Origin of the sequence: Ponticoccus litoralis (genome assembly GCF_039769985.1) — a bacterium.
Classification (GTDB): Bacteria; Pseudomonadota; Alphaproteobacteria; order Rhodobacterales; family Rhodobacteraceae; genus Ponticoccus; species Ponticoccus litoralis.
Genome location: NZ_JBDNCH010000002.1, coordinates 3761225 through 3818285, shown reverse-complemented (window position 1 = coordinate 3818285; position 57061 = coordinate 3761225). Strand labels below are relative to the sequence as shown.

The 57061-nt window shown below is 67.5% G+C and carries 40 protein-coding genes and 15 pseudogenes (2 of these 55 cut by a window edge); 28 read left to right on the top strand and 27 right to left on the bottom strand.

The window, feature by feature from the left end; genetic code table 11:
* On the top strand, nt 1-387 hold the final stretch of the coding sequence (locus ABFB10_RS19990) for a glutamate-5-semialdehyde dehydrogenase (RefSeq protein WP_347167849.1). Its footprint begins 879 nt before the window's first position; only the last 387 of its 1266 coding nucleotides appear in the window; its start codon lies off the left edge, out of view; its stop codon occupies nt 385-387.
* Nucleotides 388-425: 38 nt separating this feature from the next.
* On the opposite strand, the gene ABFB10_RS19985 is transcribed toward ABFB10_RS19990, so the two are convergent.
* Complete coding sequence (locus ABFB10_RS19985; protein ID WP_347167848.1) at nt 426-1031, bottom strand: histidine phosphotransferase family protein; 606 nt, start codon at nt 1029-1031, stop codon at nt 426-428.
* 29 nt (nt 1032-1060) lie between these two features.
* Here ABFB10_RS19985 and ABFB10_RS19980 point away from each other — a divergent pair.
* From ABFB10_RS19980 to olsA, 3 genes and pseudogenes are all read left to right on the top strand, one after another.
* Nucleotides 1061-1245: pseudogene (locus ABFB10_RS19980) on the top strand (DUF3553 domain-containing protein).
* Between the two features lie 144 nt (nt 1246-1389).
* Complete coding sequence (gene olsB, locus ABFB10_RS19975; RefSeq protein ID WP_347168076.1) at nt 1390-2142, top strand: L-ornithine N(alpha)-acyltransferase; 753 nt, start codon at nt 1390-1392, stop codon at nt 2140-2142.
* Nucleotides 2139-2960, top strand: coding sequence for a lyso-ornithine lipid O-acyltransferase (olsA, locus tag ABFB10_RS19970; RefSeq protein WP_347167847.1), 822 nt, complete (start codon nt 2139-2141; stop codon nt 2958-2960). The genes olsB and olsA overlap by 4 nt, the downstream gene beginning before the upstream one ends.
* A 60-nt stretch (nt 2961-3020) precedes the next feature.
* On the opposite strand, the gene ABFB10_RS19965 is transcribed toward olsA, so the two are convergent.
* The gene (locus ABFB10_RS19965) at nt 3021-3638 is read right to left on the bottom strand and encodes a thiamine phosphate synthase (protein WP_347167846.1); all 618 of its coding nucleotides are present in this window, start codon (nt 3636-3638) and stop codon (nt 3021-3023) included.
* A 145-nt stretch (nt 3639-3783) separates the two neighbouring features.
* Between ABFB10_RS19965 and ABFB10_RS19960 the strand changes: the two are divergent.
* Nucleotides 3784-4534 (top strand): annotated as a pseudogene (locus ABFB10_RS19960) (RNA methyltransferase).
* A 105-nt stretch (nt 4535-4639) separates the two neighbouring features.
* On the opposite strand, the gene ABFB10_RS19955 reads toward ABFB10_RS19960, so the two are convergent.
* Nucleotides 4640-4957, bottom strand: coding sequence for an SH3 domain-containing protein (locus ABFB10_RS19955; protein WP_347167845.1), 318 nt, complete (start codon nt 4955-4957; stop codon nt 4640-4642).
* Nucleotides 4958-5212: 255 nt separating this feature from the next.
* Here ABFB10_RS19955 and ctaA point away from each other — a divergent pair, with 255 nt between their 5' ends.
* Both ctaA and ABFB10_RS19945 read left to right on the top strand, forming a co-directional pair.
* Nucleotides 5213-6364 carry a heme A synthase gene (gene ctaA, locus ABFB10_RS19950; RefSeq protein WP_347167844.1) on the top strand — a complete coding sequence of 384 codons (1152 nt, stop codon included), beginning with the start codon at nt 5213-5215 and terminating at the stop codon, nt 6362-6364.
* A complete protein-coding gene (locus ABFB10_RS19945; RefSeq protein WP_347167843.1) occupies nt 6361-7836 on the top strand; it encodes a carboxypeptidase M32 in 1476 nt (491 codons plus the stop codon). Before ctaA ends, ABFB10_RS19945 begins: the two co-directional genes overlap by 4 nt.
* 226 nt (nt 7837-8062) lie before the next feature.
* Here the strand turns inward: ABFB10_RS19945 and ABFB10_RS19940 are convergent, their stop codons facing one another.
* Entirely contained in the window at nt 8063-8461 is a 399-nt protein-coding gene (locus ABFB10_RS19940) for a DoxX family protein (protein ID WP_347167842.1), read from the bottom strand.
* A gap of 105 nt (nt 8462-8566) precedes the next feature.
* The gene (gene gyrA / locus ABFB10_RS19935) at nt 8567-11311 is read right to left on the bottom strand and encodes a DNA gyrase subunit A (protein WP_347167841.1); all 2745 of its coding nucleotides are present in this window, start codon (nt 11309-11311) and stop codon (nt 8567-8569) included.
* A 189-nt stretch (nt 11312-11500) separates the two neighbouring features.
* On the opposite strand from gyrA, the gene ABFB10_RS19930 reads away from it, so the two are divergent.
* Nucleotides 11501-11770, top strand: coding sequence for an usg protein (locus ABFB10_RS19930; RefSeq protein WP_347167840.1), 270 nt, complete (start codon nt 11501-11503; stop codon nt 11768-11770).
* Between the two features lie 114 nt (nt 11771-11884).
* Here the strand turns inward: ABFB10_RS19930 and ABFB10_RS19925 are convergent, their stop codons facing one another.
* The 4 genes and pseudogenes from ABFB10_RS19925 to ABFB10_RS19910 form a co-directional block, all read right to left on the bottom strand.
* Nucleotides 11885-14062, bottom strand: coding sequence for a transglycosylase domain-containing protein (locus ABFB10_RS19925; protein WP_347167839.1), 2178 nt, complete (start codon nt 14060-14062; stop codon nt 11885-11887).
* 340 nt (nt 14063-14402) lie between these two features.
* Nucleotides 14403-14957: pseudogene (locus ABFB10_RS19920) on the bottom strand (lipid-binding SYLF domain-containing protein).
* 269 nt (nt 14958-15226) lie between these two features.
* The gene (hemB, locus tag ABFB10_RS19915; protein WP_347167838.1) at nt 15227-16225 is read right to left on the bottom strand and encodes a porphobilinogen synthase; all 999 of its coding nucleotides are present in this window, start codon (nt 16223-16225) and stop codon (nt 15227-15229) included.
* Between the two features lie 67 nt (nt 16226-16292).
* Nucleotides 16293-16454 carry a hypothetical protein gene (locus tag ABFB10_RS19910; RefSeq protein WP_347167837.1) on the bottom strand — a complete coding sequence of 54 codons (162 nt, stop codon included), beginning with the start codon at nt 16452-16454 and terminating at the stop codon, nt 16293-16295.
* 229 nt (nt 16455-16683) lie between these two features.
* Here ABFB10_RS19910 and ABFB10_RS19905 point away from each other — a divergent pair, with 229 nt between their 5' ends.
* Nucleotides 16684-17205, top strand: coding sequence for a component of SufBCD complex (locus ABFB10_RS19905; RefSeq protein WP_347167836.1), 522 nt, complete (start codon nt 16684-16686; stop codon nt 17203-17205).
* Nucleotides 17206-17739: 534 nt separating this feature from the next.
* Here ABFB10_RS19905 and ABFB10_RS19900 read toward each other — a convergent pair.
* The 6 genes and pseudogenes from ABFB10_RS19900 to ABFB10_RS19875 form a co-directional block, all read right to left on the bottom strand.
* A pseudogene (locus tag ABFB10_RS19900) lies at nt 17740-19033 on the bottom strand (branched-chain amino acid ABC transporter permease).
* Nucleotides 19030-20041: pseudogene (locus ABFB10_RS19895) on the bottom strand (branched-chain amino acid ABC transporter permease). Before ABFB10_RS19895 ends, ABFB10_RS19900 begins: the two co-directional pseudogenes overlap by 4 nt.
* 37 nt (nt 20042-20078) lie before the next feature.
* Entirely contained in the window at nt 20079-20462 is a 384-nt protein-coding gene (locus tag ABFB10_RS19890) for a hypothetical protein (RefSeq protein ID WP_347167835.1), read from the bottom strand.
* A gap of 153 nt (nt 20463-20615) precedes the next feature.
* Nucleotides 20616-21449 (bottom strand): ABC transporter ATP-binding protein, encoded by an 834-nt coding sequence (locus ABFB10_RS19885; RefSeq protein WP_347167834.1) that lies wholly within the window; start codon nt 21447-21449, stop codon nt 20616-20618.
* A gap of 187 nt (nt 21450-21636) precedes the next feature.
* Nucleotides 21637-22417 (bottom strand): annotated as a pseudogene (locus ABFB10_RS19880) (ABC transporter ATP-binding protein).
* A gap of 97 nt (nt 22418-22514) precedes the next feature.
* Nucleotides 22515-23697 (bottom strand): annotated as a pseudogene (locus ABFB10_RS19875) (ABC transporter substrate-binding protein).
* Between the two features lie 170 nt (nt 23698-23867).
* On the opposite strand from ABFB10_RS19875, the gene ABFB10_RS19870 reads away from it, so the two are divergent.
* Complete coding sequence (locus ABFB10_RS19870) at nt 23868-24986, top strand: PQQ-dependent sugar dehydrogenase (protein ID WP_347167833.1); 1119 nt, start codon at nt 23868-23870, stop codon at nt 24984-24986.
* Nucleotides 24987-25024: 38 nt separating this feature from the next.
* Here the strand turns inward: ABFB10_RS19870 and ABFB10_RS19865 are convergent, their stop codons facing one another.
* Nucleotides 25025-26041, bottom strand: coding sequence for a GlxA family transcriptional regulator (locus ABFB10_RS19865; RefSeq protein WP_347167832.1), 1017 nt, complete (start codon nt 26039-26041; stop codon nt 25025-25027).
* A 207-nt stretch (nt 26042-26248) separates the two neighbouring features.
* On the opposite strand from ABFB10_RS19865, the pseudogene ABFB10_RS19860 reads away from it, so the two are divergent.
* The 4 genes and pseudogenes from ABFB10_RS19860 (at nt 26249) to guaB (ending at nt 30219) form a co-directional block, all read left to right on the top strand.
* Nucleotides 26249-27621, top strand: a pseudogene (locus tag ABFB10_RS19860) (class II 3-deoxy-7-phosphoheptulonate synthase).
* Between the two features lie 179 nt (nt 27622-27800).
* Nucleotides 27801-28082: pseudogene (locus ABFB10_RS19855) on the top strand (DUF1275 family protein); the annotation flags it as partial.
* A gap of 88 nt (nt 28083-28170) precedes the next feature.
* The gene (locus tag ABFB10_RS19850; RefSeq protein WP_347167831.1) at nt 28171-28503 is read left to right on the top strand and encodes a DUF1275 family protein; all 333 of its coding nucleotides are present in this window, start codon (nt 28171-28173) and stop codon (nt 28501-28503) included.
* 266 nt (nt 28504-28769) lie between these two features.
* Nucleotides 28770-30219 (top strand): annotated as a pseudogene (guaB, locus tag ABFB10_RS19845) (IMP dehydrogenase).
* Nucleotides 30220-30344: 125 nt separating this feature from the next.
* Here the strand turns inward: guaB and ABFB10_RS19840 are convergent.
* Complete coding sequence (locus ABFB10_RS19840) at nt 30345-30632, bottom strand: SH3 domain-containing protein (protein WP_347167830.1); 288 nt, start codon at nt 30630-30632, stop codon at nt 30345-30347.
* A gap of 656 nt (nt 30633-31288) precedes the next feature.
* Between ABFB10_RS19840 and ABFB10_RS19835 the strand changes: the two genes are divergently transcribed.
* From ABFB10_RS19835 to ABFB10_RS19820, 4 genes and pseudogenes are all read left to right on the top strand, one after another.
* Nucleotides 31289-32443, top strand: coding sequence for an RsmB/NOP family class I SAM-dependent RNA methyltransferase (locus ABFB10_RS19835; RefSeq protein WP_347167829.1), 1155 nt, complete (start codon nt 31289-31291; stop codon nt 32441-32443).
* A gap of 100 nt (nt 32444-32543) precedes the next feature.
* Entirely contained in the window at nt 32544-34841 is a 2298-nt protein-coding gene (locus ABFB10_RS19830; RefSeq protein WP_347167828.1) for a hybrid sensor histidine kinase/response regulator, read from the top strand.
* Between the two features lie 68 nt (nt 34842-34909).
* Nucleotides 34910-36147 (top strand): annotated as a pseudogene (locus ABFB10_RS19825) (putative DNA modification/repair radical SAM protein).
* A gap of 1 nt (nt 36148) precedes the next feature.
* Nucleotides 36149-37572, top strand: a pseudogene (locus ABFB10_RS19820) (UdgX family uracil-DNA binding protein).
* A gap of 125 nt (nt 37573-37697) precedes the next feature.
* Here ABFB10_RS19820 and gap read toward each other — a convergent pair.
* Nucleotides 37698-38700 (bottom strand): annotated as a pseudogene (gap, locus tag ABFB10_RS19815) (type I glyceraldehyde-3-phosphate dehydrogenase).
* 178 nt (nt 38701-38878) lie between these two features.
* Between gap and ABFB10_RS19810 the strand changes: the two are divergent.
* The gene (locus ABFB10_RS19810) at nt 38879-39268 is read left to right on the top strand and encodes a DoxX family protein (RefSeq protein WP_347167827.1); all 390 of its coding nucleotides are present in this window, start codon (nt 38879-38881) and stop codon (nt 39266-39268) included.
* Between the two features lie 25 nt (nt 39269-39293).
* Entirely contained in the window at nt 39294-40262 is a 969-nt protein-coding gene (locus ABFB10_RS19805) for a DUF808 domain-containing protein (protein ID WP_347167826.1), read from the top strand.
* A gap of 311 nt (nt 40263-40573) precedes the next feature.
* On the opposite strand, the gene ABFB10_RS19800 is transcribed toward ABFB10_RS19805, so the two are convergent.
* Nucleotides 40574-41266: an invasion associated locus B family protein gene (locus tag ABFB10_RS19800; protein WP_347167825.1), complete on the bottom strand. Its 693-nt coding sequence runs from the start codon at nt 41264-41266 to the stop codon at nt 40574-40576.
* Nucleotides 41267-41754: 488 nt separating this feature from the next.
* Here ABFB10_RS19800 and ABFB10_RS19795 point away from each other — a divergent pair, with 488 nt between their 5' ends.
* Nucleotides 41755-43308, top strand: a complete 1554-nt coding sequence (locus ABFB10_RS19795; RefSeq protein ID WP_347167824.1) for a helicase HerA-like domain-containing protein — start codon at nt 41755-41757, stop codon at nt 43306-43308.
* A 284-nt stretch (nt 43309-43592) separates the two neighbouring features.
* On the opposite strand, the gene ABFB10_RS19790 is transcribed toward ABFB10_RS19795, so the two are convergent.
* The 3 genes from ABFB10_RS19790 to ABFB10_RS19780 are packed head-to-tail and all read right to left on the bottom strand — an operon-like array spanning nt 43593 to nt 45506.
* Nucleotides 43593-44762, bottom strand: a complete 1170-nt coding sequence (locus ABFB10_RS19790) for an MFS transporter (RefSeq protein ID WP_347167823.1) — start codon at nt 44760-44762, stop codon at nt 43593-43595.
* The gene (locus tag ABFB10_RS19785; protein WP_347167822.1) at nt 44755-44925 is read right to left on the bottom strand and encodes a DeoR/GlpR family DNA-binding transcription regulator; all 171 of its coding nucleotides are present in this window, start codon (nt 44923-44925) and stop codon (nt 44755-44757) included. Before ABFB10_RS19785 ends, ABFB10_RS19790 begins: the two co-directional genes overlap by 8 nt.
* A complete protein-coding gene (locus tag ABFB10_RS19780) occupies nt 44892-45506 on the bottom strand; it encodes a DeoR family transcriptional regulator (protein ID WP_347167821.1) in 615 nt (204 codons plus the stop codon). The genes ABFB10_RS19785 and ABFB10_RS19780 overlap by 34 nt, the downstream gene beginning before the upstream one ends.
* A 542-nt stretch (nt 45507-46048) precedes the next feature.
* Here ABFB10_RS19780 and ABFB10_RS19775 point away from each other — a divergent pair.
* The 7 genes and pseudogenes from ABFB10_RS19775 (at nt 46049) to ABFB10_RS19745 (ending at nt 53780) form a co-directional block, all read left to right on the top strand.
* A complete protein-coding gene (locus ABFB10_RS19775) occupies nt 46049-46573 on the top strand; it encodes an SRPBCC family protein (RefSeq protein WP_347167820.1) in 525 nt (174 codons plus the stop codon).
* 79 nt (nt 46574-46652) lie between these two features.
* A complete protein-coding gene (locus ABFB10_RS19770) occupies nt 46653-47138 on the top strand; it encodes a (2Fe-2S)-binding protein (RefSeq protein ID WP_347167819.1) in 486 nt (161 codons plus the stop codon).
* 83 nt (nt 47139-47221) lie between these two features.
* Nucleotides 47222-49595: pseudogene (locus ABFB10_RS19765) on the top strand (xanthine dehydrogenase family protein molybdopterin-binding subunit).
* A gap of 95 nt (nt 49596-49690) precedes the next feature.
* Nucleotides 49691-50479 carry an FAD binding domain-containing protein gene (locus ABFB10_RS19760; RefSeq protein ID WP_347167818.1) on the top strand — a complete coding sequence of 263 codons (789 nt, stop codon included), beginning with the start codon at nt 49691-49693 and terminating at the stop codon, nt 50477-50479.
* A 475-nt stretch (nt 50480-50954) separates the two neighbouring features.
* The gene (locus tag ABFB10_RS19755; protein ID WP_418594075.1) at nt 50955-51959 is read left to right on the top strand and encodes an ABC transporter substrate-binding protein; all 1005 of its coding nucleotides are present in this window, start codon (nt 50955-50957) and stop codon (nt 51957-51959) included.
* Between the two features lie 55 nt (nt 51960-52014).
* Nucleotides 52015-52786 (top strand): annotated as a pseudogene (locus tag ABFB10_RS19750) (ABC transporter ATP-binding protein); the annotation flags it as partial.
* Between the two features lie 169 nt (nt 52787-52955).
* Nucleotides 52956-53780 (top strand): ABC transporter permease, encoded by an 825-nt coding sequence (locus ABFB10_RS19745; protein WP_347167816.1) that lies wholly within the window; start codon nt 52956-52958, stop codon nt 53778-53780.
* A 504-nt stretch (nt 53781-54284) separates the two neighbouring features.
* Here ABFB10_RS19745 and ABFB10_RS19740 read toward each other — a convergent pair.
* The 5 genes in view from ABFB10_RS19740 to ABFB10_RS19720 are tightly spaced (each overlapping or abutting the next) and all read right to left on the bottom strand, a layout consistent with a single transcriptional unit that may run on beyond the window.
* The gene (locus ABFB10_RS19740; protein ID WP_347167814.1) at nt 54285-55391 is read right to left on the bottom strand and encodes a tyrosine-type recombinase/integrase; all 1107 of its coding nucleotides are present in this window, start codon (nt 55389-55391) and stop codon (nt 54285-54287) included.
* Nucleotides 55378-55587: a helix-turn-helix transcriptional regulator gene (locus ABFB10_RS19735; protein ID WP_347167813.1), complete on the bottom strand. Its 210-nt coding sequence runs from the start codon at nt 55585-55587 to the stop codon at nt 55378-55380. Before ABFB10_RS19735 ends, ABFB10_RS19740 begins: the two co-directional genes overlap by 14 nt.
* Nucleotides 55587-55946: a hypothetical protein gene (locus ABFB10_RS19730; protein ID WP_347167811.1), complete on the bottom strand. Its 360-nt coding sequence runs from the start codon at nt 55944-55946 to the stop codon at nt 55587-55589. The genes ABFB10_RS19735 and ABFB10_RS19730 overlap by 1 nt, the downstream gene beginning before the upstream one ends.
* Nucleotides 55939-56418, bottom strand: a complete 480-nt coding sequence (locus ABFB10_RS19725) for a hypothetical protein (protein ID WP_347167810.1) — start codon at nt 56416-56418, stop codon at nt 55939-55941. The genes ABFB10_RS19730 and ABFB10_RS19725 overlap by 8 nt, the downstream gene beginning before the upstream one ends.
* Nucleotides 56415-57061, bottom strand: partial view of a hypothetical protein gene (locus tag ABFB10_RS19720; protein ID WP_347167809.1) — the 3' portion only. The gene runs 46 nt beyond the window's last position; only the last 647 of its 693 coding nucleotides appear in the window; its start codon lies off the right edge, out of view; the stop codon is at nt 56415-56417. Before ABFB10_RS19720 ends, ABFB10_RS19725 begins: the two co-directional genes overlap by 4 nt.

Here is a 57061-nt window from a genome sequence, read left to right as displayed (position 1 = left end):
CGCGCCGACGAAACCCTGCGCGCCATCGAGGGCACGCAGGAGGCGACCGCCGACGACTGGGGCTGCGAGTATCTCGACATGATCATCGCGGCGAAGGTCGTCGAGGACATCGACGGGGCGATCGCGCATATCCGCCGCTACGGGTCGAACCACACCGACTGCATCGTGACAGAGGATGACGCCGCCGCCGACCGCTTCTTCCAGCGCCTCGATTCGGCGATCCTGATGCGCAACGCCTCGACCCAGTTCGCCGATGGCGGCGAGTTCGGCATGGGCGCCGAGATCGGCATCGCCACCGGCAAGATGCATGCGCGCGGCCCGGTGGGCGCAGAACAGCTGACCAGCTTCAAGTATCTCGTGACCGGCGACGGCACGGTGCGCGGCTGACACCGCAAGGCGTGCCGGGCCCCGCCCGGTCCGGCGCGTCAGGCGATCTTGATCGACAGGGTCTCGTCGCGAAGCCGTGCCAGAAGCTTCTGGTCGCGGTCCTCCGCGAGGACGGCCAGCAGCACGAAATGCACCCGGTCGGGGGTGGGGTTTTCCAGCGGCGCGGCGCCGTTCAGGTGGTCCCACAGCGGCTGCTCGACCTTCAGGCGCGGTCCCTCGGCCCCGATCGACCAACCGGCGGCATCGCGGTCGAAGCGCACCCTGCCGCCCTGCGGAAGGGCGCTTTCACAGCACAGGAACGCAAGGAAGGCCAGTTGCACCTCGGCCCGGGGCAGATCGGCCTGGATCTGCCAGTCGACGCTGGTCCGGCTGTCCTTCAGCAGCGATTCGAAGATCGACAGGACCTCGCGCCGCCCCATCATCTGGGTCGATCCGGCACTGCCGAAGGCGACTCGGAAGAAGCGGATGCGGGCGGTGGCATTGCCGCAGCTCTCGTGGATCAGCTCCATCTCCGGCCCCGAGGCATCGCCGCCGGAAAGCGCCAGAAGCTCCAGCCCGTTCTGGATTGCGCCGATGGGGCTGATAAGGTCGTGACACAGGCGGGACCCCACGAGGGTCGCAAGATGGGCGGTGCTGAGGGACATGGTTTGCTTTGCCTTGAAAGGTTAGTTTCATGAACGACTTCAATTCTTTACTCGAACCGGGCATGCTTGTCCGGCACCCCGGGCAACCGGATTGGGGCCTGGGGCAGGTGCAATCCAACATCGGCGGTACCGGATCACCGTGAACTTTCGCGAGCAGGGCAAGGTGGTCCTTGATGGCGCCCGCGTCACGCTGGTCCCGGTCTACGATGGTTAAGCTATGGTATCACCGGTTGAAAAATAGTTAAGCCGACACAGGGGAAAGTCGGAGATCGCGCGGGCGCGCGCTCTGGCGGCAAGGGTTGATATGGCCCGCGCGCTTCTTTACGAGGCGGTCGGCGGCGCAACAGGGAGCGAAGGCATGGGCGAGGGCACGCAGGCGATCTCGGTCCGGCTGGCGCGGGACTCGGCAGAGATCGCGGCGGCACAACGGTTGCGCTACGAGGTCTTCGTCGAGGAACTGGGCGGCGACGGGCCGTTGGTCGACCACGGGGCGCGGTTGGAAAAGGATCGCTTCGATCCCTTCTTCGACCACCTTCTGGCGCTCGATGGCGAGCGGGTGATCGGCGTCTACCGGCTGCTGCGTCAGGATCAGGCCGAGGCCGCCGGCCAGTTCTATTCCGAGGACGAATACGACCTGACCGCGCTCAAGCGCAGCGGGCGGCGCCTGCTGGAACTGGGCCGGTCCTGCCTGCATCGCGATTATCGCGGCGGCACGGCGATGTTCCAGCTGTGGCAGGGGCTGGCGGACTATGTGCTGGCGCATGGGATAGAAGTGCTCTTCGGCACCGCCAGCTTTCACGGGACGGATGTGGAGGGCCTTGCCGGACCGCTGTCCTTCCTGCACCACCGCCACCTCGCCCCCTCGGATCTGCGGGTGCGCGCGCGGGCCTTCCAGCCCATGGACCTCGTGCCCGAAGCGGCCATCGACCGGCGGCAGGCGATGCGCGAGATCCCGGCCCTGATCAAGGCCTACCTGCGGCTGGGCGGCTGCGTGGGCGAGGGTGCCTTCATCGACCACGCCTTCAACACCACGGATGTCTGCCTTGTCATGGACACCGCTCGCATGGATGGCCGCCAGCGGGCGCTTTACACCCGGGGCAGCGCGGAATGAGCGCCACATGGGACGGCGGCGCGCCGCCACCGGCGCCCCGGCGCGGCGTGGGGGGCGCGCTGCGGATCGCCCTGCGCGCGCCTGCCATGCTGCTGGTGCTGACCGGGGGCATGATCGTCCTGATGGGTCTGAGGCTGCTGGAGCGGCCGCTCTGCGGGTTGCACCGCCCGCTGTCGCCGCATGTGACCGTGGGGGTCTGCCGGGTGGTGCTGCGTATCATCGGGCTTCGGGTGGCGCGGAGCGGGCCGGGCATGGCCGGCCCCGGCGCCATCGTCGCCAACCATACGTCCTGGCTGGATATTTTCGTTCTGAACAGCCTCGGGCCGGTCTATTTCGTATCGAAGGCCGAGGTGGCGGGCTGGCCCGGCATCGGCTGGCTGGCGCGGGCGACGGGGACCGTCTTCATCAACCGCGACCGCCGCGAGGCGCAGGCCCAGACGCGGGTGTTCCAGGACAGGCTGATGGCCGGGCACCGGCTGCTGTTCTTCCCCGAGGGCACCTCGACCGACGGGATGCAGGTCTTGCCCTTCAAGACCACGCTCTTCGCGGCCTTCCTTTCCGATCCCCTGCGCGACCGATTGCAGGTGCAGGCCATGAGCCTGCGCTATCACGCGCCCGAAGGCCGCGACGCGCGGTTCTACGGCTGGTGGGGAGACATGGATTTCGGGCCGTCGCTGCTGATGGTGCTGGCGCAGGCACGGCAGGGCCGCGTGTCGGTGGTGCGGCACCCGGTGCTGCGCGTGGCCGAGACGGCGGACCGCAAGAGCCTTGCGCAACGGTTGGAGCAACAGGTCCGAGACGGCCACCGGTCCGGCTGAGCAGCCCGGAATTTTCCAAAAATTCCGGACCGAATTTCCCGTGGAAATTCGCGGCCCGTCTCAGCCGCGGCCCAGAAGGCCGCGCAGCGCCGCCAGCGGGTCCTCGGCCTGCCAGATCTCTTCGCCGACCGACAGGAAGTCCGTGACCTGCGACAGCTCGGCCACCGCCTCGGCGGTCAGCCCGCCCTCGGCCACCACCGGCACCTCGATCATCTCGGACCACCATTCGAACAGGGCGCGTTCCGCGAGCGCGCCGTCCCCCAGCACGCCGGAAACGGGACCGAAAGAGACATAGTCCGCCCCGGCCTCGCCAGCGTTCATGCCGTCGTGGCGCGACTGCCCGCAGAAGGCGCCGACGATGGCATCCGCCCCCAGCGTCTTGCGTGCCGCCCGGACAGAGCGCGCGCCGTCCAGCAGGTGCACCCCGTCAAGGCCCAGCCGGTCGGCCAGCACCACATGGGTGTCGATCACCAGCGCCACCTCTGCCGCATGGGCGACCTCGCGCACGGCGTCGGCGGCGCGCGTCAGGCGATCCTCGTCGCGGGTCGCCAGCGACAGGCGCAGGCAGGCGATCTCTTCGCCCTCCAGCACCCGGGCGAGCTGGGCGGGAAAGCTGCCGAGGTCGAACTCGGGCGGTGTCACGAGGTAGAGCTGCGGCGCGGCGGCGGTGTCGGTCATCGTCTGGTCCCGTCTGGTCAGGGGGTCTCATATCGGCTCCAACCGCCTTTGACCATGGGATTTGTCGTGGCGATGCCTGTCCCGGGGCCTTGCCCGCGGGCCTGCGCTTGTCTAGGCAGGCGCGACCCTGATCCCGGAGGACTCCATGGCAACCGGCACTCCCCAACCGGCCTTCGTGCTGGTGCGCCCGCAAATGGGCGAGAACATCGGCGCGGCGGCCCGCGCCATGTGGAACTTCGGCCTCGACCGCATGCGGCTGGTGGCGCCGCGCGACGGCTGGCCCAATCCCTCCGCCGTAGCCATGTCCTCGGGCGCGGGGCGGCTTCTGGACGAGGCGCAGCTGTCGGAGGATATCGCCGGGGCCGTGGCGGATTGCTCGTGGGTTCTGGCCACGACCGCGCGCCCGCGCGACATGACCAAGACCGTCTACACCCCCGAGGCGGCCATGGCCGAGACCGCGCGCCGGATCGCGGCGGGCGAGAAGGTGGCCGTGCTCTTCGGGCCGGAGCGCGCGGGGCTGGAGAACGAGGACGTGGCGCAGGCCAATGCCATCGTCTCGGTCCCCGTCAACCCGGCCTTCGCCTCGCTGAACCTCGCGCAATGCGTGCTGCTTTGCGCCTACGAGTGGCAGCGCGCCACCCGAGGAGGCCGCGCCGGTGGTCGAGGCGCTGGCGGGCACCGAGTTCGCCGCCCAGCACGAGGTCGACCATCTTGCGCGGCACTACGAGGAGCGGATGGAAGAGGCGGGCTTCTTCTTCCCCGCCACCAAGGCCCCGGCGATGAAGCTCAACCTGCGCAACATGTGGTCGCGGATGCCGCTGACCCGCGCCGACGTGCAGATGCTCCACGGGATGATGCGTCAGATCGTGCGCTGGAAAGACAAAGACGCGGACTGAGACGGGGCTCAGTCCGCGAGGGCACCGGACCGGTCAGGGAGGAGGCACCGGTCGGGTGCGTTCGACAGGATCGGCGCGGGCCCGGGCTGGATCCCCGTCAGGCGATCAGTAGCCGTAGCCGCCGCCGTGGTGCTTCTTCTGGTGGGTCTTGTACTGCGGCTTCTGGTAGCAGCTCTTGCCCTGCAGGTACTTGGCGGAGACCCAGTAATAGTTGTGCTGGTAGGCGACCTTGGCCCAGCCGTGCTTGTAGGCCACCACATGCACCGGGGTGCAGGGATTGAAGGTGCCCAGGACGTGGTAATGGGTGCCGGGGCCCGAGCGGGCGTTCAGGGCGCTGTGGCCGACCCAGGCCTGGGTCGCGGAGGCGGCGGAGGCACCAAGGGTTGCGGCGGCGAAAATGGCGGAGGCAATGAGGGTTTTCATGGGATGAGATCCTTTGGACGATGTCTTTGGTGATGTGATCCTGGGAACTGTCTGTCTTGGCACTGGTCTGCGTATCTGGTGCCCTCAATCTACCCTCCGCGCCCCTGTCCCATAAGTCCGGAAAGCCTGACTGCGGTATTCCTGACCCTCTGTCGCGCGGCTTCGAACCGGGTTGCGCGTGCTCGGCGCGGCATAGCGCCTCGCTTGAAGCCCCGCGTCACCGGCACTAGTGTCCGCGCGAAACCGGAGGGACCGATGGCCACAAATCGCAAGCTTTTCGAGGAAGTCGGGGAGGGCGGACGCCCGACCCAGCCACCGGCGGGCGGCATGATCGACGCCGGACGGCGCGGGGCGCGGGGCGCCATCCGCGCCTGGCTGTGGGTGCTGTTCGCGCTGGTCGTGGTCATGATCGCCGTGGGCGGCCTGACCCGGCTGACGGATTCCGGCCTGTCGATCACCGAATGGCGTCCGGTGACAGGCGCCCTGCCGCCGCTGAGCGCCGAGGCCTGGGCCGCGGAGATGGAGAAGTACCGCCAGTCGCCGCAATACCAGTTGCAGAACCAGGGCATGAGCCTGTCCGAGTTCCAGTTCATCTACTGGTGGGAATGGGGCCACCGGCAGCTTGGCCGGGTCATCGGTCTTGTCTGGGCGGCGGGCTTCCTGTTCTTCCTCGCCACGAAGAAGATCCCGACGGGCTGGAATTCCCGCCTGCTTCTGCTGGGGGTCCTCGGCGGCGCGCAGGGGGCGATTGGCTGGTGGATGGTGTCCTCGGGGCTGGTGGGCGAGCGCGTCAGCGTGGCCTCTTACCGGCTGGCCACGCATCTTGGCCTTGCCTTCGTGATCCTCGGCTTCATCGCCTGGTACGTCTATTCGCTGGGCCGCGAGGAACGGGTTCTGATGCAGGCGCGCCGCTTGGCCGAGCCGAAGCTCTTCAGCATGTCCACGGGCCTCTTGCACTTCGCCTTCCTGCAGATCCTGCTGGGCGCGCTGGTGGCGGGCATCGACGCGGGCCGCAACTATCCCAGCTGGCCGCTGATGGAAGGCGGGCTCTGGCCGTCGGATATGCTGGTGCTGGAGCCGCTCTGGCGGAACTTCTTCGAGAACGCGGGTCTTGTGCAGTTCATGCACCGGATGGCGGGCTACCTGCTGGCCATCTTCGGCGTGGTCGTCTGGCTGCGCGGGCGCCGCTCTCCGAACACCGACACGCGGTTCCGGTTCAACGCCGTGCTTGCGGCATTGCTCCTGCAAGTGGCGCTGGGTATCGTCACGGTTGTTTATGCGGCACCCTGGCACGTGGCGATCCTGCACCAGCTGGGCGCGGTGCTGCTGTGGGCGGTGATCCTGCGGGCGCGTTTCGCGGCGCGGTATCCGGTGGAACAGTCGGTGAGGGGACGAAAGACGGCATGACGGCATACGACAACTTGATGGCCTTCCAGCGTGACACAGAGGCGCTGGCGCAGATCGCCGGTCGGCTCAGCTGGGATCAGGAGACGATGATGCCGCGCGGCGCGGCGGACCAGCGCAGCGACGAGCGCGCGGCGATGGAGGCTGTGCTGCACCAGCGCCGCACCGATCCGCGCATCGGCGACTGGCTGGCGCAGGTGGGCCAGCCCGAGGATCCGGTGGCCGCAGCTCAGGTCCGCCATATCCGCCGCAGCTATGAGCGCGCGGCGCGGGTGCCGGAAAAGCTGGCCAGCGATATCGCGCGGCTGGTCAGCCGGGCGCATGTGGTCTGGGCCGAGGCCCGCGCCGACGACGATTTCGCCGCCTTCGCGCCGGTCCTGAAAGAGGTCGTGGCCCTGCGCCGGGCCGAGGGCGAGGCGCTGGCGGATGGCGGCGACACCTACGATGCGCTGCTGGACGACTACGAACCGGGGGCGAAAGCCGCCGATCTTGTCGAGATGTTCGGCGCGCTGCGTCCCCGGCTGGTCGCCCTGCGCGAGGCGGTTCTGTCGAAGCCGCCGATGCCGGGCCTTACCGGCAGTTTCGACGAGCAGGGGCAGATGAACCTGTCGCGCCTGCTGGCCAAGACCTTCGGCTACGACATGGCGCGCGGGCGGGTGGACAAGGCCGTGCACCCCTTCAGTTCCGGCAGCGGCGACGACGTGCGCATCACCACCCGCACCGTGCCGCTGGAGCCTTTCAACTGCCTTTACTCGACGATCCACGAAGTCGGCCACGCCAGCTACGAGCAGAACATCGATCCGGCCTACCGGCTGACCCCGCTGGGCGGGGGCGTCTCCATGGGCGTCCACGAAAGCCAGAGCCGCATCTTCGAGAACCAGCTTGGCCGCTCGCGCGCCTTCTGCGGCTGGCTCTACGGCCAGATGCGCGACACCTTCGGCCCCGACATCGGCGTTTCGACCGAGGAAGACTTTTACCGCGCGGTGAACCGGGTCCAGAACGGCTATATCCGCACCGAGGCGGACGAGTTGCAGTACAACCTGCACGTTCTTCTGCGCTTCGATCTGGAACGCGCGCTGATCTCGGGCGATCTTGCGGTGGACGACCTTGAAACCGCCTGGAACGACCGCTTCGAGGCGGACTTCGGTTTTGCCGTCGACCGGCCCGCGCATGGCGTCCTGCAGGATGTGCACTGGTCGGCAGGGCTGTTCGGCTATTTCCCGACCTACTCGCTGGGCAATGTCTATGCGGGATGCCTTTATGCGGCGCTGCGCAAGGCGGTGCCGGATCTCGACGAGGGGCTGGCGCGCGGCGACACCTCGGCTGCGACGGGCTGGCTGCGCGAGAACCTGCAACGCCACGGCGGGCTCTACAGCCCGCGCGCGGTGATCGAGCGCGCCGCGGGTCAGGCACCTTCGGAAGGGCCGCTGCTGGACTATCTCGAAGAGAAGTTCTCGGGCCTCTACGGGCTGTAACACCGTATGGGCCGCGCCGCCCCGGACCGTGGCGCGGATCTTCAAACGACGGGGGCAGGGTGCGAAACCCTGCCCCCGCCGGGCGCCATGCTGTTCGTGAGTGATGGAACGCCGTACCGGTGCCGTTCCGATCAGCCTAGCGCGAAGTCGGCGCGTGGTCCCCTATGCTTTGGAATAGGTTTGCCGCATTCGCGGATTCCCTGAAAACAGGTGGCGGGATCGGGGATCATGCCCGAACGGCTGTGCCCCAGCCCAGGCGTCGATCCACCGACCAGGCGCCCGCGCCGGTGATCGCGATCGCCAGGTAACCGCCGGCCAGCGCCATGTTCTTCAGGAAGTTGGTCATCTGTGCCGGGTCCGCGGGCGAGTGAAACATCACCGCCGTCGCCACCGAGAACAGGCCAAGCGCCAGCGCGACCGGGCGGGTCAGCAGGCCGAGGATCAGGGCCAGCCCGCCAAGGATCTCGAACAGCACCACGGGCAAGGCAAGGAAGGCGGGCACGCCGCCCGAGGCCATGTAACCGGCAAAGCCCTGCACATCGGCCAGCTTGCCCCAGCCCGCCACGAGAAACAGCAGGCCAAGGAGGATACGGGCAACCAGAAGCCCGGAGTTCTGAAGTGTCATGTCATCGGTTCCTTGATGGAATGGTAAGATGACCGGACACTTATCACTGTGCGGACTGCAGGGAATTCCCGCAGTCCAAACAGGGATGGTGCGTGAAAGCGCAGATTACTCTGCGCTTTCACCCTCGACTTCTCCGCCGTCCTCGTCGCCCTGGTCGGCGATCCAGGCAACAGAGACCACGGTTTCCCCGGCGCCGGTGTTGAACACCTTCACGCCGCCCGCGCTGCGCGAGCGGAAGGAAATGCCGTCCACCGGCACCCGGATCGACTGTCCCTTCGAGGTCGCTAGCATGATCTGGTCGCCCTGTTCCACCGGGAAGGAGGCGACGATATCGCCGCCGCGCATGCTTTTTTCCCAGGCGGTGACGCCCTGGCCGCCGCGTCCGCGCACCGGGTAGTCATGCGAGGAGGACAGCTTGCCAAGGCCCTTGGCGGTGATCGTCAGGATCAGGTTCTCGACCGCCGACATCTCTGCATAGCGTTCCTGCGGCAGCGGCGCGTCGGCATTGCCCTCTTCGTCGGCGGGCTCGTCCTCTGTCACGCCCGCCATCAGGCGGCGCATCTTCAGGTAGGACGCGCGCTCGTCCGTGTCTGCCTCGAAGTGGCGGATCACCGACATCGACACGACCTCGTCGCCATTGGTCAGGCGGATGCCCCGAACCCCGGTCGAGTTGCGCGAGTTGAAGACCCGCACCTCTGGCACCGGGAAGCGGATCGCGCGGCCCGAGTTCGTCACCAGCATGACGTCGTCATCCTCGGAACAGATGCGCGCGTTGATCAGGCGGGTGTTCTCGTCCTCGCCCTCGAACTTCATCGCGATCTTGCCGTTGCGCATGACGTTGGTGAAATCCGACAGCCGGTTGCGGCGGACAGAGCCCTTGGAGGTGGCAAAGACGATCTGAAGATCGTCCCAGTCGCTTTCGTCCCGGTCCACCGGCATGATCGCCGCGATGGAAACCCCGGTCGGGATCGGCAGGATATTGACGATGGCCTTGCCCTTGGAGGTGCGTCCGCCCAGCGGCAGGCGCCATGTCTTCAGCTTGTAGACCATGCCGTCGGTGGTGAAGAACAGCAGCTGCGTGTGGGTGTTGGCGACAAACAGCGTGGTGACCGCGTCGTCCTCTTTCAGCCCGCCGCCCGACAGGCCCTTGCCGCCGCGCTTCTGCGCGCGGAAGTCGGCCAGCGCGGTGCGCTTGATATAGCCGCCCGCGGTGACGGTGACGACCATGTCGGCGCTCTCGATCAGATCTTCGTCGTCCATGTCGCCGGCCCAGTCGACGATCTCGGTCCGGCGGGGGACGGCGAATTCGTCGCGCACGGCGACCATCTCGTTGCGGATGATCTCCATGATCCGGTCGCGCGAGGACAGGATGTCGAGGTAGTCCTTGATCTTGGCCGCCAGCTCTTCGAGCTCGTCGGTGACTTCCTTGACGCCCAGTTGCGTCAGGCGCTGCAGGCGCAGTTCCAGGATCGCGCGGGCCTGCGTTTCCGACAGGTTATAGGTGCCGTCGTCATTGGCCCTGTGGGTCGGATCGTCGATCAGCGCGATATAGGGCAGGATTTCCTCGGCGGGCCAGCGCCGGGTCATCAGCTTTTCGCGTGCCTCGGAGGCATCGACCGAGGCGCGGATCGTGCGGACCACCTCGTCGACATTGCTGACCGCCACGGCCAGACCGCAGAGGATATGCGCCCGTTCGCGCGCCTTGCGCAGCAGGTAGGCGGTGCGCCGCGCGATCACGTCCTCGCGGAAGTCGAGGAAGGCGGTCAGGAAGGTGCGCAGGGTCAGCTGTTCCGGCTTGCCGCCGTTCAGCGCCAGCATGTTGCAGCCGAAAGAGGTCTGCATGGGCGTGAAGCGGAACAGCTGGTTCAGCACCACCTCGGCGGTGGCGTCGCGCTTCAGTTCCACGACGACCCGCACGCCGTCACGGTCGGATTCGTCCTGTACGTGGGCGATGCCCTCGATCTTCTTGTCTCGCGCCGCCTCGGCGATGCGCTCGATCATCGTCGCCTTGTTCACCTGATAGGGGATCTCGTCGATGACGATGGCGTAGCGGTCCTTGCGGATCTCTTCGATGCGGGTCTTGGCGCGGATGATCACGCTGCCACGGCCCTGCGTATAGGCCTTGAAGGCGCCAGAGCGGCCAAGGATCACGCCCCCGGTGGGGAAGTCCGGCGCCGGGATGTATTCGATCAGCGCCTCGGAGGACAGGTCGGGGTTCTCCATCAGCGCCAGCGTCGCGTCGATCACCTCGCCCAGGTTATGGGGCGGGATGCGGGTCGCCATGCCGACCGCGATGCCCTCGGAGCCATTGACCAGCACGTTGGGATATCTGGCAGGCAGAACAGTGGGTTCCATGCGTTCGTTCGCGTAGTTCGGAACGAAGTCCACGGTCTCCTTGTCGATGTCTTCCAGCAGGCTTTCGGCAACCTTTTGCAGGCGGCTTTCGGTGTACCGGTAGGCGGCGGGCGGATCGCCGTCCATAGAGCCGAAGTTGCCCTGACCGTCGATCAGCGGCAGCGACATGGAAAAGTCCTGCGCCATCCGGACCAGCGCGTCGTAGACGGCGGAGTCGCCATGCGGGTGATAGCGGCCCATGACGTCGCCGACGGCGGTGGCGCATTTGCGGTAGGGCTTGGCCCGGGTCTGGCCGTTCTCCCACAGCGTATAAAGGATGCGCCGGTGCACGGGTTTCAGGCCGTCGCGCAGATCGGGAATCGCCCGGCTGACGATGACGCTCATCGCGTAGTCGAGATAGCTCGACTTCATCTCGTCTTCGATCGAGATCTGTGGCCCCGCGGGGGGCTTGCGAATTTCGTCTTCGTTTTCAGGGGGTTCGGGCGTATCGCTCACGTCGTGGGCCTGCTTGTTGTTCTGCCATATCTTGTTGGCGAGACTATATCAGATGCAGGATATGGGGTGCAATGGCGGCCCGGGCGGCCAGATTGGCAGCCAGCGCCCTTGGTGGCTAACACACTGTTTTTGTTGAAAAGTTAACCGGCACGCGGCAGCCTGATATGACAGGTTGCAAGAGGGTACAAGATGCAGATGTCGGAAACCGAAATGATGCTGAAGGGCTACGGGCTGACCACGGCGGAATTCTTTTATCACATGCCGGATTATGCTCATGTTCTCAATACCTTCGTCTGGCAGGACTATGACATAGCCCCGGATCATCCGCGGCTGTTCAGGTTCATCGACTTCTGGAAGGAAGAGATCGAGGGGCCGCTGCACTCGATCCGCTTTACCCATCGCAGGATGATCTCTCCGGGCGAGTGGCAGAACGTGGTGGGCGAATTCACCTATCATTGACGGAAGGGCGCGGGCGGATGGTCGGCCCCGGGTGGCCCGCAGTGCAGCGGCGCCCCCTTGGATCATCGGTCGACACGGCGCAGGGCAAGGCCGGGCCGGGTCATGCCGGGGGCGTCAGCGCAGCAGGTCCTCGGTGCACAGCCGCCGTGGGCCGCCGCCGTAGGGCTGATAGGTGCAGTCCGAGGCGCGGAACGAGCGGAAGGCCCGGTCGCAGGCGCGGATATTGCATTGCCCCTGTGCGGCGGGCTGGGCGATCGACTGGATGACAACCTCCCTCAGCGAGGCGTTGTCACTGTTGCGCATCCGTTCTTGCAGGGCGGCGCGCAGGGGCGCTACCTCGCGCGGGCTGAGGACTCCGTTATCCTCCAGCCGGGACAGCGCGGCCCCAAGCGCGTCGGTCTGGCCGGGTTCGGCGAAGGCCATCGCGCCATCCCCGGCCAGGTGCCGCGCGGGGCGGGTGTCGGCAAGGTCCTCTGGCAGATCGGCGCCCCCGGCGATCAGGCCAGCGTCGGGCGATTGGGCGGCCTGCAAAGCCGCAAGCTGGAACGAGGCCCAGATCTGCGCGGGCAGGGTGCCGCCGGTGACCTCGTCCATCGGGCTGTTGTCGTCATTGCCGACCCAGACGCCGACGATCAGCTCTTCGGTCCAGCCGACGAACAGCGCATCGCGGAAGTTCTGGCTGGTGCCGGTCTTGCCCACGGCACCCGGCACCTCGGCCACGGCACTGCCGGTTCCCTTGGTGACGGCGCCGCGCAGCAGGGCGGTCATGGCGTCCCGATGCGACAGCAGTTCGGCGGCGCGGCCCGCGGGCGCCGGCTGGGTCCAGTCGAAGGGGTAATAGGCCCGATCCGCACCGGCGGTGACCCCTTCGACGAAATGCGCCCGAAAGGGGGCCCGACCGGTGGCGATGGCGCCATAGGCCTCTGTCAGCTCCAGCAGCGACAGGCCTGAGGCGCCAAGCGCCAGCGAAGGTGTTTCAGACAGCGCCGCGTCGATGCCAAGCAGGCGGGCGGTCTCGGCGACCCTGTCGATGCCGATGTCCATGGCCATGTGAACCGTCGCAGCGTTGAGCGACTGCGCGAAGGCACTGGCCAGCGTCACCTCGCCATGAAAACTTCCGTCGAAGTTCTCGGGGGTGTAGCCGTCGATGTCCACGGGCCGGTCGGCGAGGCGGCTGTCGGGGCTGTAGCCCTCGGCGAGGGCGGTGAGATAGGCGAAGGTCTTGAAGGTCGACCCGGGCTGGCGCTGCGCCTGTGTCGCACGGTTGAACTGGCTGGCGTCGTAGTCCTTGCCGCCGACCAGCGCCGCGACACTGCCATCGGGCCGCAGTGCCACCAGCGCGGCCTCGGTCGGCAGGCCGGACAGATGGGCCTGCACGGCCTGTTCCGCTAGCCGCTGCAACTGCGGGTCCAGCGTGGTGCGCAGCGCCTGTGGATCGGTGAAGCGTTGGGCCAGTGCGTCGGCCCGGGCCATGACCACGTCGGCGAACCAGCCGCCATAGGGCTTTTCGCCGATTGCGGGGCGCAGAACCATCAGCTCTGCCTGCGCTGCATTGGCCTGCGCCTCGTCGATCATGCCCGCCCGGTGCATCAACCGGATCACCAGCTGCGCGCGGCTGCGCACGGCCTCGGCGTCGCTGCGCAGGTTCAGGACTGAAGGCGCCTTGATCCCGGCTGCAAGGATGGCGCTTTCCGCCAGCGTCAGGTCTTCGACGGGCTTGCCGAAGTAGATCCGCGCGGCGCTTTGCACGCCATAGGCACCGCTGCCCAGATAGATCCGGTTGAGATACATCTCGAGGATTTCGTCCTTGCTGTGACCGGCCTCCATCTCGCGGGTCAGAAGCGCCTCGTGCAGCTTGCGGCTGTAGGTGCGTTCGGGGGCGAGGTAGGTGATCTTGACCAACTGCTGGCTGATGGTGCTGCCGCCCTGCACGATCCGGCCCGCCGCGGCATTGGCCCACAGCGCGCGCGAGATCGAGCGGAAGTCGAGCCCGCCGTGGCTGTGAAAACGCTGGTCCTCGATGGCGATGACCGCCTGTTCGAGATGGTCGGGGATGCGGTCCGAGGGAGCGTGATCGGCGTGGCGCTGGCCGCCGGTAAACAGCGGCGCACCGCCGCTGTCCTCCATGCGGATCGGCTGGGCGCGCAGCGCTTCGAGATCGTCGAGGTCGTCCAGCGAGGCGACCGCCACGGTGCCTGCGGCGGCGCTCAGGACGAGGACGGAACTGGCGGCCAACGCGGCGCGCGCCTTCCAGCCAGAGCGCGACAGCTGGCCCGTGGCCTTGCCAAGCAACCTGTGCGCCAACTGTTGAAGGTGTCTGGCCCGGGGGCCTTCGCGGCAGGGGGGCGATTGTGCTGGCTGGACGGCGCGTCGTGGCGGTGCATGTGGGTCTCCCTCGTCGGAAGGTCAATGCACCATGGCCAATCCTGTTCCCGCACTTGGCAGGGATCGATCACAATTTCTCGGGGTTGCGGATGATTTCTTCACAAGGGGCACCGCCCAAGGGTCGAATGCGCGCCGCAAATGCCTTTGCGGGATCAATACGAAAACGCCCCCGGTCTGTCCGGGGGCGATCCATGGGCCTTCGGGGCCGAAGCGAATGGTCCGGGGCGCCGGACCCGCGCGGCCGCGCTCAGGGAATGATGCGGGTGTATTTCACGCCTTCGAGGGTCGCGCCGACGCGCAGGCCGCTTTGACCGAAGATCACCGCGATCACAGGCGCAAGCGAGGTCGTGGTCTCGGCGAGAGGGTGCCGCCCTTTTCCGGGGTCGCGTACAGGATATTGGCGCTTGCCGCGTAGCCGCCCGAGCGGCGGAAGGTTTCCAGCGCGTCCTGCGTCATGAAGAACAGGACATGCGCGTATTGCTGCGCGCCGATCTGCAGGCCGCCGCTGGCCTTGACCATCGAGTAGTAATCCACCGTCGCGCCGCCGACCCGCAAGGCGCCGCTGCCATAGGCGCCGCCCAGCCCCAGTCCGGCCTCGGTCACCAGCGGCATGACCAGAAGGCCCGCCGCCTTGGCGCCCAGATCGCGGGTACCGGGGTAGTTGCTGTACATCTGCGACAGCGTCGAGATCCACGCGCGCGTCGATCTTTGCCGCGCCCGATCCGCCGATGCCGTTCACGCAGGCGCCCGTCAGCAGCGTGGCGCCAAGGCCCATGGCCACAGTTCGTCTGTTGAATGTCATAGTCCGCTCGTCCTTGCCGATGCCTCTGGTTCCGGCTGTGCCGCCGGTTGGTGGCGATCTTACGCCTGTGGACAAGGCTTGTCACCGCCGATTGTGGGGGATCGGCAGCGAACCGCTAAGGATGGGAGGGCATGGGGCTTGACAGGGGCTGCGCGCGCCTCTGCCGGGGCCGGACGCCCGCCGCAAGCCCGCGCAGGGATTCGGTCTGCAAGGGGGCGCCCCGGCGCGTCGGCCCGGGGCGCCGTCCTGGGGCGCGGGGCGATCCTGCCTCAGCCGTTCAGCAGGCGGGCGGCGGCGGGGGCAAAATAGGTCAGCACGCCGTCGCAGCCCGCGCGCTTGAAGGCGGTCAGGCTTTCCATCATGGCCTTTTCGCCATCGATCCAGCCGCGTTCCGCGGCGCCCGCCAGCATCGCGTATTCGCCGGACACCTGGTAGGCGAAGGTCGGCGCGCCGAACTCTGTCTTGGCGCGGCGGCAGATGTCGAGATAGGGCATCCCGGGTTTCACCATGACCATATCGGCGCCCTCGGAGAGGTCGCGTTCAATCAGGCGCATCGCCTCGTTGGCATTGCCGGGGTCCTGCTGATAGCTTTTCTTGTCGCCCTTCAGCGCGCCGGAGGCGCCCAATGCGTCGCGGAAGGGGCCGTAGAAGGCCGATGCGAATTTCGCCGCATAGCTCAGCAGCAGGACGTTTTCGTGGCCCCGGGCTTCCAGTTCCGACCGGATCGCGCCGATGCGCCCGTCCATCATGTCCGAGGGCCCGATGATGTCGGCGCCCGCATCGGCCTGGCTGAGCGCCTGCTTGACCAGCGCCTCGACGGTGCGGTCGTTCACGATCTGGCCGTCTTCGAGATAGCCGTCGTGGCCGGTGATATTGTAGGGATCGAGCGCCACATCGGTCATTACGGCCAGCTCGGGCACCGCCGCCTTGATGGCGCGGGTGGCCTTGTTCGACAGGTTCTCGGGGTTCCAGGCCTCGGCGCAGTCCTCGGTCTTCAGCGCCGGGTCGGTATAGGGAAAGAGGCAGATCGCCGGGATGCCGAGGGCATGGGCCTCGCGCGCGGCCTCGACCACCTTGTCGACCGACAGGCGGTTGACGCCGGGCATCGAGTGGATCGGTTCCGACACGCCCTCGCCGTCGCGCACGAAGACCGGCCAGATGAAATCGCCGGGCGTCAGCGTGGTTTCCGCCACCAGCGCGCGCAGGGCCGGGGTGCGGCGGGTGCGGCGCAGGCGGGTGGCGGGGAAGGGGGCTTGGGTCGGTCGCATCGGCGCTCTCCTTGGATTGCGCATCAGACATGCCTTCCTTGCCCGCGATAGTCCAGAGGCCGCCCCGTCAGGCGTCTTGCAAGAGCGGGCCGTCGCGGATCTCCTGCGCCTGCGCCTCGGTCAGGGGCGCGGTGCTGCGGTCGGAGGGCCAGAGCACCGGGTCGGTGCGGTCCATCCAGCGTTCGGGTTCGGGGGTGCGGGGGTGCAGGTGGGCTCCGCATCGGCGCATGCGGCAGCCTGCGCGTATTCCAGCGGCATTGCGGTCTCCTTCGGGTTTGGTTGTGCCGCCGGTCCTGAAACGGCTCGACACCCGGTCCAGGCCCGGACGCGCGGTTCGGTGCCAAAATCAAGCGACCTGATGGCGGGTTTGACCAGGGTCGGGAGGCGCGGGCGCGTGGCCCCTATGCAATCGGGCAAGTGCAGGCTAGAAATCGGGAAAATAACAGGGGCCCGGGCACGTGGATTGGTACAGCACCGTATTCGAAGTGATCGACATGCGATCCTTCTCGAACCTGTGGTTCTGGATCTTGCTGGCGGTCTTCTGGTCCTCGACCAGCCACTGGGTGCTGGGCGTGCCCTTCGACATGGTCGCCCGCGCGCGACGGTCGGGCGGTCAGGCGGCGCGCGATCTGGAAGACCTCGCGCGGATCAACTGCAACCGGGTGCTGTTCATCGTCGAGGAATCCGGCCTCTGGCTGGCGGCCATCGTGCCGGCCATCCTCGTGGGGCTTGGTCTGCTGGGGTTCTGGTACCGGATCGAGCTGGCGCAGGCGCTGTTCCTGCTGGCCTTCCCGATGACCTTCGTGGGCCTCTTGAGCATCGTCTCGGCGCGGCGCATCCGGGACGGCGAAGGCGAGGGTGCGGCACTTTGGCGGCGGCTGCGGATCCACCGGATGCTGACGCAGGTCATCGGGATGATGTCCATCTTCGTGACCGCGCTCTGGGGGATGTACCAAAACCTGTCGGCGCATGTGCTTTGACGGCGCATGCCCCCTGAGGGGGCGTGATCCAAAGGAGTGCTTCCGCACGCTCTTTTGACGTGCGCGGCGGCGTGACATGTCCGGTCCGGCGCTGGCGCGGGCCGAACGCGCGCCCGGCTTCCGAATTCACCAGAACGAAGCCCTTCGGTCCTGTGCCATCCCTCCCCTTTGCCCGGCCTGCCGTAGCCGCCTTCGCGCATCAAGCGGAATGGCCGTCTCCCCGTTCCGGGGCCCCTCGGCAATTCCGCCTGACCCGCTGCGGCGTCTGCGGCTGTCGGGCCGCAGGCGAGGGATGGCTCCGGAACGAAGCGTGTCGGGCGGGGGTGGCGGGCAGCGGACGGGCGCCCATGGGGTCGGGGGCACAGATGCCCCCGCGCGAAGCACTGCCCCGGAAAAATGCCCTGTCCGGCCTCTGGGCCTTCTCTGCAAAAGCGGACGGCAGGCACGCCCGGCCGGGCATGTCTGCGGTTCTGTGTTCCCGGCACGAGGGCGCGGCGCGGCCCGGATCCGATATGCGGTTCCAGGCCCGCTGTGTCAGCGTTCCGGCAGCAGGCCGCGCGGGCTGAAGCGCAGCACAACCAGCAGGATCACCCCCATGGTCAGAAGCCGCATGTGCTGGACGCTGTCGCGCAGATGCTCCTTGAGGAACGAGCCGTCGGGCAGGGGCTGCGTCAGCGCGGTCATGAAGCTGGGGCCCAGCACCTCGACCTGCACCCAGAGGAACCAGATCAGGAAACCGCCCAGCACCGCGCCGAGGTTGTTGCCAGAACCGCCGACGATCACCATGACCCAGATCAGGAAGGTATAGCGCAGCGGCTGGTAGGAGGTGGGGATCAGGAGGCCGTCCAGCGTCGTCATCATGGCGCCCGCGATGCCGCAGATCGCCGAGCCCAGCACGAAGACCTGCAGGTGGCGGAAGGTCACGTCCTTGCCCATGGCGCGGGCCGAGACCTCGTTGTCGCGGATCGCCCGCATCATCCGGCCCCGGGGACTGTTGAGCGCCAGTTGCGCCAGCACCGAGGAGCACGATCAGCACCGCGGCGAACATCAGCCCGTAGCTGATCTTGACATAAAGCGTCGAGGCCGAGACCGGATCAAGCCCGAAGCTGGCGGCCTTTTCGATGAAACCGGGATCGTTCTGCAGGTCGATCTCGCGCGGGACCGGGCGGGGCAGGCCGTTGACGTTCTTGACGCCGCGGCTCAGCCATTCCTCGTTCTTCAGGATGGCGATGATGATTTCAGAGATGCCCAGCGTCGCGATTGCAAGATAGTCGGAACGCAGTCCCAGCGCCGTCTTGCCGATGATCCAGGCCGCGCCCGCCGCCAGCAGGCCGCCGACGAACCACGAGAAGACCACCGGCAGGCCGAGACCGCCGAGAAAGCCGGTGCCCGCCGGGTCGACCGCCTCGATGGCATCGACAGCGGGGTCGCGTACCATGCGGTAGAGCACGAAGCCGACGATCAGGATGGCAATGACCAGCCATTTGTTGTGGGTGCGTTTCCAGGCCATCACGGTCGCGGTCATCACCGCCGCGCCCAGAACCAGCGCCCCGATGGCGCGCAGCCCGCCCGCCGACCATGCGTCGGGCACCGGGGCGACAGAGGTCAGGACGACGGCGAGGCCGCCCAGGGCCACGAAGCCCATGACGCCCACGTTGAACAGCCCGGCGATGCCCCATTGCAGGTTCACGCCCAGCGACATGATCGCGCTGACCAGCCCCATGTTGAGGATCACCAGCGCCAGGTCCCAGCCCTGAAGGATCCCCGTGCCGACGATCAGCAGCGCCACGAAGCCGAAGAGGGTGAATGTACGGACGGTCGGGTTCATACGGATTTCCCCTTGAAGAGGCCGGTGGGCTTGAACAGCAGCACCACGACGAGGATCACGAAGCTGACGGCGAACTTGTACTCTGTCGCCATCAGCTGCAGCAGGCTGTCGGGCGCGAGGCTTTCGGGCAGCGCGTAGCCCAGCACCTTCTTCCAGGCATAGGTCACGGCGACCTCGGAAAAGGCGATGACAAAGCCGCCGGCGATGGCGCCCAGCGGGCTGCCCAGGCCGCCGACGATGGCCGAGGCGAAGATCGGCAGCAGAAGCTGGAAGTAGGTGAAGGGCTTGTAGCTCTTGTCGAGGCCGTACAGCACCCCGGCGACGGTGATCAGCGCCGCGACGATCAGCCGAGGTCACCTGCACGACGCGCTCGGGGTTGATGCCGGACAAGAGCGCCAGATCCTCGTTGTCGGAATAGGCGCGCATGGACTTGCCGGTGCGGGTCTTGTTGAGGAACCAGAACAGCAGGGCGACGACGATGATCGCGGTGACGACGGTGATGCCCTGCGTGGTCTTGATCGCCAGCCCCTCAGCCAGGCCGGTGCTTTCCTTGAACTCGCGGGCATTGATGATGAAGCGCTCGCCATCGGCAAAATACTGGTCGTCGGCGCCCAGAACGAAGCGGGTGAGGCCGTTGTAGATGAACATCACCCCGATCGAGACGATCACGAAGACCACCGGCTTGGCCTTCTGCGCCCGGTAGAAGCGATAGACCGTGCGGTCGGTGATCAGCACCAGCGCGGCGGTGGCGGCGATCCCGAAGGGGATGGCCAGCAGCGCCGTGGGCAGGGGGCCAAGGTTGATCCCCATCGACTGGAACCACCAGGTCACCAGGATCACCGACATGGTCCCGAAGGCCATGGTATCGCCGTGCGCGAAGTTCGAGAACCGCAGGATGCCGTAGATCAGCGTCACCCCCAGCGCGCCCAGGGCCAGTTGCGAGCCATAGGCGATCGCAGGCACCAGCACGAAATTCGAAAGCGCCACGATGGCGTTCAGCAGGTCCATTTTAATCCCATCCCCGCCCGGGTCTGCCCCGGGTTCTTCATTCTGCGGTTATCTTGCACGTGCCGTGATAGGTCACGACCGAAAGGTCCTTTGCGAAATGCACGCTCAGCTTGGCATAGCCATTGTCGGCATTCGACATCATGTAGCTGGCATTGGCGTCGCTGGCGCTGACCACCAGCACGTCGTTGACGATCTGCGCCGCGCCCGGCGCATCCCCGGTGCCAAGGTGCAGCACCGCCTCTCCCGGCATGGTGCGCGGAATCTCGAGGTCATGCCCGAACTGCGCGAAGGTGCAGGGCTCTTCCTCGAAACACTCCGAGGTATAGTCGCAGACCATGGTCGAGGCCCCTTGCTGCTCGATCACCTGGGCACTCGCGGCACTTGCCGTCAGAACCAGAAGGGCAGCGCATCGGTTTCTCATGTGACGTCTCCTCGCATCGTCCTGTCCCCTCGACTGGCCCCGCGCCAGCCGCGCCATCGGGTGCCCGGGTCAGCATCGCCCCCTCGGAACCGCGGTGAAAGCCGGGCCGCCTTGGGCCCGTCCGGGCAGAAGCGGGCGCCGCATGCGCATCCCTCAGCCCCCGAGGAAGGACTTGCGGACTTCCGGATCGGCCAGAAGCTCCTTGCCGGTCCCGGTGAAGGCATTGCGGCCCTGCACCAGCACATAGCCCTTGTCGGCGATCTCCAGCGCCTGCCGGGCGTTCTGCTCGACCATCAGGATCGAGATGCCGGTCCGCGCCACCTCGATGATCCGGTCGAAAAGCTCGTCCATCACGATGGGCGACACACCCGCAGTCGGCTCGTCCAGCATCAGCACCTTGGGCTGGGTCATCAGCGCGCGGCCCACGGCAACCTGCTGACGCTGGCCGCCCGACAGCTCGCCGGCGGGCTGGCGCCGCTTCTCGTGCAGGATCGGGAACAGCTCGTAGACCTGCTGCATGGTCTTGCTGAAATCGTCGGTGCGGATGAAGGCGCCCATCTCGAGGTTTTCCTCGACCGTCATCGAGGTGAAGATGTTCGAGGTCTGCGGCACGAAGCCCATGCCCTGTGCCACCCGGTCCTGGGGCGTCAGCGCGCTGATGTCGTGACCGTCCAGCCGCACCGCGCCCGAGCGCAGGTCCAGCATCCCGAAGACCGCCTTCATCGCCGTCGACTTGCCGGCGCCATTGGGGCCGACGATCACCGCGATCTCGCCCTTGTCCACGGCGATCGTGCAGTCGTGCAGGATGTCCGGCCCCCTGCCGTAGCCGCCGGTCATGCGGTCGCCGATCAGGAAGGGGCCGCCGGGCGCGTCCTTGATCGGACCGGAGCGCCGGGTCGGATCGACCGTGCCCTCGCCGCCGCGCCGGGTGATCGAGGCATCGTGGTTGCCGCGGTCGTCTTGATAGGGGTTTCCGCTGCCCGTCATCCGCGCGCCCCCGCTTCTTCGGTCCTGAAAATACCGCGGGGGGAGGCCGAAGGCCGGGGGGCAGAGCCCCCGTCAACCGTCCCACCCGGCACAACGCCGACCGCCGCGCGCCCGAAAGCTCTGCGCCGCAGAGCTTTCCCGCCGGCAAGACTTTGCGGCGCAAAGTCTCGCTGTCCAGCCGCCTCGCTCATCCGACCTGCTCCTTGTTCTTCAGCCCGGTGCCCAGATAGGCCTCGATCACCTGTTCGTTGGCCTTGATCTCGTCCAGCGTGCCCTCGGCCAGCTTCTTGCCCTCGGCCATGACGATGACCGGGTCGCAGATGCGGCTCGATGAAATCCATGTCGTGCTCGATCACGCAGAAGGTGTAGTTCCGCTCCTCGTTCAGCCGCACGATGGTGTCGGCGATGGTGTTCAGCAGAGTCCGGTTCACCCCCGCGCCGACCTCGTCGAGGAAGACGATCTTGGCGTCGACCATCATTGTCCGCCCGAGCTCCAGCAGCTTCTTCTGTCCGCCCGAAATGGCACCGGCCGGGTGGTCGGCCAGATGCGAGATGGTCAGGAAGTCCAGCACCTCGTCGGCCTTGGCGCGCAGCGCGCGCTCTTCCTCGGCGATGCGGCGGCGCCCGAACCAGGTGTTCCACAGCGTCTCGCCCGACTGTCCGCCTGGCACCATCATCAGGTTCTCGCGGCAGGTCATCGAGGAAAACTCATGCGCGATCTGGAAGGTCCGCAAGAGCCCCTTGTGGAACAACTCGTGCGGCGGCAGGCCGGTGATGTCCTCGCCGTCCATGAGCACGGTGCCCGAGGTCGGCGGCAGCGCCCCGGCGATCACGTTGAAAAGTGTCGTCTTGCCGGCGCCGTTGGGGCCCACCAGACCGGTGATCGACCCCTTGGCGATCTCGATGCTGGCGCCGTCGACGGCCCGGAACGCACCGAAATGACGGTGCAGGTTATCCACTCGGATCAAGAAATGTCCCTCCCGGGCGCGCATCGCGCAGGACAGCGCCCGTCAGAATGCTGAAACAGCCCGAACCATGGGTCGGGCTGTTTCGTCATCATGTGGATTACTTGAATTCCACGGTTTCCGAGGCACCGTCGGTGACGGTGTAGTGGCGGTAGGAGCCCGCCGCCTCGCCGGGGCCGATCAGCTCCACGCCCGATGCGCCGACATAGTCGATGTCGCCACCCTCGGCGAGGATCTGCAGGGCCTTGCCCAGTTCGCCCGGAAGGATCTCTTCGCCCGGCGCGTTGGCCACGTCGAGGAGGTTCGCCGCCACGGCCTCTGCCGTCGCTGCGCCGCCCTTCATCATCGCCAGCGCCATCAGCGCCGCGGCGTCGTAGGATTCCCGCGTGTAGGAGGACGAGGAGTCGACGCCTGCGTCGCCCGCCACCGTGTCGAAGGCATCCGCACCCGCGCCCTGCGCCCAGGGCGCGGTGCCGATCGAGCCGGTCAGCGCCTCGGCCTGTTCCGAGAACAGGGTGTCGCCATACATGCCGTCGCCCAGGATGAAGGTGTCGAAGGCGCCGGTGTCGTAGGAGGCCTCGGATCATGCCCTTGCCGCCCTGGTCGGTATAGCCGAACACCGCCAGTGCCTCGCCCCCGGCAGAGGCCAGCGCGCCGACCTCGGCCGAGTAGTCCGCCTTGCCGTCGTCATGCGGCGCGGACATGGTCACGGAACCGCCCATCTCGCCGAAGCTCTGGGCGAAGGCATCGGCCAGACCCTTGCCGTAGTCGTTGTTGGTATAGGTGACGGCGACTTCCTTGATGCCCTTCTCGTTCAGGATCTCGGCGATCACCTGGCCCTGACGGGCGTCGGAGGGCGAGGTGCGGAAGAACAGGCCGTTGTCCTCGGCGGTCGACAGCGCCGGAGAGGTGGCGGAGGGCGAAACCATCGGGATGCCGTTCGGCACGGCGACGTTCGACAGCACCGCGCCGGTCACGCCAGAGCAATCGGCGCCCATGATCGCCACGATGCCCTCGGAGACGAGGCGTTCGGCGGCGGCAGTTGCCGCACCGGAGTCGATGCAGGTCGAATCCGCACGCTCGGGGACCAGCGTCACGCCGTCGAGGAAGTTGCCGGAGTCGTTGATTTCCTTCAGGGCCAGTTCCGCCGAATCGGCCATCATCGGCGTGATCGATTCAAGCGGGCCGGTGAAGCCGAGGATAATGCCGATCTTGACGTCCTCGGCGGATGCGGCACCCGCGGTCAGCGCGGCGGCGGTCGTGGCCAGAAGCAGCTTCTTCATGGAAAGTCTCCCGTGTTGGTATTCGGATCTTATCGTCCTGGGCAAAAGCCTATGCGGGGAGTTTCAAAAAGAAAAGAGTTCTGAGCAAGGGCGACCCAGCGGAATGTGCGCCCCGGGTGCTTGCCTGTCCCGCAGGCGCCCCCATGTGAAGGACCAAAGGAGACAAGCCCATGCCGAACAAATCGCTCGCCGCCTTGTTGTGCACCGTCCTCGGGGCGGGCCTCGCCACCGGGACCACTGCGGGCCCGCTGAAGACAGAGGCCGGGGCCATGACCGCCGAGCCCGTCGTCGAGGGGCTCGAGATGCCCCGGGCCTTCGGCTTCCTGCCCGACGGCACCGTCCTGGTGACCGAGAAGGATGGCCGCCTGCTGGCGGTGCGCGACGGCGAACGGCAGGAGATCGGCGGCCTGCCGAAGGTGCGCGACGAGGCGCAGGGCGGTCTGCTCGATCTGCTGGTGCCCCGGGATTTCGCCGAGGACCGCCTGTTGTACATGACCTATTCGAAGCGGCAGGGCTTTCGCGGTTCCGGCACGGCGGTCTACCGCGCGCGGCTGTCCGAGGACGGGACGCGGCTGCAGGATGGCGAGACCATCTTCGAGATCGCGCGCGGCAGCGGCGGCGGCTACCACTTCGGCTCGCGTCTGGTCGAGGCCCCGGACGGCGCGCTTTTCGTCACCATCGGCGACCGGGGCGAGGGTGATCTTGCGCAGGACCTGTCGATGCACAACGGCTCGGTGCTGCGGATCACGCCGGAGGGCGCGACGCCCGAGGGCAACCCCTTCGCCGGTCAGGACGGCGCGCTGGCCGAGATCTGGTCCTACGGCCACCGCAACCCGCAGGGCGCGGCGCTGGATCTGAACGGCGATCTCTGGGCCGTCGAGCACGGCGCGCAGGGCGGCGACGAGGTCAACCGCATCGAGCCCGGCACCAACTACGGCTGGCCGGTGATTTCCTACGGCAAGAACTACGACGGCACCCCGATCGGCGAAGGGACCGAGGCCGAGGGCATGGCCCAGCCGGTGCATTACTGGGACCCCTCCATCGCGCCCTCGGGGATGACCTTCTACGATGGGTCGGTCGGGGACTGGCGGGGCAATGCCTTCATCGGCTCGCTGAAGTACAACTACATCTCGCGGCTGGCGGGCGAGCCCCTGGCCGAGGTCGAACGGCTGGAGAACGACGACACCCTCCGCGTCCGCGACGTGCGGCAGGGCCCGGACGGCGCCCTGTGGTTCCTGTCCGAGGGCAATGGCGCGCTCTATCGCATAACCGCCGCGCCCGGGGGCTGAGGGCCCGGGCGCGCGCGACCCGCGTTACGGCCTGTCGATCACAGCGACAGGCGTTGCGGCGAGGCGTGCGTCCCGCGTTCGCGGTAGGGGGTGGTCTGGTAATGGGCGCGGTAGCATTTCGAGAAATGCGAGGGTGAGGCAAAGCCGCAGGCCAGCGCCACGTTGATCACGCTCATGTCGGTCTGCATCAGCAGGTTGCGCGCCTTCTGCAGCCGCAGCTCCATGTAATAGCGCTTGGGCGAGCGGTTCAGGTAGCGCCGGAACAGCCGCTCCAGCTGGCGGGTCGACATGCCGACGTCCTGCGCCAGAACGGCGGGGCTGATCGGTTCTTCGATGTTCTGTTCCATCATCTGGATGACCTGGCTCAGCTTGGGGTGCCGCACGCCGATGCGCGTCGGCACCGACAGGCGCTGGGTGTCCTGATCGGTGCGGATCGAGGAATAGATCTGCTGATCCGCCACCGCGCTGGCCAGTTCCTCGCCGTGATCGTTGGCGATGATCTGCAAAAAGAGGTCGATCGACGAGGTGCCGCCCGCCGTGGTCATGCGCTTGCCGTCGATGGTGAAGACCGCGCGCGTCAGGGTTACCTCTTCGAATTCCTCGGAAAAGCTGTCCTGGTTCTCCCAGTGGATGGTGGCGCGCTTGCCGTCCAGAAGACCGGCCTCGGCCAGGCAGTAGGCGGCGGTGCAGAGCCCGCCCAGCGTTCCGCCCTTGCGCGCCTCGCGCCGCAGCCAGGACACCAGCCGCTTGGTCGTCGCCTTCTGGACGTCGGCGCCGCCGCAGAGGATCACCGTGTCGTCGCGGTGGATGTCGTCGAGATCGCCGTCCAGCTTGAAGACGGTTCCGGTGGAGCAGGTGGCGGTCTCGCCGCCCTCGCCAATCAGCCGCCATTCGTAGAGCTGCCGGTTCGACATGCGGTTGGCCAGCCTCAGGCAGTCCAAGGCGGCTGCGAAAGAGAGCAGGGTGAAGTCCTTGAGCAGGACAAAGACGAAGCGCGCGGGCTTGTCCGGGACCGTATCCAGTTCGACGATCTGGCGCTGAGCGTTTGGCAGCATGACGGACGGCTTTCCTGTTGGCATGTCCGTCCCGTCTGGCGCGGGACTGGCAGCGACTTGGGCAGACTGTACCATCCGCGTCAAGAGATGTCGCAATTATCCCTTGGCCCGGGGCGGCATTTCGCCTTGTCGGGGGTGGCCAAGGCGGGGGTGCCCTTGTATAGAACGGGACCGTCCATGCCCAAGAGAGACAGGGGGAGGAAGACCATGACCGAGTGGCAGAAATCGACATGGCGCAACAAGCCGCGCGTGCAGATGCCCGAGTATACGGACGCGGCCGCGCTGAACGCCGTCGAGGCGCAGCTTGCCAAGTATCCGCCGCTGGTCTTCGCCGGAGAGGCGCGCCGCCTGAAGCAGCATCTGGCCGCCGCCGGGCGCGGAGAGGCCTTCCTGCTGCAGGGCGGCGACTGCGCCGAAAGCTTCGAACAGTTCAGCGCCAATGCGATCCGCGACACCTTCAAGGTGATGCTGCAGATGGCCATGGTCCTGACCTATGGCGCAAAGGTGCCGGTGGTGAAGGTCGAGCACGCATGGCGGGGCAGTTCGCCAAGCCGCGCTCGGCCCCGACCGAGGTGGTGGATGGCGTCGAGCTGCCCAGCTACCGCGGCGACATCATCAACGATCTGCCCTTCACGGCAGAGGCGCGCATTCCCAACCCCTCGAAGATGCTGCAGGCCTACACGCAGGCCGCCGCGACGCTGAACCTGCTGCGGGCCTTTTCGACCGGCGGTTATGCCGACGTGCATCAGGTGCACCAGTGGACGCTGGGCTTCACCGAGGCCGACGAGGCGGGCAAGTACCGCGACATGGCGAACCGGATTTCCGACACGCTGGACTTCATCAAGGCGGCGGGTGTGACCGGCGATCAGGCGCATACCCTGCACACGGTCGAATTCTACACCAGCCATGAATCGCTGCTGCTGGAATACGAAGAGGCGCTTTGCCGGCTCGATTCGACCTCGGGCAAGTGGCTGGCGGGCTCGGGTCACATGATCTGGATCGGCGACCGCACGCGGCAGCCGGACGGCGCGCATGTGGAATTCGCCTCGGGCGTGCAGAACCCGATCGGTCTGAAATGCGGTCCCTCGACCACGGCGGAGGACCTCAAGGTCCTGATGAAGAAGCTGAACCCGAAGAACGAAGAGGGCCGCCTGACGCTGATCGCCCGCTTTGGCGCGGGCAAGGTGGCCGAGAACCTGCCGCGCCTGATCAAAGCGGTGAAGGACGAGGGCGCCAATGTGACCTGGGTCTGCGACCCGATGCACGGCAACACGATCAAGTCCTCCTCGGGCTACAAGACCCGGCCTTTCGACGCGGTCCTGCGCGAGGTGCGCGAGTTCTTCGCGGTGCACGAAGCCGAGGGCACCATCCCCGGCGGCGTGCATTTCGAGATGACCGGGCTGGACGTGACCGAATGCACCGGCGGCGTGCGCGAGGTGACGGACGAGGACCTGTCCGACCGCTACCACACCGCCTGCGACCCGCGCCTGAACGCCTCGCAATCTCTGGAACTGGCGTTCCTCGTCGCAGAAGAGCTGAGCAACCGGCGCCTCAAGGCGGCAGAGGCCGCGAACGGCTGAGCCATCGGGTCGGATTTGCGGCCCGCTCTGTAGAATGCGAAACGCCCCCGCAGGGATCTGCGGGGGCGTTTTTTTTGCTTCTGCGTCTCGCGGGGCAGGCGACCCCGGTCCGGGGGTTTACCCTGCCTGCGCCGCGCGGCAGGATCGCGCCCACGACAAAAAAAAACGGGAGTCCGGCCATGCTGATCCATGAGGGCACAGAGCGCAGCGACCGGATCGATCTGGGGCTGGCGGCCTCGTTGTCGATGATCGCGGGCGGGATCAATGCGATGGGCTTTCTCGTCGCGGGGTCCTTTACCGCGAATATGACCGGCAACGTGGCCCTCGCGGCGGAGTACATCGCGCGGCGCGACCTTGCGCTTGCGCTTTCCTTCGCCGGGCTGCTGGTCTGTTTCATCCTTGGCGCCATGACGGCGGCGTTGCTGGTCGGTGCCGGGCAGGCACGCGGGCGCCGGGCGATCTATGCGCAGGCGATCCTCGGCGAGGCGCTGCTGTTGATCGGGCTGGGCGTGGTCGCCACTGGGCTGGCCGGGGGCGCTTGCGGAAACAGTGCTTGTCGGGGTCCTGAGCCTGGTGATGGGGTTCCAGAACGCGATCACCACGATGATTTCGCGCGCACGGGTGCGCACCACCCATGTCTCGGGCATGGCGACGGATCTGGGTATCGAACTGGCGGCCATGCTGGGGCCGGAACAGGTCCGGCGCGGGGCGCTGCCGGGCCTGTGGCTGCACGGGCTGACGCTGGTGGCCTTCGCGGTGGGCGGGGTTCTGGGCACGGCGATCTTCCTGGGGCTGGGCAACTGGCTGCTGCCGATCCTCGGCGCGGCGCTTCTGGCGCTGGCCCTGCCGGACATCGCCCGCGTGCACCGCCGTAGAGCGTAGGGTCTTCTGCCGCGCCGGGCGCCTGACGGCAGGCGGGGCAGGCCTGCAACCGGCAGGGCACGGCAGCCGTTTTCCCGAGCCACTGCGCAGGCCTCAAGAGGGGTGCCAGCCACCGCGGCCTAGCAGGGCAGGGCGGCAGGTTCCGGGCGCAGGGGCGCGACGGCGCGTCAATTCCGCGCTTCGCCGTTGCCGATTGACACCTTTTCTTTCCCGTCCCTGCGTGCAATAGGGACGTGCCAACCGATGCCCTCCCAAGGAGTTCCCCCATGGAGATTCGCGAGGCTCTGACCTTCGATGACGTTCTTCTGGTTCCGAGCCGCCTCCAGCGTCCTGCCCAGCACCGCGGATACCCGCACCCGGGTCACGAAGGCGATCACGCTCAATATCCCCTTGCTGTCCTCGGCCATGGACACGGTGACAGAGGCGCGCATGGCGATCACCATGGCGCAGGCGGGCGGCATCGGGGTGATCCACAAGAACCTCGACGTCGAAAGCCAGGCCCGGGAAGTGCGCCGGGTCAAGCGCTTCGAAAGCGGCATCGTCTACAATCCCGTGACCCTGACCCCCGACCAGACGCTGGCCGACGCCAAGGCGTTGACCGAACGCTACGGTTTCACCGGTTTCCCGGTGGTCGACGACCAGCATCGCGTCGTGGGCATCGTCACCAACCGCGACATGCGCTTCGCCGAGCGGGACGAGACCCCGGTGCGGGCCATGATGACCCATGAGAACCTCGCCATCCTGCATGAACCCGCCGACCGGCAGGAAGCCATCAACCTGATGAAGGCGCGCCGGATCGAGAAGCTGCTGGTGACTGACAAGGCAGGCAAGCTGACCGGCCTTCTGACCCTGAAGGACACCGAGAAGGCGGTGCTGAACCCCACCGCCTGCAAGGACGACCTTGGCCGCCTGCGCGTCGCGGCGGCCTCTTCGGTCGGCGATTCCGGCTTCGCGCGGACAGAGGCTCTGGTCGATGCGGGTGTCGACATCGTGGTGATCGACACCGCGCATGGCCATTCCCGGGGCGTGATCGAGGCGGTTCGCCGCGCCAAGGGCCTGTCGAACGCGGTGCAGGTGATCGCGGGCAACGTGGCCACGGCAGAGGCGACCCGCGCCCTGATCGACGCGGGCGCGGATGCGGTGAAGGTCGGCATCGGGCCGGGCTCGATCTGCACCACCCGCATGGTCGCGGGCGTGGGTGTGCCACAGCTGACGGCGGTGATGGACTGCGCGGCGGCGGCGGGTGACGTGCCGGTGATCGCCGACGGCGGCATCAAGTTCTCGGGCGATTTCGCCAAGGCCATCGCGGCGGGCGCCTCCTGCGCCATGGTCGGCAGCATGATCGCGGGCACCGATGAAAGCCCGGGCGAGGTGATCCTGTACCGGGGCCGGTCCTTCAAGGCCTACCGGGGCATGGGCTCGCTGGGCGCCATGGCGCGCGGCTCGGCGGACCGGTATTTCCAGAAGGACGCGGCCTCGGACAAGCTGGTGCCCGAGGGGATCGAGGGACAGGTGCCCTATAAAGGCTCTGCGGGGGCGGTCATTCACCAGCTGGTGGGCGGTCTGCGCGCGGCCATGGGTTACACCGGCTGCGCCACGGTGGACGAGATGCGCCGCAACTGCAGCTTCGTGCGGATCACCAATGCTGGGCTGACCGAAAGCCATGTGCACGACGTGCAGATCACCCGCGAAAGCCCGAACTACCGCATCGGCTAGGACCGGGTCCGGTCGAACAACCAGACAGACAGCGGATGCCGGCCTTTGCCGGCATCCATGCTTACCAGAACGGATTTCGCAGGCTCGACGCCGGGCCGAAGCTGGCCCCGGCATACGCCCCCGGGTCAGAGCTGGGTCAGGTAGTCGGCAGAGACGTAGCCCGTCACGCCGGGCGACTCGACAAGCGACACGCGGCACCAGCGCTGGCCAAGCTCTGTCACGCAGTCGCGGCGCTGCAGTTCCGTGCCGTCGGGCAGGCCCATGATGATCTTGTATTCAAGGCTCGGCCCGCTGCGCAGCTTCAGCAGGTCGTCCGGCCCCGTGCCCGAGACGATCATGCGCCCACCGGCATCGGAGGCGCAGCCCGCCGCAAGAAGGCCCGCGCACAAAGTCATCACTGCCAACGGTTTCATGAAGCCTCCTGTCGCTCTGTCCTGCGGGCTTTGCCACAGGCGTCCGGCGGTCGCAACGGTGCGTTCGCCGCGCCCGGCGCCCCTATGCGTTCCGTGAGTGAGGCTGAGGGCCGGGAAGGCCGGGCAATACCCCTGTGGCAGTAGCCGCAGCCCGGCCATAGGGGCAGGGCGGTCCCGTTGGATGCGCGCCGCGCAGCCGACAGGCGGGCGCGTTTCGGCAATCCGCCGCCGATGCAGCCGCGGCGGGCGCGGCGATTGCCCGGGCTGGCATCGCCACCGCCCCCCGGGACGCCGCGCCCGGGCGGTTGTGCAGGGAATGTGCCCCGGTGCGGGACGCCGACCCGACCCGGGCGGCCCCTGTCACCGTCTTCGGGTGTCATGACACCCTTTGCCGGTTTTCGCCCTGCGCGCACTGGACGCTTCGGTCGCCTTCGGGATAGGGACGGCAGGCGACCGTCCAGGCCCTGACGCCGACGGTGCGCGCAGAACGGCAGCCCTTGGACGGAAGACGGAAGCAGTACAGATGCCCGGTCATGGTTTCGAATGAGAACGGCTCTTGCGGTGATGGCGGCGGGCACAGCCCGTTGTGCCCGGCCTGCGGGATCGGCTGAGGCGATGCGGTCCGACCCCGGATATCTGTCGGGAAGGGCAAGGCCATGACCCCGGCGGCGCGCGTCCAGACCGCGATCGAGATCCTCGACCGGATCGCCCTTGGCGTTCCCGCCGAAAAGGCGCTGACCACATGGGGGCGTCGGGCACGGTTTGCCGGGTCCGGGGATCGCGCGGCGGTCCGCGACCACGTCTTCGACGTGCTCCGGCGCTGGCGCAGCACCGCTGCGCTGGGGGGCGGCGATTCCGGGCGCGCGCGGATGCTGGGGCTTCTGCGCATGCAGGAGGCCGCGCCCGAGGCCCTGTTCTCCGGTGATCGCCACGCCCCCGCGCCGCTGACAGAGGCTGAGCAGGTCGCGGGCCAGACGCCCGAGGGCGCCGCCGCGCTGGACCTGCCGGACTGGTTGGCCGAGCGGTTTCGCGCCAGCCTTGGCGCCCGGGCCGGGGCGGTGGCAGAGGCCCTGCGGCACCGCGCCGATGTCTTCTTGCGGGTAAACCTTCTGCGGGGCGACCTGACGGCGGCCCTTGCGGCGCTGTCCGGCGAGGGCATTACCGCCGAACCGCATGACCTCTCGCCGACCGCGCTGCGGGTGACCGAGGGCGCGCGCCGGATTGCCCGCAGTCAGGCCTATCTCTCGGGGCTGGTCGAGCTTCAGGACGCGGCCAGTCAGGCGGTGGTCGATGCGCTGCCGCTGACGCCCGGCGCCCGGGTACTGGATTTCTGTGCGGGCGGCGGCGGCAAGACGCTGGCGCTGGCCGCGCGCCTTGGCGGCAGCCCTGTCGAGGCCCATGACGCCGACCCGGCGCGCATGAAGGACCTGCCGGGGCGCGCCGACCGTGCCGGGGCCGCTGTGCGCCTGCGCGCGGCGCCCGCCGGTTCCTACGATCTCGTGCTCTGCGATGTGCCCTGTTCCGGCAGCGGGGCGTGGCGCCGCGCGCCCGAGGGCAAGTGGCGCCTGACGCCCGATGCGCTGCAGGCGGTGTGCCGCGAACAGGCCGCTATCCTCGAAACCTGCGCCGGGCTCGTGGCGCCGGGCGGGCATCTGGCCTATGCGACCTGCTCTGTGCTGCAAGAGGAAAACGCCGCCCGGATCGCGGCCTTCACGGCGGATCATCCGGCCTGGACGGCGATCACAGAGCGTCAGTTCCTGCCGCAGGACGGCGGCGATGGCTTCTACGTGGCTGTGCTGACACGCCGGTGAGGCAACTTGCAGTTGCGCGATTGCGGGAGTTAACGGCACTTTAACTGTCACCGGGGCCATACTTCCCGGCGTGGTTGCGATTCGCGGTGACAGGGAACCCATGGTGCAGGCGGTAGACATCAATCCGGTGCAGGAGGCGCGGACCCGGACCCCGGTTCTGGGCGCCGCGGTCCTGCTGGCACTGGCGGTGCTGTCCCTGGTCGGAGCGCAGGTCATGCAGGCCCGGGTGGCGGAAGTGGCGGCGCTGGCGGCGACCGGAACCTTCGGGGTTCTCGCGGTGGGCTGGGTGCTGTTCGACGGGCTGCTGCGGCGGCGCAGCGCCGTGAAACTGGACCAGATCGACGACTTCATCCGGGACGATCCCGCGCTGTGCTTCGTCACCGACGGCACCGGGCGCATCCTGCGCGCCAACCGCCGCGCGGCCAAGGGTTTTCGCGCCCACACCGGAACCCCGCTGGCAGAGGTCATGCGCGCGGTCTTCGCCAGTTCCGAGGGTATTCTTTACCGCCTGCACCAGAAGGCGCTGGCGGATGGCGCGGCGGTGGAGGAGGTGACCAGCCATGCCGAAGGCTACCGCATATTCACGCGCTGTTTCGGCGCGGACCTTGTGCTGTGGCGTTTCGACAGCGCGCGCACCGGCGCCGGTGGCGCGGCGCGGGGCGACCTGCCGCTGATGACGCTGGGCCGCAATGGTGCGGTGCTGTACATGAACGGCGCGGCGCGCAAGCTGCTGGGCCTGCGCGCCAAGCGGCTGGAGGACGTGCTTGTGGATCTGCCGCTGCGGTCGGGCGGCGTGCATTACCTCAAGGGGGCCGAAACCAACCAGCGCGTGCTGGTGCAGAGCTCGGACATCGGTGCCGGGCGGGTGGAACTGATCCTGTCGCCGATCTCCGATGCCAGTCGCGATCACGACAGCAGGGGCAGCTTCGACGGGCTGCCGGTGCCGCTGCTGAAGGTCGCCCCCGACGGCACGATCCTGCGCGCCAACCCCGAGGCGCGGCGCCTGATCGACATGGGGCAGGGCAGCCCCGGCCATATCGCCGAACACATGGAGGGGCTGGGCCGCGCCATCAAGGACTGGCTGCAAGAGGCGGCGGACGGGCGCGGGCTGCACCGCTCGGAGTTCCTGCGGCTGACGCGCGCCGACCGCGAAGTCTTTGTACAGGTCACGCTGAACCGCATTGTCGAAAAGGGCGAAACCGCGCTGATTGCCGTGCTGAACGACGCGACCGAGCTCAAGACGCTCGAGGCGCAATTCGTGCAAAGCCAGAAGATGCAGGCCATCGGCCAGCTTGCGGGCGGCGTGGCGCATGATTTCAACAACCTGCTGACGGCGATCTCGGGCCACTGCGATCTGCTGCTGCTGCGCCACGATCAGGGCGATCCGGACTACGGCGACCTCGTGCAGATCAACCAGAATGCCAACCGCGCCGCCGCGCTGGTCGGGCAGCTTCTGGCCTTCTCGCGCAAGCAGACCATGCAGCCAGAGGTGCTGGACCTGCGCGATACGCTCTCCGATCTGGCCCACCTGCTGAACCGTCTTGTGGGCGAGCGGGTGCGCCTGACCCTGCGCCACGATCCGGTCCTGCCGCAGGTGCGCGGCGACCGGCGGCAGCTGGAACAGGTGGTGATGAACCTTGTGGTGAACGCCCGCGATGCCATGCCCGAGGGCGGCGAGATCGTGGTCGAGACAGAGCGCCGCATCCTGCGGGATCCGCTGAAGCGCGACCGCGCCATCGTGGCGCCGGGCGCTTATGTCGCGGTCCGCGTGACCGATCAGGGGATGGGCATCCCGCCCGACAAGCTCTCGAAGGTGTTCGAACCCTTCTTCACCACCAAGCGCACCGGAGAGGGGACGGGCCCGGGCCTTTCGACGGTCTACGGCATCGTCAAGCAGACCGGCGGTTTCATCTTCGTCGACAGCGTCGTGGGGCAGGGCACCTGCTTTACCCTGCTGCTGCCCGCCTATCAGGCGCAGCCTGCCGCCGCGCCCGCGAAACCCCGACAGAGGGCGGAGAACCTGCCGCAGAAGGGCTCTGGCGTGGTCCTGCTGGTCGAGGACGAGGCGCCGGTCCGCGCCTTCGCCGCCCGCGCGCTGCGTCTGCGCGGCTACACCGTGATCGAGGCCGAAACCGCCGAAGACGCCCTGCACATGCTGGAGGACGAGGCCCTGGCCGTCGACATCTTCGTGACGGATGTGGTGATGCCGGGCATGGACGGCCCGACCTGGGTCCGCAAGGCGCGCGAGCAGCGCCCGGACACCCGTGTCGTCTTTGTCTCGGGCTACGCCGAGGCGGCCTTTGGCGAGGGCAGCGACGAGATCCCGAATTCTGTCTTTCTGCCGAAACCCTTCTCGCTGTCGGAGCTGACAGAAACCGTACACCGCCAATTGTCGTGACAGGCACAGGGCGCCGCCACACGCGCCTGTGAATTGCGCCCACCCTCATGTGAACATATCATGAACACATGGCGCAATTCTCACTCTCCGAAAAACTGGCGATCCTCTCGGATGCGGCGAAATACGATGCCTCCTGCGCCTCGTCCGGCGGCCAGCGCCGGGATTCGCGGGACGGCAAGGGCCTTGGCTCGACCACCGGCTCGGGCATCTGCCACGCCTACGCGCCGGACGGGCGCTGCATCAGCCTGCTCAAGATCCTGATGACGAATTTCTGCATCTACGATTGCGCCTATTGCGTGAACCGCGTCAGCTCCAACGTGCAGCGCGCCCGCTTCACACCCGAAGAGGTCGTGACCCTGACCACCGAGTTCTACCGCCGCAACTACATCGAGGGGCTCTTCCTGTCCTCCGGCATCATCCGCTCGCCGGACGAGACCATGGCCGACATGGTGCGCATCGCCCGCATGCTGCGCGAAGACCATCACTTTCGCGGCTACATCCACCTCAAGACCATCCCCGATGCCGCCCCCGAGCTGATCGAGCAGGCGGGCACCTATGCCGACCGGATCTCGATCAATATCGAACTGCCCACGGACAGCGCCGTGAAGGCCTTCGCGCCGGAGAAATCGCCCGACGCGATCCGCAAGGCCATGGCGGATGTGCGCCTGCGGCAGGACGCCCAGCAAGACCGCAGCCACACCGGTCGCAGGCCGCCACGCTTCTCGCCCGCGGGCCAGTCGACCCAGATGATCGTCGGCGCCGACGGGGCCAGCGACGGCACGATCCTGAAGACCTCGACCCGGCTCTATGCCAGCTATCGGCTGAAGCGGGTCTATTACTCGGCCTTCTCGCCGATCCCCGACAGCTCTCGCGCGCTGCCGCTGATCCAGCCGCCGCTGCAACGCGAACACCGGCTGTATCAGGCCGACTGGCTGCTGCGCTTCTACGGCTTCGACGCCGATGAGATCACGGCGGCGACCCCGGACGGCAATCTCGACCTCTCGATCGATCCGAAACTGGCACTGGGCGCTGGCCAATCGCCACGCCTTTCCGGTCGACGTGAACCGGGCCGAGCGCGAGTTGCTGCTGCGGGTGCCCGGGATCGGCACCGAGGACCGTGGGGCGCATCCTGACCACCCGCCGCCACCGCAGCCTGCGCTACGACGACCTGCGCCGCATGGGCGCCAACCTGAAGCAGGCGCGCCCCTTCATCACGCTGACGGATTGGCGGCCCCGCGCGCTGCTTGACGCCGCCGACCTGCGGGCCCGCTTCGCGCCGCCGCCGGAACAGCTGCACCTGATCTGATATGCGCAGCGTCATCCTGCCAGAGATCGGCACCTTCGAGGCATGGCGGCAGGAGGCCCGCGCGCTGATCGCCGCCCGCATCCCGCCAGAGGCGGTGCTCTGGTCGCGCGGCGCGCCGCAGGGGGACCTCTTCGCGGCGCCCACCGCCGCCGCCCCGGCCGCGCCGCTCACCGTGCCGAAGGACTTCGCCCGGCTGGCCGGGCTGGTGGTCTGGCACGCCGACCCCCAGCGCTTTGCTCATCTCTACCGTGCGCTCTGGCGCGTCAAGCAGGACCCGCGCATCCTGCAGGACCGGGGCGACCCGGGGATCGACCGGTTGAACCGCATGGCCAAGGCGGTCAGCCGCGACAAGCACAAGATGACCGCCTTCCTGCGCTTTCGCGAGATTGGTGATCCCGCTGCCCCGCGCCGCCGCTTCGCCGCCTGGTTCGAGCCCGCGCATTTCATCACCGAACCCACGGCGCCCTTCTTCGCCAGGCGCTTCGGCGACATGGACTGGTCGATCTTCACCCCCCATGCCACCGCGCATTTCCGCGAGGGCGTCACAGGCTTCGCAGCGCCGGAGCCGAAGCCCGGTCTGCCGGACGATGCCACCGAAGAGCTGTGGCGCACCTATTTCCGCAATATCTTCAACCCGGCCCGGGTGAAGCTGAAGGCCATGCAGGCCGAGATGCCCAAAAAATACTGGCACAACCTGCCAGAGGCCGACCTGATCCCCCAGATGGTCGCCTCTGCCCGTGCCCGGGCAAGGGACATGGCCGAGGCCGCGCCAACCCTCGCCCCCGAACGCGCCGCGCGCATCACCCGGCGGCTGAGCCGGTCCCGCGTCGCGCCACCCCGGCGGACGACCTCGATGCGCTCCGGCGCGGCCTCGACGCCTGCCGCCGCTGTCCGCTGTGGCGCGATGCGACGCAGCCCGTTGCCGGCTGCGGGCCAAGGGACGCCCGGCTGATGATCGTCGGCGAACAGCCCGGCGATCACGAGGATCTGGCGGGCAAGCCCTTCGTCGGCCCGGCGGGGCAGCTCTTCGACCGGCTGGCAGAAGGCACGGGCCTCAACCGGCAGGCGGCCTTCGGCACCAATGCGGTCAAGCATTTCAAGTTTCAGCCCCGCGGCAAGCGCCGCCTGCACCAGCCGCCGAACCGGCAGGAGATCGACCAGTGCCGCTGGTGGCTGGAGCAGGAGCGCGCTCTGGTGAAACCGAAGCTGATCCTTGCCATGGGTGCGACGGCGGTCGAAAGCCTGACGGGCTCGCGCCGGGCCCTGCTGTCGCGGCGCGGCACCGTCGAGATGGCAGCTGACGGCACGCCGATCCTGATCACCACGCATCCCGCCTACCTGCTGCGCCTGCCCCTGGCGGATCGCGCGCAGGCCGAAGACCTGTTCCGGCAGGATCTGCAGGAAGCCGCGCGCAGGCTTGCCTGACGCCCCTGTTTCTTCTTGGTCCAAATACCTCTGGGGGAAATGCCGCAGGCAGGGGGCAAAGCCCCCGCTTCAAATGCAAAACGCCCGACCAGGGGCCGGGCGTCGCAATCCGTGAAGGGCGAGGTTCAGTGCAGCAGGCGGCCCATGGTGCCCGCGACATCCGCCATGCGCGCCGAGAAGCCCCATTCGTTGTCGTACCAGGCCAGCACCCGCACCAGCCGACCGACGACCTTGGTCTGGTCGGGCGCGAAGATCGAGGAATGGGTGGTGTGGTTGAAGTCGATCGAGACCTTGGGCTCCGGGTCATAGGACAGCACCGCGCCCATGCGACCGTACCGCGGCCTCGGCCACCACCTCGTTCACATTGGCCTCTGTCACGTCGCGCTTCGCCACGAAGGTCAGGTCCACCGCCGAGACATTGGGCGTCGGCACCCGCACGGCAGAGCCGTCCAGCTTGCCTTTCAGGTTCGGCAGCACCTCGCCCAGGGCCTTCGCGGCGCCGGTCGAGGTCGGGATCATCGCCATGGCGGCGGCGCGGGCGCGATACAGGTCGGCGTGGCGGCGGTCCAGCGTCGGCTGGTCGCCGGTATAGCTGTGGATCGTGGTCATGATGCCGCTCTCGATGCCGATGGCATCGTCCAGCACCTTGGCCAGCGGGGCCGGGCAGTTGGTGGTGCAGGAGCCGTTCGAGATCATGACCTCGCCCTTCACCATCTCGCGGTGGTTGACGCCGTAGACCACGGTGCGCTGCACGTTCTTCGCGGGCGCCGAGATCAGCACCGATTTGGCGCCGCGGCGCAGGTGCGCGTCGGCTTTGTTGCCGTCGTTGAACTGGCCGGTGCATTCCAGCACGACATCGCAGCCGTCCCAGTCCAGTGCGTCCAGATCATAAGACGACATCACGTCGATCGGCCCGCGTCCGAGGTCGATGGACTGGTCCTTCACGGTCACGGTGCCGGGAAAGCGGCCATGCACGGAGTCGTAGCGCAGCAGATGTGCATGGGTTTCCAGCGGCCCGGGGGCGTTGATCTTCACCACCTGCACATCGTTGCGGGCGCTTTCGACGATATGCGCCAGCGTGCAGCGGCCGATCCGGCCAAATCCGTTGATGCCAACCGTGACGGTCATCGCGATACTCCTGAGGTTTATGCGCCTGTCAGCGCCGGGTATACGAAGGCGACGCGCATGTGCAAAGCCCGAAAGGCTTTCCAAACCAGCATGTTAGCGATAAAACTCTGGTCCCGGAGGCTGGTGGCGCTAACCTTTCGGGACCGTTTGCGTTAACGTTTGCACCCTCGGTAGAAGCATGCCCGACCCGACCCCTTGCCTTGCCCTTCTCGGGCGAATCCTTCTGGCCGGCCTTTTCCTTGCCGGCTTTGCGCAGAAGCTGGGGGACCCGGCCCCGGCTCAGGCCCTGCTGGCGGCGCGGGGCTGGCCGCTCTGGCTGATCTGGCCAGCGGCGTTTTACAACCTTGTGGCGGGGGGCGCGGTGGTGCTTGGCGTGATGACACGGCCCATTGCCGCCACGCTCGCGCTTTATTGCATGGTCACCAGCCTGTTTCACTTTCTCCCCGATGATCCGTGGCAGATGACGATCTTCGTCAAGAACTGGGCCATCGCGGGCGGCTGCCTGATGCTGGCGGCCCATGGCGCGGGTCCGTGGCGCTTGCGCTGGGGGCCGGACAGGCTAGGTTGACCGCAACACAACAGGGACAGGCGGCATGAGCGGATTACTGGCACTTCTGGACGATGTTTCGGCCATCGCAAAGGTCGCGGCGGCGTCGGTCGACGACATCGGCGCGGCGGCCATGAAGGCGGGGTCGAAGACGGCGGGTGTGCTGATCGACGACGCGGCGGTGACGCCGAAGTACCTTCAGGGCTTCAAACCGGCCCGCGAACTGCCGATCATCTGGCGCATCGCGCGCGGTTCCATCGTCAACAAGCTGGTCTTCCTGATGCCCGCCGCCCTGCTGATGCAGGCCTTCGCGCCCTGGCTGATCTGGCCATTGCTGATCCTCGGCGGCTGCTATCTTGCCTTCGAGGGCGCCGAAAAGATCGTCCATGTGCTGACCCGGCACGACGACCACTCGGGCGGGCCGGACGGCAGCCATGATGTGCAGGACCCGACGCATCTGGAAGAGGAAAAGATCAAGGGCGCCATCAAGACCGATTTCATCCTCTCGGCAGAGATCATGGTGATCTCGATGTCGGCCATCGAGGCCTCGACCTTCTGGATGGAGGCGGCGACCCCGGCGGTTGTGGCGTTGCTGGTGACGGCAGCGGTCTATGGCGCCGTGGCGGTGATCGTGAAGATGGACGACGTCGGGCTCTGGCTCAGCCAGGTGTCCCGGACCGGCTTTGGCCGCTGGCTGGGCCGCGCCATCGTCAAGTTCATGCCCTGGCTGCTGAAGACCCTGACCGTCGTCGGCACGGCGGCGATGCTTTGGGTCGGCGGCTCGATCATCGTGCATTCGCTGCACGAGATGGGCTGGCACTGGCCGGAAGAGTTCATCCATCACGTCGCGGTCGACTACGGGCAGGGCAGCGGCGCGCTGCAATGGATCATCACGGCGGCCATCGACTTCGTGCTCGGGTTCCTGGTGGGTCTGGTGCTGATCCCGATCGGAACACGGGTCGTGGCGCCGATCTGGGCCGCGCTCTTCGGCGGGAAGAACAAGGCGGCGCACTGACGGCCAGTGCGGCGCTGCGTTCCACTGCACGGACGCGGCGCCCCTTGCAACCGTCCGGCAAGGGCCGGCTGCGCCGACGGCCCGGGCAGGCCGGGGCGCCCCCGCCGGGTCCGCAGCGGGCGTCAAGGTGCCGGGCTGCCGGGCGCGCCCTGACAGGCCGCTGCGGCCCCGGGCCGCCAAGCGCCGCGATCCTTCTTCGGGGGCAAGAACCCGGCGGACAGGCCGCAGACAGGTAACCGCAGATACGAGCAGATACGAAAAAAGGCGCGCCGGGCAGGGCGCGCCTTTCCTTGTTCCGGTGGGAACGGGATTTACTGCGACAGCGCCGAAGAGGCGTCGTAGGCGGCGGTGAAGCCGGACAGCGACATCTCGACACTGACCTTCTGGTCGGGGGCCAGGGCCGGAACGATGGTCACGACGGCCTTGGCGCCAGCCTTGAAGCGCTGGATGTCCTCGGCGGTAAAGCCGACGCGGGCATAGCAGCCGACCTGCGCGCAGAAGGAGAAGTCGAAGCGCCGCTCGGCGCCATTGTCGACCTGAACGGTCAGCTTCTGGGTCAGTAGCGTTTCCAGCGGCACGACAAAGGTGCCACCGGCCACGGCGCGCCCGCCGTTCGACAGCTTGAAGATCGAGGCCTCGGCGACGCTGGCGCCATTGGCATCCTTCAGCAGCTGGTACATCTGGCAGACGTCGTCGCCCTCGGGGACTTCGATGCACTGCAGGGACCAGTCGTTGAAGGTCTCCTTGATATAGGTGCGCGGACCCTGCTGGCCTGCGGGCGCCTCTGCGCCTTCTTCACCCAGATCGAGGCCGCCGCCGATGTTGGTCGACGGTGCCGGATCGGCCGCGGGCTCCGATGCGGGATCGGCTGCCGGGTCCGCCGCGGGCTCGGTCGCCGGGGCATCGGTTGCCGGATCGGCGGCGGGGGCGTCGTCGGACTGGGCAAAGGCGGGGCCCGCACCCAGCGCGGCGATCAAAGACAGAAGCAGAAGCGGTTTGGTCATGGACGTCCTCGGACTTTTTCGTTCTCTGGTTGGGGCTGGCTTTAGCACGGGCGGCTGACACTGTCAGGGCGGAAATCACGTACCTTGCGGGCCGTTTGGGCGAATTTGCGCCCGCATCGTGACGGTCGGGGCCCGGCGGGGAAAAGAAAAGGGACCCCCGGGCCCCTTTCCATTATCGCTCCCTGTCGGACCGTACTCGACTTTGTCATTGGGGGGACGCTACGAAATGAAAACGAGCCGGTCAACAGGCTTTGTGAAACCCAGACGACAAGAATGGGCCTGCACAAAAAAGCCGCGCCCGGGGGCGCGGCCAGTCTGACAGGGAGGAAGTCGGTCCGGGGCAGGAGAGGACATGACGCCCCGGACCAACAATGACTATGGCATCAAAAGGTTAAGTTTGTATTTTTGGGGGTGACCTGCGGGACGGGGGCGGCCAAGGGGCCTTGAGCCGGCGAAGCGGGACGGAAAGCGGGACAGGAAGGGTGACGATGGAAGACGCGGTTTTCGTGGGCGGCGGCGGGCCGTCCTACGGCGAGAAACAGCATTTGCGGCTGGGCTATGCCAACCGGCACGGGCTGATCGCCGGGGCCACCGGGACCGGCAAGACCGTGACCCTGCAAATCCTCGCCGAGGGTTTTTCGCAGGCCGGTGTGCCGGTCTTCATGGCCGACGTGAAGGGCGATCTCTCGGGGCTGGCCAAGGCCGGCAGCGCCGACCACAAGCTGCACGCCCCCTTCATGGAGCGCTGCGGCAAGATCGGCTTCGAGGATTTCGCCTATGCGGGGTTTCCGGTCTGCTTCTGGGATCTCTACGGTGCACAGGGCCACCCGGTGCGCACGACCATTGCCGAGATGGGGCCGCTTCTGCTGGCGCGCCTGCTGGACCTCAGCGAGGCGCAGGAGGGCATTCTGAACATCGCCTTCCGGCTGGCGGACGAAGAGGGCATGCCGCTGCTGGACCTGAACGACCTGCGCGCGATGCTGGTGTGGATCGGCGAGAACCGGGGTGACCTGTCGCTGCGCTACGGCAATATCTCCGTCGCTTCCGTCGGCGCGATCCAGCGGCGCCTTCTGGTGCTCGAGGAAGAGGGCGGCGCCGGGTTCTTCGGAGAACCCGCGCTAGAGCTTGCGGACCTGTTGCGGGTCGGGCCGGACGGCCGCGGGCAGGTCAATATTCTTGCCGCCGACAAACTGATGGCGGCGCCGCGGCTTTACGCGACCTTCCTGCTGTGGCTGCTGTCCGAGTTGTTCGAGGACCTGCCCGAGGTCGGGGACCCGGACAAGCCCAAGCTGGTCTTCTTCTTCGACGAGGCGCATCTGCTGTTCGACGGCGCGCCCCGGGCGCTGGTGGACAAGGTCGAGCAGGTGGCGCGGTTGATCCGGTCGAAGGGGGTGGGGGTTTACTTCATCACCCAGTCGCCCGACGACATTCCCGAGGACATACTCGGCCAGCTTGGCAACCGGGTGCAGCACGCGCTGCGGGCCTTCACCGCGCGCGACCGCAAGGCGCTGCGGCTGGCCTCCGAGACCTACCGCGAGAACCCGGCGTTCGACATCGAGACGGCGATCCGCGAGGTCGGCGTGGGCGAGGCGGTGACGTCCTTCCCCGAAAAGAAGGGGGTGCCGGGCATGGCGCAGCGCACGCTGGTGCGCCCGCCGTCGTCGCAGCTTGGCCCGATCGAAGCGGCAGAGCGGGAGGCGGTGGTGCTGGCCTCTGATCTGCGGGCCAAATACGCGCAGGCGGTGGACCGCAGATCGGCCTACGAGATGCTGAAGGCCCGTGCCGAGCAGGCCGCCGCCGAAGCCGCCGAGGCGGAGCGCGCCGAGGAGGAAATGGAGGCCCGCGAACGCGAGTACCGTGCGGGGCGGCGCTATACCGGCAAGCGGGTGACCCGCTCGACCTCCGGCGCCTCGACCCGGCGCGACCGGCAGGGCGAGAGCTTCGGCGAGGCCATGGGCAAGATGGTGATGAAGGAGCTGACCGGAACCACCGGGCGGAAGATCGTGCGCGGCATCCTCGGCGGGCTGTTCAAGGCGCGCTGAGGGTGGGACTGGCGCGGGGGAAGGGTTTCGCAGGAAAACCCTTCCCGCCAGCTCTGGCACTCACCCAAGCAAGCCTTCGAAGCCGTCCTTCCCCTTGCCCTGCGTGCCATCTCCGGCTGCCCGGGCCAAGCAAAATAGCCGTCTCCCCGTTCCGGGGCCCCTCGGCGATTTGGTTTGGCCCGGGCAGCCGGAGCTGTCCTGCGGGCGGCAGGCGAAGGACGGCTCCGAAGCAAGCCATGGGGCGGGGCCGGTTTCGGTTTCGTCTGCTGCGGGGGTGGCCGTTGTCAGCCTGCTGCGGTCCGGCCCCGTGGCAGGCCGCGGCCCTGGCCGAGCACCGGGGCGAGGGCGGTGATGGCGAGTGCCGCGGCGCCCACAAGGGCCGTGGCGAGGCGCAGCGAGGTCAGTTCCGCGAGGAAGCCGATGGCGGGCGGCCCCATCAGCATGGCGCCGTACCCCAGCGTCGCGACCGAGGCGATGGCCTGTCCGGCGGGCACGTCCGGGTCGGCGGCGGCGCGGCTGAAGGCCATGGGGATCACCGCCGCGTAGCCCATGCCGATCAGCACGTAGCCGGCCAGCGTCAGCGGCAGCGTGGCCGGGCCGACCACCAGTCCCGTCCCGAGGGCGGCGAAAAGCCCGGCGGCGCGGGCGGTGGCCACCGGGCCGAAGCGCGTGATCAGCCCGTCGACGCAGAGCCGCATCGCCACCATGGTGGCGCTGAAGATGGCATAGCCCAGGGCCGCCTGCGACTGCGTGGTGCCGACCACATCGGCAAGGAAGACCGCGCTCCAGTCGGCGGCGGCGCCCTCTCCGAGCCCCGCTGCCGTGGCCACAACGCCCACCAGCACCAGCGCGCCGCGCGGCAGGGCAAAGACCGGCCCCTTGGCGGCGGGCGCGCTGCGGCGGCTGTCCCAGCGGGTGCGGATCAGCGGGCCGAAGACAAGCGCCACCGCCAGGGCGGTCAGGGCGAAATGCGCGTCGAGCGACAGGCCCGCGCGGGTGGCCAGCCAGCCTCCGCCCGCGCCCAGACCGGCGCCGAGGCTCCACATTGCGTGGAAGGACGACATGATCGAGCGGCCCGAGGTGCGTTCGACCTCTGCCGCCCAGCTGTTCATCGCCACGTCCATGGCGCCGTGGCAGGCGCCGAAGGCGAAGAGCGCGGCGGCCAGCGCGAGGGGGACCGGGGCGAGGCCGATGGCGACGATGGTCAGAAGGTAGAGGCAGGCCAGCAGACAGGCGACCGGGTAGGCGCCGCGCCGGTCGGCCATGCTGCCCGCCAGCGGGAAGGACAGGAGAGCGCCAACCCCCATGACCAGCAGCATCAGTCCGAGCGCGCCCTCGGATAGCTCGAAGCGGTCGCGCACCGCCGGAACCCGGCTGGCCCAGGCGCCCAGAAGCGCGCCGTTCAGGGCGAAGGCGGCAGAGACCGCAAGGCGGGCGCGGCGGATGTCAGGCATGGCGGATCTCCATTCCGAGGTCTGAATAGGCGGGCGTCGCCTCGGCGGGCGCATCGGTGATCAGGATGTCCAGCGCCACGCAGGGGGCGACGTGGAACCGGCTGCGGGTGCCAAGCTTTGCCGCGGCGCTCAGCAGGGCGCTGCGGTGGGCCGCGTCGAGCATGGCGCGCTTGACCGCGGCCTCGTCGCTGTCCCTACCGAGAGGCCGAAGCCGGGGTCGATGCCGCAGACCCCCAGCAGGGCGAGGTCGGCGGCGATGCGCGACAGCGCCCGCGTGCTGTCCGAGCCGACTGCGATGGCACCGGAGGGCGAGAGGCGGCCGCCGATCAGATGCGTCGGTGTGCCCCGGCGCAGGGTGGCCAGCGCCACGGCGGGGGCGGGCGTCACGATCAGCGCCCCGGGAAGCCGGGGCAGGGCGGCGGCAAGCGCGGCGATGGTCGTGCCGCCGTCCATGAACACCACCATGCCGTCCGCGATCAGCGGCAGGGCGGCGGCGGTCAGGGCGGCGTGGTCCATCTCTGGCAGGCGGTCGAGCGTGGCACGCGCCAGTGGCTGCGGTGGCAGCGCGCCGCCCCGGATGCAACGGGCGAGGCCCTGCGATTCCAGTGCCTTGAGGTCGCGCCGAATGCTGTCGGGCGAGACGCCGAATTCCCGCGAAAGCGCGCTGAGGCTGAGCGCCTCGCCCGCATCGAGACGGTGGCGCAGTGCCTCTTGTCGGGCTTCGGGTGTGTTTGGCCGGGTCATGTGGCATGTCCGTCGTTTGCGGCAACCTGCCGTATTTTGCCTGAAACTGCAATGCGTGCCGCCGGGTGTCGCTGATCAAGGGTGGCCACAGGGGCAGCGGCCCCGCCGCGCATAGCCCGGAGGGGCGGCGACAGTGGCAAGTTTCTTCGAAGAAACTTCAAAGAGTTTTCGAAAACTCTTGCGCGCGCTGCGGGCGAGCGCGGCGCGGCGCCGAAGTGGCCATGGGACCGATGTCGCAGTTACGCTGTTGCGCGAGCGGGGACTGGCCGCCGCCATGGGTCTCCGCTGCCCGGGCCGGACCGACCGAAATGGGTGCTGGGATCGTCGGGGCGTTTCGCCTAACCTCGATGTGCAAAGGCGGCGGACGATGCCGTCGGCGCCGGGCTGGCGAAAGGCCGAATCGATGTGGTTGTCTGGGCTTGCGGGATGCCCCGGAAGCGGGGGCTCTGGTGACGCGGCGTGCGCGGCTACGCCCTTGGTCTAATATCCCCGGCCCCGGCCCCGCGCCTCAGGCTGCGCCTGACACGGAAAGGACTGAATCCATGAAAATGAGCGATTCCCGTATCATCAAGGCCCCGCAGGAGGTGGTCTGGGCCGCGATCCTCGACCCCGAGGTGCTGAAGGCCTGCGTGCCCGGCTGCACCGAGATGTCCGGCTCTGCGGAAGAGGGCTTCGAGGCGACGGTTGTCCAGAAGGTCGGCCCGGTGAAGGCGACCTTCAAGGGGCAGGTCAGCCTGTCGAACATGGACGCGCCCAATGCGGTCACGCTTTCGGGCGAAGGCAAGGGCGGGGCCGCCGGTTTCGCCAAGGGCGGCGCGGACGTGGCGCTGGCGCCTGTCGAGGGTGGCACCGAGCTGACCTATGCGGTCGAAGCCAACGTGGGCGGCAAGCTGGCGCAGCTGGGCAGCCGCATCATCGACGGTTTCGCCAAGAAGATGGCCGACCAGTTCTTCGACAACTTCCAGCAGGCGGTCGAGGGGCCGTCCGACCCGGACGCGGCGCCCGAGACCGACGCGCCGGATCAGGACGGCAAGAAAAAAGGCTGGTTCAAGCGCATGGTTTCGTGAACCATCCGGTTACCGAGATTTTCCCGGCGCGCGGCTGCGCCGGATTACCCAGATTTGAACATCCAGGGAGGATAGCAAGATGGCAGAAGTGACGATGGTGGTGAACGGCAGGTCCGTCACCAAGTCGGTCAAGGGCAACACCCTGATGACGGAGTTCCTGCGCGAGGAACTGCGTCTGACCGGCACGCATGTCGGCTGCGACACCTCGCAGTGCGGCGCCTGCACGATCCACGTCAACGGCCTGCAGGTGAAGGCCTGCACCATGTTCGCGGCCGAGGCCGAGGGCGCCGAGGTGGCGACCATCGAGGGGCAGGCGGCGCAGGACGGCACGCTGAACGCGATCCAGGCGGCGTTCCAGGAATACCACGGGCTTCAGTGCGGTTTCTGCACGCCGGGCATGGTCATGGCGGCGGCGGCGCTGCTGAAGGACAATCCCAAGCCCACCGAGGCCGAGGTGCGCCACCACCTGCAGGGCAACATCTGCCGCTGCACCGGCTACCACAATATCGTCCGCGCGATCCTGGCCGCATCGGGCCAGGACGTGCCGGCGGTCGCCGCAGAGTGATTTTCGCGGGTGGGCCGCGGGCCCGCCCTAGCCAGATTTCCGGGGAGGGGCCCTGACCCCGACCCATTCCAGGGAGGATACCCATGCCGAAAGATCATGGCATCGGCGCAAGCCAGAAGCGGCGCGAGGACGTGCGCTTCCTGACCGGAGCCGGTCAGTACACCGACGATATTTCCGTCTACGGGCAGACCTACTGCTATTTCCTGCGCTCCGACATGGCGCACGGGACGATCAATTCCATCAACACCGAGGCCGCGGCGGGGATGCCCGGCGTCGTGCGGATCTTCACCGGCGCCGATTTCGAGGGTGTCGGCGGTCTGCCCTGCGGCTGGCAGGTGACCGACAAGCACGGCGAGGCGATGAAGGAACCGCCGCACCCGGTGCTGGCACAGGGCAAGGTGCGTCACGTCGGTGACCCGATTGCCGCCATCGTGGCCGAGAGCCTCGAAGAGGCGCGCAATGCGAGCCGAGGCCATCGAGGTCGATATCTCCGAGCTGCCCGCCGTCGTCGACATGAAGGCCGCGCTGGCCGAGGGCGCCACAAAGGTGCACGACGATATCGCGGACAACCTCTGCTATGACTGGCAGTTCGGCACCGATACGGAAACCACGGACAAGGCCTTTGCCGAGGCCGCGCATGTCACCACGCTGGAACTGGTGAACAACCGTCTGGTGGCCAACCCGATGGAGCCGCGCGTCGCGCTTGGCGATTACAACCGGGCGAACGACGAGTCGACGCTCTATACGACCTCGCAGAACCCGCATGTGATCCGGCTCTTGATGGGCGCCTTCGTCCTCGGCATCCCCGAGCACAAGCTGAAGGTCGTGGCGCCCGACGTGGGCGGCGGCTTTGGCACCAAGATCTTCCACTACGCGGAAGAGGCCTTTGTCACCTTCGCCTCGCGGCAGATCAACCGGCCCGTCAAATGGACCTCGTCGCGCTCCGAGGCCTTCATGTCCGACGCCCATGGCCGCGACCACGTGACCAAGATCGAACTGGCGCTGGATGCGGATAACAACTTTACCGCCGTGCGCACCGACACCTATGCCAACATGGGTGCCTATCTCTCGACCTTCTCGTCCTCTGTGCCGACCTGGCTGCACGGGACGCTGATGGCGGGCAACTACAAGACCCCCGCCGTGCAGGTGAACGTGAAGGCCGTCTTCACCAATACCGTGCCGGTGGACGCCTATCGCGGCGCGGGCCGCCCCGAGGCGACCTACCAGCTGGAGCGGGTGATCGATATGGCCGCCCGCGAGCTGGGCGTCGACCCGATCAAGCTGCGGCGGCAGAACTTCATCACCGCCTTCCCCTATGCCACCCCCGTGGCGGTCGAATACGACACCGGCGATTACGTCGCGACCATGGACAAGATGGAAGCGCTGATGGACCTCGGCAATTTCGAGGCGCGTCGGAAGGAGAGCGAGGCCGAGGGCAAGCTGCGCGGTCTGGGCATCAACTGCTTCATCGAGGCCTGCGGCATCGCGCCGTCGAACCCGGTGGGTCAGCTGGGCGCGCGTGCGGGTCTGTACGATGCCGCCACCGTGCGGGTGAACGCCACCGGCTCGATCTCGGTCATGGTGGGCGCGCATTCGCACGGTCAGGGCCATGAGACGGTCTTCCCGCAGGTCGTGGCCGAGATGCTGGGCATCGACGAGAGCATGATCGACATCGTGCACGGCGACACCTCGAAGATCCCCTTCGGCATGGGCACCTATGGCTCGCGCAGCCTTGCGGTCTGCGGCTCTGCCATGGTGCGGGCGACCGAGAAGATCATCAACAAGGCCAAGAAGATCGCCGGTCACCTGCTGGAAGCCTCGGATGCGGATATCGAGCTGAAGGACGGCCAGTTCTCGGTTGCGGGCACGGACAAGTCGGTGGCCTGGGGCGACGTGACGCTGGCCGCCTATGTGCCGCACAACTACCCGCTGGAGGATATCGAACCGGGGCTGGAAGAGACGGCCTTCTACGATCCCGCCAACTTCACCTACCCGGCGGGCGCCTATGCCTGCGAGGTCGAGGTCGACCCGGAAACCGGCAAGGTGACCATCGAGAAGTTCGTCTCTGCCGACGACTTCGGCAATGTGGTCAACCCGATGATCGTCGAGGGCCAGGTCCACGGCGGCATCGCTCAGGGGATCGGGCAGGCGCTGCTGGAGAACTGCGCCTACGACGAGAACGGCCAGCTGCTGTCAGCGTCCTACATGGACTATGCCATGCCGCGCGCCGACGACATCCCGATGATGGCGAACTACGTGGTCGACCACTCGTGCCAGACGCCCTGCACGCACAACCCGCTTGGGGTGAAGGGCTGCGGCGAGGCCGGGGCGATCGGCTCGCCGCCGACGGTGGTGAACGCGGTGATCGACGCGCTGCATTCGGCGGGCCACAGCCATGTGACCCATATCGATATGCCGGTCTCGCCCTCGCGCGTCTGGCAGGCGATGCAGCACTGAGTTGAGAGCGCCGGGGGCTGTCTGCCCCCGGACCCCCGAAGGGTATTTGGACCAAGAAGAAACAGAGGGTCTTCGCGGTCCCAGGAGGAAAAACGATGTATTCATTCGATATGGTGCGCCCGAAGACGGTGGCCGATGCGGTCGCGGCGCTGCAGCAGGAGGATGCGCAGGCTCTGGGCGGCGGTCAGACGCTGATCCCGACGCTGAAGCAGCGGCTGGCGATGCCGTCCGTGCTGGTGAGCCTTTCGGCCATCGACGAGATGAAGGGGGTGAGTGCCGAGGCGGGCGTGCTGACCCTGGGCGGCGGCACCACCCATGCCACGGTGGCGCGCGAGGCGGCGGCGCATTACCTGGCGCTGGCGGCGCTGGCCGGCAATATCGGCGATCCGGCGGTGCGCAATCGCGGCACCATTGGCGGCTCGATCGCCAACAACGACCCCTCGGCCTGCTACCCGGCGGCGGCGCTGGGATCGGGCGCGACCATCGTGACCAACACCCGCGAGATCGCGGCGGACGACTTCTTTCAGGGCATGTTCACGACCGCGCTGGAAGAGGGCGAGATCGTGACGGCGGTGAAGTTCCCGATCCCGGAGGCCGCGGCCTATGTGAAGTTCGAACAGCCCGCCTCGCGCTTTGCGCTGGTGGGGGTCTTCGTGTCGCGCGGGTCTTCGGGCGTGCGGGTCGCCGTGACCGGCGCGTCGAACGACGGCGTGCATCGCTGGGGGGCCGCCGAAGAGGCGCTGGCGGGCAGCTTCTCGGCCTCGGCGCTGGACGGGCTGTCGGTGCCGGCGGACGACATGATCTCTGACCTGCACGGCACGGCCGCCTATCGCGCGCATCTGGTGTCGGTCATGACCAAGCGGGCGGTTGCCGCCGCCGGGTGATGCCGCAGGCCGAGAGTATGGAAAGCCCCGGTCCCGCAGGCCGGGGCTTTTCCATTGCCGCGCTGCGGGGATCGGCGGCGGGGTCGCAGGAATGCGACGAGGGCGCAGGCAGGGTTTCTGGCAAGGTCTCCCCGGCATGCTGCCCGAGGTGCGCGCCGAGGATCGGCGGCCTCGCGCTCGGGAGGACGCGGGTGGCGTCACTCCGGCCTGCCGGATCGGGCGGCGGAGGGTGGCGCGGGTCTTCCCCGGGACAGCGGGCTGCGCAGGGGCGCGCGGCGGGGCCGCCATCTGCGGGGCAGGGCTGGATATCGGGGAGATTGCCCCCGTCGGCGCCTGCTTTTTCGGCGCTTCTGGCCATAGTGCCCGAGAAAACGACAAAAAACTCGGCAGATTTGCCCGGAATTGCTAACGGACCGGCCCGGGGGTCGCTTACCCTGACCCGGACAGGGAATGATCTGACCGAGGAGAGACCCCCGTGATTTACCCAAAGATCGCCGCCGCCGCCGCTGGCCTGTTGCTGGCCGGTTCGGCCTGGGCGCAGACCGATGTGCCCTTTGCCCTGGACTGGAAATTCGAAGGCCCCGCCGCGCCCTATTTCGTCGCCATCGACAAGGGCTATTTCGAAGAGGCCGACCTGTCGGTCGAGATCAGCGCCGGGTCGGGCTCGCTCGATGCGATTCCGAAGGTGGCGACCGGGGCCTTTCCGGTGGGTTTTGCCGATATCAACTCGCTGATCAAGTTCCTCGACCAGAACCCCGATGCGCCGGTCAAGGCGGCCATGATGATCTACGACAAGCCGCCCTTCGCGGTGATCGGACGCAAGTCGCTGGGGGTCGAGACGCCGAAGGACCTGGAGGGCAAGGTGCTGGGCGCGCCGCCGCCCGATGGCGCTTGGGCGCAGTTCCCGATCTTCGCCGCCGAGAACGACCTGGACACCGATGCCATCACCGTCGAGCCGGTGGGCTTCCCCACGCGTGAGCCGATGCTGGCCCAGGGCAACGTCGCCGCGATCACCGGCTTTTCCTTCTCGTCCTACCTGAACCTCGTGCGGCTGGGCATCGAGGAGGAGGACATCACGACCCTGCTGATGGCCGATCACGGCGTCGATCTTTACGGCAACGCGATCATCGTGAACACCGAATACGCCGCCGCGAACCCCGAAGTGATCGAGGGGTTCCTCTCTGCCGTCGCCAAGGGCTGGGCCGATGCCGTGGCCGACCCCGCCGCCGCCATCCCCAGCCTGATCGAGCGCAACCCCGCCGCCGATGCCGCGCTGGAGCAGCGCCGTCTGGAACTGTCCATCGCGGCCAATGTGGCGACGGATTTCACCCTGGAAAACGGCTTTGGCCCGGTCGACGCGGACCGCTTTGCCAGCGCGCTCGACCAGATCGCCACGATCTACACGTTCCAGTCGATGGGCGATATGTCGACCTATTTCACCGACGCCTACCTGCCCGAGGGCGGCTTTGCGCTGAAGTGAAACGGACGGGCCGCGCGGGGATCCTCTGCGCGGCCTGCTAGAAGGGAACGATCTCATGACATCGATGATCCACATCGCGGGCGTGCGGCACGCCTACAAGACGCCGTCCGGCCCGTTGCCCGTGCTGGACGGGCTGGATGTCAGCGTGAAGGAGGGCGGCTTTGTCGCCGTCGTCGGGCCCTCGGGCTGCGGCAAGTCCACGCTGACCAAGCTGATTTCCGGCCTGATGCGCCCGGACGAGGGCACCGTCACGCTGCACGGCACGCCGGTAAAGGGGCCGCGCCCCACGGTCGGCATGGCCTTCCAGAACCCGGTGATGCTGGAGTGGCGGACGATCCTGCAAAACGTGATCCTGCCGCTGGAAATCGTGCCCAACACGCTGACCAGTGGCCCAGAAGGAAGAGCGCGCGCGTTTCCTGCTGGCGCTGGTGGGTCTGGAGGGCTTCGAGGACAAGCGGCCCTCGGAGCTGTCCGGCGGCATGCGGCAGCGCGCCAGCCTGTGCCGCGCGCTGGTCCACAAGCCCGAGGTGCTGATCCTCGACGAGCCTTTCGGCGCGCTGGATGCCTTCACCCGCGAGGACCTGTGGCAGACCATGCACAAGGTGAAGGCCGAAGAGCCCTTTACCGGCGTGCTGATCACCCACGACCTGCGCGAGTCGATCTTCCTTGCCGATCAGGTGGTGGTTCTGTCGCAGCGCCCGGCGCGCACGCAATACGTGCTGGATGTGCCGGACACCGGGCCGCGTGATCTGGAGCACCTGTATACGCCCGAAGTGCTCGAGATGCTCAACATCCTGCGCCACCAGATCCAGGTCGCGCAGGGCCGCGCGGCTCGCCTGAGGCAGGCCGCGCCGCCGACCGTCGCGTGGCACACATGCGGCCCCGGAACCGGGGCGCGGATGTGCCCGGCAGCGACGACCCCATCCCGCGCCGCGCCTCGTTGCGGCACCAGACAGACCGGCGCTCCGGCGCCCCGAGACCGAGCCGGAGAGCCCCATGGCCTACGTCCCCGACATGAACCCCAAAGCAGCCACCCGGGGTGGCTGGCTGAAGGCCCTGACCTCGCGCGCGGTGCTGGCACCGCTGGGGGCCATCGTGGTCTTCCTGCTGTTCTGGGAGGCGCTGGTGCGGATCAACGGCTGGCCGGACTACGTCATGGCCTCGCCCTCGGACCTTCCGCCGGCCTATGCGAAATACTGGTCGCTGTTCATCACCATGGGCTGGCAGACGCTGTGGCGGACCGTGGTCGGCCTGTTGCTGGCGGTTGTCGTCGGCGTGGGGTTTGGCATGGTCATGGGCTTCTCGCGGCTGATGCGCGATGCGCTCTACCCGCTGCTGGTGGGGTTCAACGCCATCCCCAAGGCCACCGTCGTGCCCATCGTGGCGCTGATGTTCGTGGGCGCGCATGACTTCAATACCGTGCTGATCGCCTTCATGATCTCGTTCTTTCCCATCGCGGTCTCGATCTCGATCGGGCTGTCGACGCTGGAACCGGAATACCGCGACATCCTGCGTTCGCTCGGCGCCTCGCAGGCGACGATTTTCTGGAAGATCGCCCTGCCCAAGACGCTGCCCGAGTTCTTCGGCGCGCTCAAGGTGGCGGTCACGCTGGCCTTCATCGGCACCAACCTGATGGAGATCGTCTCGCCGCACGGGCGGGGGCTTGGCGCGCTCTTCGACAGTGCCAAGACGAACTCGGACTATCCGCTGATGTTCGCGGTGCTGATCGCGCTCGCCGCGTTGGGGATCGTGCTCTATTACGTGGTGGTCGCGCTGGAGAAGATCTTTGCAAGCTGGGCGGACACCCAGGCCCCGGGCTGACCGCCTCTGCCAGGTCCCGGACCGGGGCCGCTGGCGAGCCTGCCGAAGGCGCCAGCGGCCCCGGTCGCAAAGCGCCCTCTGTGTCGCGCCAAAGCACAGGGTCCGGGCCGCGTGCAGGGCGGCATCCTCGGCAAGCGCCGTGCCACTGGCGCTGTCTATCACGGGCCGCCGAAAGACCGGTTCGTTTTCCGGATCGTCCGGGCAGGGCGCAGGCCGGTTGCATGGCATCTGCCGGGACCATGGCATTGACCGCACCGATTGAAGCCGCGCAACCCCCATCGGAAATGGGGGCGGCGGAGGCAGGCTGTCAGGGGTAGGGGCGGGCCATGTGCGGCAAGGGCCGGAGCGGCGGGGCAGGGTGGCCCTTCGGCCCGGGCCGATCCACGGACGGGAGGGACCCGGCGTATTGGTAGGCCCGGCAGGACTACAAGGGGGGTAAATTGCCCTTGTATTTATTGGATAATTTAGAAATGTGGACCATTTCAGAATGATGGTGGTCCACATTTACCAGTCCATGTTCGCCAGTTTTGACACCGCGATTTCTCCGAGTCGCATCCGTTCGACTGACTCGGTGTAGACCTGTGAGGTCGACGCCTGGGCATGGCCATGCACCGCCATGATCTCGTATTGCGTCGCGCCATTGAGCGCCAGAAGGTGCCCCGCAGCCTTGCGGATGCCATGCGAGGTCCGGCTTTGCAGGCCCGCCGCAGCCGTCCAGTCCTGCATCTTGTTCCGCACCGCTTCGGCGCTGGCGAAGGGCTTGCCGTCCTGCCGCAACAGATAGGCGTCGCCGACGACCTTTTGAGACCGGATCGCGGACTCGAGCGGTGGCAGAACCGGGATCGCCACGGGCCGCGATCCTTTCTTGGACGGTTGCCATTCAAGCCAGAGCTGCCCCTTGTACCGGGTTTCCTGTGCCCGTCCGAGCCAGTAGACATCCCCGATACGGCAAGCCGTGAACATGAAGAGAGTCAGGGCCGTGTGCGCCGTCGATCCCGCCGGGTGCGCCTCGCGGAATTTCCGCAGATCGTCCAGCGTCCACGCGGTTGCGCCGCCTGCGCTTCGATAGACCGGCTTGGCCACGGCGCGGAACGGATTGGACCGGCAGAGGCCCCGGCGCATTCCGAAGTCATAGGCGGCGGTCATCATCTTCCAGACGTTGCGGGCCTTGCCCGGCTTGGCCGTCATGCGGTCCTTGAATGCTTCGAGTTCTTCAAGCGGTATGGTGACGGGCAAGGTGCCGTAGGTTTGCCCGCGCGACCGTCGCTGTGAGCTGGTCTGATCCAGCACGTATTTGGACAGGCTGCGGCGCTCCTTGAGCGTCAAGGGCGATGCGTTCCCGGCGTCGACCTGGGCAGTCAGGTGATCGAGGTATGCCGACATGAGCCAGCCCATTGTCCCGGGGTCGTGATCCGGCGGCGCGTCCAGCCGTTCCCCGGCGCGCGCGGCGGCGTAGTGCTGTTGGAAGTCCGCGTGTTCGGGTCCGACCGGCAGGCTGATCTTGCGGTTTACATCACCTTTGACCCTGACGCGCCAGCCGACTGTTCGCCCGCCTTTCAGGCGTGGGATCAGGCCGGGGAAATGCAATCGGACCACTTTACCATCCGCCATTGATAACTTCGCTTTCTCCCTCAATAGCAAGGCCATCCGCATAGGCGTCAAGGTCGCGCCTGTCATAAAGCCGTTTCCCCCCGAGGATCTTTCGCGGGATCGGCAGGCCGTAAAGCGTGGAGGCGCTGACCCCGATGTAATGCGCCGCCTGTGGGGCAGGCATGAGGCGGGGTGGAAAGTCGAGGGTGATGGGCATCACCCATCCTCTCCATTGCGCGGGGCGCGCTTTTGCAACGTCACCAGATCAGCCGCCCTGCGACCGCTAGCATAGGTATGGGTGCGAAGGCGGATGTTCCCGCCTGCGGTGTCATAGTGTGGCGTGTGGACGGCCTGCGCTGCGAGAAGTGCGCCCCGGATGAAGCCTGGCTCCTCATCGTTCCCAACGTGCAGAACCTCGTGCTGCGTCCGACCCGTCAGGATCACCACGGCAGCATTGGGCGCGGTCTCCGCTTCGTCAGCCTCGATCACTTCGGCCAGCTCGCGTAGATACCGTGCAAGAGCGCGCCGGGCTGGCGGAGTGCGGCCCATCTCATGAAGGTTGACAAGATCACCCATCGGCGCGGCCCTCCTTGGAGAGAGTTTCGCGCAGATGCACCTCTATCCAGCCGCGAACGTTCCCATGGTCTGGCTCCGCCCTGTGGTCCGCTGCCATCTCATAGGCGTCGGTCATTACGCCCCGCGCGTCGTCCAGTTCCGCCTTCAACCCGTCGATGACGTTGTTCTGTGCGGCCAGCGCATCCCGCAGCGCCGCGTTCTCGGCTTCCAGCATCTGGACGCGAGCGCCCATTTCGGCGTGCTGAGCTAGCAGTATGTTAAGGTCCGCGAACAGTTTCGATGTCATCACGTTCATCGGTGCTTGGTTTCGTGCCTCGTCCAGTTTCGCCCGGAGCGCATCACGCTCGGCGGCGAGGGCGCGAAGGGTAACGGCGACGTCGGTCGCTACCGCCCCCATCGTAACCGGCTTGTCACATGCGGCCAGAACGCTCGCCAGCCGGTTCACGGCCTCGGTGCTGGTGTCGGTGGTCATGCTGCTGTCTCCTGTGCGAGGGCGTAGCCACCCCACTGTTGGGCTGCGGCGGTCATCATGCCGGGGAAGGACCGGCTGCGAAGGCGGGCGCGATCGGGGCCGGGCGGCATGCGGTGCACGCGGTTCCAGCGCTTCCACTCGTCGCTGCCGTGGTCGGGCTCGGGCAGGCGTGCGGTCTCGGCCAACCCGGGCAGGCCGGCCAGATACCAACCGGTCGCCTTGTAGGCGGGTTCTCCGAACCAGAACGGCTGCACCATCTGAGGGGCGGGAAGATCGTCTGGCATCCGGTCCCGCGCGAGGTCGTTCATCTCGGGGTTCTCGATTGCGCGGCGGGGGATGGGCGCGGACCAGCAGGCGGTGAAGATGTCGACGCCTTCCTTGAACTCGGCCTTCATGTCATCCCAGGTGCGGCCCTTGGGCAGACGCTTGGGCGGCGTCCATTTGCCCGGCCCGGACATCCACCGTCGACCGGATCGGCAAAGCCGGGTGCACGGCGGGTGCATCACGCAGAGCAAATCCCAGCCCTCGTGCAAGATGCCGTCTCGGATGTCGCAGCGGATGTGCCGGTTCGAACCGTCCTCGGCTGCCTCGATGTCGCAGGACCAGACGTCATGGCCAAGGGCTGTAAATGCACGGCGGGCGA

What these genes read in the sequence shown, in the direction of transcription:
- ABFB10_RS19985 (WP_347167848.1), bottom strand. Translation starts at nt 1,031, where the DNA reads ATGTCCCTCAGCACCGCCCATCTTGCGACCCTCGTGGGGTCCCGCCTG.
- olsB (WP_347168076.1), top strand. Translation starts at nt 1,390, where the DNA reads ATGGGCGAGGGCACGCAGGCGATCTCGGTCCGGCTGGCGCGGGACTCG.
- olsA (WP_347167847.1), top strand. Translation starts at nt 2,139, where the DNA reads ATGAGCGCCACATGGGACGGCGGCGCGCCGCCACCGGCGCCCCGGCGC.
- ABFB10_RS19965 (WP_347167846.1), bottom strand. Translation starts at nt 3,638, where the DNA reads ATGACCGACACCGCCGCCGCGCCGCAGCTCTACCTCGTGACACCGCCC.
- ABFB10_RS19955 (WP_347167845.1), bottom strand. Translation starts at nt 4,957, where the DNA reads ATGAAAACCCTCATTGCCTCCGCCATTTTCGCCGCCGCAACCCTTGGT.
- ctaA (WP_347167844.1), top strand. Translation starts at nt 5,213, where the DNA reads ATGGCCACAAATCGCAAGCTTTTCGAGGAAGTCGGGGAGGGCGGACGC.
- ABFB10_RS19945 (WP_347167843.1), top strand. Translation starts at nt 6,361, where the DNA reads ATGACGGCATACGACAACTTGATGGCCTTCCAGCGTGACACAGAGGCG.
- ABFB10_RS19940 (WP_347167842.1), bottom strand. Translation starts at nt 8,461, where the DNA reads ATGACACTTCAGAACTCCGGGCTTCTGGTTGCCCGTATCCTCCTTGGC.
- ABFB10_RS19930 (WP_347167840.1), top strand. Translation starts at nt 11,501, where the DNA reads ATGCAGATGTCGGAAACCGAAATGATGCTGAAGGGCTACGGGCTGACC.
- hemB (WP_347167838.1), bottom strand. Translation starts at nt 16,225, where the DNA reads ATGCGACCGACCCAAGCCCCCTTCCCCGCCACCCGCCTGCGCCGCACC.
- ABFB10_RS19910 (WP_347167837.1), bottom strand. Translation starts at nt 16,454, where the DNA reads ATGCGCCGATGCGGAGCCCACCTGCACCCCCGCACCCCCGAACCCGAA.
- ABFB10_RS19890 (WP_347167835.1), bottom strand. Translation starts at nt 20,462, where the DNA reads ATGAGAAACCGATGCGCTGCCCTTCTGGTTCTGACGGCAAGTGCCGCG.
- ABFB10_RS19885 (WP_347167834.1), bottom strand. Translation starts at nt 21,449, where the DNA reads ATGACGGGCAGCGGAAACCCCTATCAAGACGACCGCGGCAACCACGAT.
- ABFB10_RS19870 (WP_347167833.1), top strand. Translation starts at nt 23,868, where the DNA reads ATGCCGAACAAATCGCTCGCCGCCTTGTTGTGCACCGTCCTCGGGGCG.
- ABFB10_RS19865 (WP_347167832.1), bottom strand. Translation starts at nt 26,041, where the DNA reads ATGCTGCCAAACGCTCAGCGCCAGATCGTCGAACTGGATACGGTCCCG.
- ABFB10_RS19840 (WP_347167830.1), bottom strand. Translation starts at nt 30,632, where the DNA reads ATGAAACCGTTGGCAGTGATGACTTTGTGCGCGGGCCTTCTTGCGGCG.
- ABFB10_RS19835 (WP_347167829.1), top strand. Translation starts at nt 31,289, where the DNA reads ATGACCCCGGCGGCGCGCGTCCAGACCGCGATCGAGATCCTCGACCGG.
- ABFB10_RS19830 (WP_347167828.1), top strand. Translation starts at nt 32,544, where the DNA reads ATGGTGCAGGCGGTAGACATCAATCCGGTGCAGGAGGCGCGGACCCGG.
- ABFB10_RS19810 (WP_347167827.1), top strand. Translation starts at nt 38,879, where the DNA reads ATGCCCGACCCGACCCCTTGCCTTGCCCTTCTCGGGCGAATCCTTCTG.
- ABFB10_RS19805 (WP_347167826.1), top strand. Translation starts at nt 39,294, where the DNA reads ATGAGCGGATTACTGGCACTTCTGGACGATGTTTCGGCCATCGCAAAG.
- ABFB10_RS19800 (WP_347167825.1), bottom strand. Translation starts at nt 41,266, where the DNA reads ATGACCAAACCGCTTCTGCTTCTGTCTTTGATCGCCGCGCTGGGTGCG.
- ABFB10_RS19795 (WP_347167824.1), top strand. Translation starts at nt 41,755, where the DNA reads ATGGAAGACGCGGTTTTCGTGGGCGGCGGCGGGCCGTCCTACGGCGAG.
- ABFB10_RS19790 (WP_347167823.1), bottom strand. Translation starts at nt 44,762, where the DNA reads ATGCCTGACATCCGCCGCGCCCGCCTTGCGGTCTCTGCCGCCTTCGCC.
- ABFB10_RS19785 (WP_347167822.1), bottom strand. Translation starts at nt 44,925, where the DNA reads ATGCTCGACGCGGCCCACCGCAGCGCCCTGCTGAGCGCCGCGGCAAAG.
- ABFB10_RS19780 (WP_347167821.1), bottom strand. Translation starts at nt 45,506, where the DNA reads ATGACCCGGCCAAACACACCCGAAGCCCGACAAGAGGCACTGCGCCAC.
- ABFB10_RS19775 (WP_347167820.1), top strand. Translation starts at nt 46,049, where the DNA reads ATGAAAATGAGCGATTCCCGTATCATCAAGGCCCCGCAGGAGGTGGTC.
- ABFB10_RS19770 (WP_347167819.1), top strand. Translation starts at nt 46,653, where the DNA reads ATGGCAGAAGTGACGATGGTGGTGAACGGCAGGTCCGTCACCAAGTCG.
- ABFB10_RS19760 (WP_347167818.1), top strand. Translation starts at nt 49,691, where the DNA reads ATGTATTCATTCGATATGGTGCGCCCGAAGACGGTGGCCGATGCGGTC.
- ABFB10_RS19745 (WP_347167816.1), top strand. Translation starts at nt 52,956, where the DNA reads ATGGCCTACGTCCCCGACATGAACCCCAAAGCAGCCACCCGGGGTGGC.
- ABFB10_RS19740 (WP_347167814.1), bottom strand. Translation starts at nt 55,391, where the DNA reads ATGGCGGATGGTAAAGTGGTCCGATTGCATTTCCCCGGCCTGATCCCA.
- ABFB10_RS19735 (WP_347167813.1), bottom strand. Translation starts at nt 55,587, where the DNA reads ATGCCCATCACCCTCGACTTTCCACCCCGCCTCATGCCTGCCCCACAG.
- ABFB10_RS19730 (WP_347167811.1), bottom strand. Translation starts at nt 55,946, where the DNA reads ATGGGTGATCTTGTCAACCTTCATGAGATGGGCCGCACTCCGCCAGCC.
- ABFB10_RS19725 (WP_347167810.1), bottom strand. Translation starts at nt 56,418, where the DNA reads ATGACCACCGACACCAGCACCGAGGCCGTGAACCGGCTGGCGAGCGTT.